Origin of the sequence: Actinomadura fulvescens (genome assembly GCF_039533225.1) — a bacterium.
In the GTDB taxonomy this organism is placed as follows: Bacteria; Actinomycetota; Actinomycetes; order Streptosporangiales; family Streptosporangiaceae; genus Spirillospora; species Spirillospora fulvescens.
The window spans coordinates 230346-285927 of sequence record NZ_BAAATD010000012.1 but is presented as its reverse complement, the minus strand read 5'-3'; the positions used below and the strand labels follow the sequence as shown (position 1 = coordinate 285927).

Genomic DNA, 55582 nt, shown 5'->3' with positions numbered 1-55582 from the left:
GACCTGCCGGAGGCCGTGGCGGCGGCGCGCCGGGAGGCGCAGTCGGCGTTCGGCGACCCCGCCGTCTTCTGCGAGCCGCTGCTGGAGAAGGCGCGGCACATCGAGGTGCAGATCCTCGCCGACCGGCACGGCACGGTGTGGGCGCTCGGCGAACGCGAGTGCTCCGTCCAGCGCCGCCACCAGAAGATCATCGAGGAGGCGCCGTCGCCCGCGGTGAGCGCGGAGCTGCGCGCCGAGCTGTGCACGGCCGCCGTGAACGCGGCCGAGGCCATCGGCTACGAGGGCGCGGGCACCGTCGAGTTCATGCTCGCCGGCGACGGCCGCTTCTTCTTCCTTGAGGTCAACACGCGCCTGCAGGTGGAGCACCCCGTCACCGAGTGCGTCTACGGCCTGGACCTCGTCCGACTGCAGATCGAGGTCGCCGAGGGGGTGCCGCTGCCCGCCGAGCCGCCGGCGCCGCGCGGTCACGCGATCGAGGTGCGCCTGTACGCGGAGGACCCGTCCGCCGACTGGCGGCCCGGCAGCGGCACGCTCCACACGTTCGAGGTGCCGGACGTCGACGCCGCGTTCACGATCCCTCCGTCCTACGGCCTGCGGCTGGACAGCGGCGTCGAGAGCGGCAGCGAGGTCGGGATCCACTACGACCCGATGCTCGCCAAGGTGATCGCCTGGGGTCCGACCCGTACGGCCGCGGCCCGGCGGCTGCGCGCCGCCCTCACCGGTGCCCGCGTGCACGGCGTGACCACCAACCGCGACCTCCTTGCCCGCGTCATGGCCGAGCCCGCGTTCCTCAGAGGCGAGACGCACACCGGCTACCTCGACGAGATCGGCCTCGACGTGCTCGCCGCGCCGCTGGCTGGCGAACCGGCCGTCCGGCTGTCCGCGCTGGCCGCCGCGCTCGCCGACGCCGCCGCCAACCGGCAGGCCGCCCGCGTGCAGGCCGGGCTTCCGTCCGGCTGGCGCAACGTGCCCTCCCGACCCCAGCACAAGTCGTACGAGGGGCCGGACGGCATCATCGAGGTGTCCTACCGGCTCACCCGCGACGGCCTCATCGCCGGTGGGTACGACGGTGTGCGGCTGGTCGCGGCGACGCCCGGCGAGGTCACGTTCGACATCGACGGCGTCCGCCACCTCTTCGCGGTCCGTACCGCCGGAGACGGCGACGGCCGGGTGTTCGTCGACTCCTTCCTCGGGCCGGTGACGCTGCGCGCGCTGCCCCGCTTCGCCGACCCGAGCGATCTGGTCGCGCCCGGCTCGCTGCTGGCGCCGATGCCGGGCACGGTCGTCCGGGTCGAGACCGAGCCGGGCGCTGCCGTGGCCGAGGGGCAGACGCTGCTCGTGCTGGAGGCCATGAAGATGGAGCACCGCATCGCCGCCCCGGCGGGCGGCACCGTCGCCGAGCTGAACGTGGTGGCGGGACAGCAGGTCGAGGCCGGCGCGCTCCTCGCCGTGATCGCCGCATCCCCCGATGCCGCGTCCCCCGATGCCGCATCTCCCGATGCCGCCACCGCACCGACCGCCGAGGCAGGCAACGCCGAGGCACAGACCTCTGAAGGGACCCCCGCGTGAGCTTCATCGAGACCGAGGAACGGCAGGCGCTGCGCGCCGCCGTGGCCGAGCTCGGCGCCAAGTACGGCCCGTCCTACTACGTGGAGAAGGCCAAGAGCGGCGGCAAGACCGACGAGCTGTGGGCCGAGGCCGGCCGTCTCGGCTACCTGGGCGTGAACGTGCCCGAGGAGTACGGCGGCGGGGGCGGCGGCATCGGCGACCTCGCGGCGGTGTGCGAGGAACTGGCCGCGGCGGGCTGCCCGCTGCTGCTGATGGTCGTCTCCCCGGCGATCTGTGCCACGATCATCGCCCGGTCCGGCACCGAGGAGCAGAAGAAGCACTGGCTGCCGCGGTTCGCCGACGGCACGGTCAAGATGGCGTTCGCCATCACCGAGCCCGACGCCGGTTCCAACTCTCACCGGATCACCACCACCGCGCGCCGGGACGGCGACGGCTGGGTGCTGAAGGGGCAGAAGACGTTCATCTCCGGGGTGGACGAGGCCGACGCGGTGCTGTTCGTCGGCCGCAGCCAGGACCAGAAGGGCACGCTGCGGCCGTCGCTGTTCATCGTGCCGACCGACGCGCCGGGCTTCACCTACACGCCCATCGAGATGGAGATCGTGTCGCCGGAGAAGCAGTTCGTCTGCCACCTCGACGACGTGCGGCTGCCCTACGACGCGCTCGTGGGCGACGAGGACGGCGGGCTGCTGCAGCTGTTCGCCGGGCTCAACCCCGAGCGGATCATGGCCACCGCCATGGCCGTGGGCATCGGCCGCCTCGCGCTCGACAAGTCCGTCGCGTACGCCAGGGACCGGCAGGTCTTCAAGACCCCGATCGGTGCCCACCAGGGCATCGCGCACCCGCTCGCCCAGGCCAAGATCGAGCTGGAGCTGGCGAGGCTCATGGGACAGAAGGCGGCCTGGCTGTACGACGAGGGCGACGACCTGGGCGCGGGCGAGGCCGCCAACATGGCCAAGTACGCCGCCGGTGAGGCCGCCGTGCGGGTGGTGGACCAGGCGATCCAGACCCACGGCGGCAACGGCCTCACCACCGAGTACGGCGTCGGCATGCTCGCCGGCGCCGTCCGGCTCATGCGGATCGCCCCGGTCAGCCGCGAAATGATCCTCAACTTCGTCGCCCAGCACTCCCTGGGGTTGCCCAAGTCCTACTAGCGACCCGCGGGGCCGGAGGAGGCGGCGGCAGGGCTGGCAGGGGTTGCCGGAAATCCCTAAGATCCTGGGGGTTTCCACCCTTCCGATCGCATGAACGTCATCCAAGGGGCGACCCATGCACAGCCCTCCGCCACCTCCGTTCCCCATGCCCGGGAACGTGCCGCCACCCGTGCCCACGGCGGTCACCGGCTCGGCGTCGGCGTCGGCGTCGGCGCCGCGCGGCAGACGGCTCCTGGCGTGGTCGGTCGACACCGCCGCGCTCGTCGTCGTGGCGGTGCTGCTCGGGAGCATGACGTGGGGACGGCTGCAGGCGTACGTGGCCGAGGACCTGCCGTCCAAGGCGTGGTCGGCCGGTGCCACGCTCCTGCTCTCGGGCGGGAACGTCGAGAAGGCGGCGACCGAGTTCGGCGCGGGTGTCTGGGGCACGTTCGTCGGCAACATCGAGCAGGCCCTTCTGCTCCTCGTCCTTGCAGAGCTGCTTCACCAGGCGGTAGGGCTGGCGTTGGGCGGACGGACGATCGGCAAGGCCGTGATGGACCTTCGCGTCAGGCACGCCGACAGGGAGGACGCCAAGCCCGGTGTGTCGCGTTCCGTCCGGCGCGCCTTGGCCACCACCGCGTCGGGTACCGGTCTCTATGCGCTCGCCTGGATCTTGCTGCTGGAAGGGCTGTACTTCTTCGCGGTCCTGCTGTGGCTGGTCGCGGTGGCGGCCTTTCTGGCCAACAGCGTGCCCGCGCTCGTCGGCTCGCAGCGGCGCACGTTCGCCGACCTGGCGGCCGGTACGGTCGTCGTGCCCGCCCACAGCTACGAAAGGGCCGTGGCGGCGGCCAGACAGGGCGCCGTGCGCGCCTGGGACGGCGCCCAGAACGCGGGCCAGATCGCTCGCGAGAACGCCGCCCGCGGCGCCCAGGCCGAACGGGTGCAGCAGGCATTGGAATCGGATCGGGCCCGCCGGCTCCAGGAGCTCGGGCGCCGCGCCGGACGCCAGTCGGCCGACAAGGTCCGTGAAGCCGCGTCGAGCGAACGGGTACAGCAGGTGCAGGACGCGGGCAGACGGCTCGGCGGCCGTATCAAGGGCGCCTACCAGGACCGGCGAGCGAGCAAGCCTCCCGAACCGCTGCAGACCACGGGCCCACTGCCCGCGCTGCCTCCGCCGCAACCGACGTATGGCCAGCCCGAGTGGCAGGGAAACGCCCCCTACGACCAGGTGCCCTACGCGCAACAGCCAAACCAGCAACCGCCATACGCGCAACAACAGCCGTATGAGCCGCCACCGGCCCAGCAGCAGCCGTACGAGCCGCCACCAAGCCACCAGCAGCCGTACGTGCCGCCACCCGAATCCCCTTCGCAGCCGTCCTAGACGTCCGCGACCTGCGCCTCAAGTGACGCGACCGCGGACAGGCGGTTGTCGATGGCGATGTGCGGCACCGGTGGCGCCTGCCCCGGACGCATGCGTTCGACGAACGCGTCGAACGCGGCGAGCTTGCCGGTGTCGCGGGGGAGCCCGCGTTCGATGAGCCGGTGGCGGAGCGTCGCGGCGTCGGTGTGGATCCAGACCAGCCGGACCGGATCGCCGCCCAGCGCCGCCGCCCACTCACGCCACCGGGCGGGCGAGTGGATCTGGCCGGTGAACGGGCCGCTGAGTACGACCGGACAGCCGTGAGAGCGGATCTCCCGCGCTGTGGCGGCCAGACCCTCGTACTCGTGCCGCTTGACGTGCTCGTCGTACCAGAGGCCCTCACGTTCGCCTGGGTCGCGTCCGTACGCCGCCAGCGTCGCGGCGACGAACGAGCCGTAGAGGGTGTCCTTGTCGAGCAGGGCGGGCACCGGGCGCAGCCGGGCCAGCAGCAGCCGGCAGACGGTCGACTTGCCCGAGCCCGGCGGCCCGGCGACCACCCAGGCCGTGCCGGGCCCCATCGCTTCAGCCGGCGCCGTCATGCGTGGATGCGCACCTCGCGGCTCGCCAGCCGGACGATGCGTTCCTCGTCGATCTGGTGACCCAGCCCCGGCTGGGTCAGCGGCACCCCCACCACCCCGCCGGACGAGCGGACCGGCGGCGTGACGAACGCCGGGCCGCCCGCCGGATCGGACACGTCGCTCGGCAGGTCGCAGCCGGGCAGCGCGGCGAGCGCCACCGCGGCGGCCTGCCCGATGCCGAACGGACCGGAGCCGGTGCACCACACCTCCCACCCCGCCGCGTACGCGCGGTCGTGGGCGGCGCGGGCCGCCGTCAGCCCGCCGAGGCGGCCGAGGCGCAGGTTGAGCGCGCGGCCGGCCTCCAGGGAGATCGCGGCGTGCAGGGTGTCGATGTCGCCGATATCGGGTGCGACCGCCGCGCCGACCTGGCGTTGCAGCCGGGCGTGCGACACCAGGTCGTCGGCGGGGAACGGCCGTTCGATCGCGAGCACGTCATAGCCGTCGAGCCCCGCCAGCACCGCCATGTGGTCGGCGGACTCCTGGTAGGCGTGCCCGGCGTCGACGATCAGGGCCAGCGCCGGGTAGGCCTCGCGGATCAGCCGTACCGGCTCGATGTCCCAGCCGGGCCGCACGCTCACGGTGACGCGGGTGTGCCCGGCGCCGACGGCGCGGTTGACGCGGGAGACCACGGTCTCCAGCACGGGCTCGGGGCTGATCCGGGCACCCGTCACGATCGACGTGCGGGTGCCGCCCAGCGCGTGGGCCAGCGGAAGTCCCCTGGTCCGGCACCACAGGTCCCAGCACGCGACGTCGATCGCGGCCGCCGCGGGCCGGTCGCCGAGCTCGGCCGCCGCCGAGACGTCCTCGGGCCGTTCCCAGTCCAGGCCGATCAGCGCCGGCCCCATGCGCTCGGCGATGTCGGCCCAGACCGAGCCGGACGTCTCGGCGCCGCCGGGCAGCGCCGCCTCACCCCAGCCCACCGTGCCGTCGTCGGCGGTGAGCCGCACGAGAACGCTCTCCGGCCGCTGCCCGCGCGGCAGCGCCGCCCGGAAGGCATCGCAGCCCTGGATCTGAGGCACCGCGCCCGCCCTTCACGTCGGAGAAGTCGTCCCTCCCATGATCCCCCCTCCGGGGACCTGGGAAGACAACGAGCGGAGCGGCCTGAGCCGCGCTTCAGCCGGTGGCGGGCGCCTGGCGGAGGCTCTGGTCGACCAGGGCGGCCGTTCGGTCCAGCTCGCGTACGGGGGCGATGCGGTCGGCCCAGGTCCACCAGAACCAGGATTCGCCCTCGGCGTCACGGTCGCAGACGATCGTGCCCGACCGTCCCGGCTCGGTGCGGTGGAGCACCTCCAGCCGCGGCCGGGGCCCGGCGGTGACCATCATCGTGAGGTGGCCGCGGCGGGCCAGGGCTTGGCCGAGCTCGTCCAGAGCCGCCAGCGCGGTGTCTGTGATCGTGTGCGCCATGTTCGGTCCCCCTGAGTCCCTTGGCGTCACCTCATGGGACGCTCGGAAACCCGCCGAGGTTTGCCGCACGGCGTCAGGAGGGGCAGGTGGCCGCCAGCGAAACCGGCTTGGACTGCGGTGGCTTGGTGGCGCTGGACGAAGGTCCGCCGGTGGTGTTCGGGGACCTGCTCGCGGACGCGGTCGGCGAGGACGACGGGGTGGTGCTCGGCTTGGCGGGGCCACCGGCGACGGCCTCGGCCGCCAGCCTGCGGATGAGCGCGAAGTCCGGGTCGCCGGTGCTGATGAGCGGCGGCACGAACTGGAGGCTGTCGATCTTCGCCCCGTTCTTGACCTTGCCGGACAGCGACATGAAGGCGGGCAGCAGCTCCTGCGGGATGTCGGTGGAGATCGCCCGCTTGGTGGCGGCGGCGAGCCTGTCGAACTTCGTCAGCACGGTCTGCGGGTCGGCCTGCTGGGCGACCGCCCGCATCAGGCACTTCTGGCGGCCCATCCGCGTGTAGTCGTCGCTGTTGGTGCGCGAACGGCCGTACCAGAGGGCCTCCTTGCCCGACAGGGTCCGGTAGCCGGCCTTGAGGACGCGGTTCTCGCGGCTGTAGAGGATGTCCTCGGGAATCCGGATCTTGACGCCCCCGATGGCGTCGACGATGTCGGCGAACCCGCGCATGTCGACCAGCACGTAGTAGTCGACGCGCTGGTGCAGGATCCCGCTGATCGTGGCCTTGAGCAGCTCGGGGCCGCGCTGGTTCTTGGTCACCCCGGGCACGAGGTCGGGGTGCTCCTCGGCGTACTGGTACACCTCGTTGAGCAGGCCGGGCGTGCCGGCGCCGTCACCGGTGAAGCCGTACGGGAAACGGTCGCGGGCGGGACCCGGCGGGAGATGGAAGTTCTCCAGATTGCGGGGCAGGCCGAGCAGGACGGTGTCGCCGGTCTCGGTGTCGACGCTGGCGAGGGTCATGCTGTCGGTGCGCACGCCCACGCGGTTGGGAGCCGCGTCGCCGCCCAGCAGCAGGACGTTGACGCGGGACTGCCCGTTCCACGGGTCCGCGGTGTTGACCGGACGGCCGTTGCTGTCGCCGCTGCGGAAGATGCTCGTCAGCGTGTCCCTGGCGACGTAGGTGCTGTGCGCGGCCCACGTGAACGGCACGGCCACCGCGAAGCACAGCACCGTGACGGTCACGGCCCCGGCGGTGCGCGCGCCGGTCGGCAGGTCGTCGGGCCGGGCGACCTGGTACGAACGGATCACGACGGTCACCCACACCAGTGCGAGCACCAGGAGGCCCACCGCGAACGCCGAGAGCCAGCTGGGCTGCAGCGCCAGCCGGACCAGGTCGCCCCGGAAGAGGGCCGTCGTCACCGCGCCGGCGATGACCAGGACGCCGAACAGGCCCAGCAGGATCATCCCGGCGACGCGGCGGCCGGCCCACAGGTGAGCCACGCCCCAGACGAGTGCGGAGGCCAGGGTGAGTCCCAGGGCACGCTGCACCCCCCCGGCGGGGGCACCGTCGCCCGCCTGGACGGGGGTGTCATCGTCCCGCTGGGCACGCCCATCGGCCAAACGACTCGCCATGTACGCTCCGATCCCCCCAGCGAGGTGAAATTAGGCGCTGCCTTACATTATGGACGCGCAAAACCGGAGCCGGTTTACGGCGTAGTCGACCAAATGCGGGCTGTGCTGGTTATATGTGAGGCTTTTGCCCAGAATATGCAATTGGGTGTCGCTGGGGAACCGGATACGGAGGTCCGCATGGGCCTCGGCCCACGAGGTGCTCCCGCCCCTGTGGCGGGAGCCGTGCGGCCAACGGCCCCGGCAGGCCCGACATATGACGCCATGCGGCCGTCCTGACGCAGAGAGTGACCGGATTCGGTTGTTACCGCCGGTTACCAGCTGCTGGAGAGCGGCATGCCCTCCGCGTAGCCCGAGGAGCTCTGGATCCCGACCGTGGCGCGGTCATGGAACTCCTCCAGCGAACGGGCACCGGCGTAGGTGCACGAGCTGCGCAGCCCGGCGACGATCGAGTCGATCAGGTCCTCGACGCCGGGGCGCTGGGGGTCCAGGAACATGCGCGAGGTGGAGATGCCCTCCTCGAACAGCGCCTTGCGGGCACGGTCGAACGGCGAGTCGTCGGCGGTGCGCAGCCGTACGGCCCGCGCGGAGGCCATGCCGAAGCTCTCCTTGTAGAGCCGCCCGTCGGCGGCCCGCTGCAGGTCGCCCGGCGACTCGTACGTACCGGCGAACCAGGAGCCCACCATCACGTTGGCCGCGCCGGCGGCCAGCGCCAGCGCCACGTCGCGCGGGTGCCGCACACCGCCGTCGGCCCAGATCTGCCGGCCCAGGCGGCGTGCCTCGGCGGCGCACTCCAGGACGGCGGAGAACTGCGGCCGGCCCACGCCGGTCATCATCCGCGTGGTGCACATGGCGCCGGGGCCCACGCCGACCTTGACGATGTCGGCGCCGGCCTCGATGAGGTCGCGGGTGCCCTCGGCGGTCACGACGTTGCCGGCCACGATCGGGACGCCCGGGTCCAGGCCGCGGACGGCCGCCAGCGCGCTGATCATCTTCTCCTGGTGGCCGTGCGCGGTGTCGACCACGATGAGGTCGGCGCCGGCCTCCAGCAGGGCCTTGGCCTTGCCCGCCACGTCGCCGTTGACGCCCACGGCGGCGGCGACGCGCAGCCGCCCGGCGTCGTCGACGGCGGGCCTGAAGAGCGTGGCGCGCAGGGCCCCGGTACGGGTCAGGACGCCGGTGAGGCGGCCGGCCTGGTCGACGACCGGCGCGAGGCGGTGGCCGCGCTCGTGGAGCCGGTTGAACGCCTCCTGCGGATCGAGGTCGCCCGGGATCGTGACCAGGTCGCGGGACATGATGTCGCGCAGCTGGGCGAACCGGTCCACGCCGTGGCAGTCGGCGTCGGTCACCACGCCCACCGGGCGGTCGTCCTCGACCACGATCACGGCGTTGTGGGCGCGCTTGGGCAGCAGCGCCAGCGCCTCGGCGGCGGTGGCGCCGGGCGTGAGGGTGATCGGGGTGTCGTAGACCAGGTGGCGGTCCTTCACCCAGCGGATCACGTCGGACACGACCTCGACCGGGATGTCCTGCGGGATGACGGCGATGGCGCCGCGGCGGGCGACGGTCTCGGCCATGCGGCGCCCGGAGACCGCGGTCATGTTGGCGACGACGAGGGGGATGGTGGTCCCGCTGCCGTCGACCGTGGACAGGTCGACCTCCAGCCGGGACCCGACCGACGAGCGGCGGGGGACCATGAAGACGTCGTTGTACGTGAGGTCGTGAGCGGAATGCTCACCGTTCAACAAGCGCACGGCTGTTCTACACACCAATCGGGGATGAAAGTGGCTGGGCCACCGTACATTGTGATCCATACCCGGCACTGCTCCGGCCAAAGCGGCCGCCGCGCCCGCCACCGGGTCGTCCGGCGTCGGACAAGTCGGGCTTGACCCACTCGCGGAACGAACCGTACTCCCGGGTGACTCCTGACTGACCACCGCGTGCTTACCCCCTGACCTGCCCTTCTGTCATTCGCCGCGCGTCCGTGACCGGTGGGATGGGGCGGACTCTGTGGAATGAGGGGCAACGTGAGGTTTCGCTCTCTGTAAAGTTACCTCTTGACGATGGTGCGGCGCGGATGCACTTTTTTTACATGTGCCTCATGCGGATGCCCGTCCCCCCGTAGAGGCTTCACACAGCAGAACACCGGGAGAGGCGCATGCAGTTCACGCTCTTGGGCCCGGTGTGCCACGCCCGATTCCGTACTGCTCCCGGTCGTCCCGGCCGCTTCCCGCTCGATCGTCGCCGCCCGTGGCGACGCGTGTGCGGGCCCCGGTGTGCTCGGCCTGACGGAGGAGGCCGGGCATCGATGCGTTGCCGCACCGGTTTAGCGGCGTCATTTTCGTCGCTGGAGAGGCCGTTCACCGACGCATCGACGGTGACCGGACGTGACGAACACGGGCAAGATCAATATTTGACGTCATACCGTCCTGAAATGGAATGATCTTGCAGTTGCTGGCGAAACGATTCATTGCATGTCGAGGAGGAGAGCCGTGCTGGATGCGGTCGACGCCGTGCTCGTCCGCGAGCTCCAGCGGGATGGCAGGGCGACCTTCCAGGCGCTCGCCGACCGCGTCGGGCTTTCCCGCACGGCCGTGCGGGCACGCGTGCAGAACCTTCTCGAAACCGAGGTCGTGCGCGTTGTCGGCATCGTGCACGCCGCAGTCGTGGGAGCGGAGGCGATCGGGCATGTCTCGGTCACGGTCGACGGATCCGCCCGGGAGGTGGCGGCGGCCATCGCCGAGCGGCCGGCGGTCAGCTTCACCGCCCTGACCGCCGGGCCGTACGACCTGGTGGCGCAGGTGCGGACGCGAGACGACGGCGCGCTGGCCGCCGAGGTCGACCACATCCGCGCGGTGCCCGGCGTGCGTTCCGCGGAGGTGTTCCGCTCGGTGGCCACCGTGCGCGACTCGCACGCCGTGGTCCGCGAGCTCGGCGACATCACGCTCGACGACATCGACTGGCGGTTGCTCCAGGAGCTGCAGCGCGACGGCCGTGCCCCCTACACCCGGCTCGCCAACATCATCGGGCTGTCCCAGGCCGCGACGCGGGCCCGGGTGGTCCGGCTGATGCGTTCGGGGGTGATCCAGGTGACCGGTCTGGCCGATCCCCTGGCCCTGGGCGCGGCCGAGCTGGGCGGCTTCGGGCTCACGGTGACGGGCGGGCTCCGCCGGGTCGCCGAGGCCGTGGCCGAGAAGGAGGGCGTGCGCTACCTGGCGACGGGCTTCGGCCGTTACGACATCGTCGGGCAGGCCGAGGCCGCCTCGCGTGGAGAGCTCGTCGCGGTCATGGACGCGATTCGCGCGGTGCCGGGCGCGACCGTCCGGGAGTCCTGGCACCACCTCGACGTGGTCAAGGAGTCCTATGCCGTGGAGCTCCCCGAGAAGCCGCTCAACGGTTCGTGACGCCGAGGGCGAGGGTGCCCGCGTCTCCGGACGCGGGCACCGGCGCCGGCCGGGACGTCAGTCGCGGTCGAGCGCCGCCTCTTCGAGGTCGAGGTCGTGCAGCACGCGGTTCAGCACCTCGTCGCCCAGGCGGCGCTCGTCGCGCAGCCGGATGAACACCTGCCGTTCGGCGGCCAGCATCTCCTGGCGCAGCCGCCGGTAGGTGTTCGTCGGCACCTCCTCGCCCTCGGGGCCGGTCCCGCCGCCGAGCCGTTCCCAGGCACGGAGCTGCCGATACTCGGCGAGCTGGCGCAGCCGCTCGGCCACCGTTTCGTCGATGGGGCCGGGCTCGGCGGCGACGAGCTCCTCCAGCCGTTCCAGCGCCGCCTGGGCGGCGGCGTGCTGGGCGCCGGCCTCGGCGACCCGGTCGGTGTACTCCTCGCGCGCGCTCCCGATGCCGAGGAGGCGGATCAGCGCGGGAAACGTCATGCCCTGGACGAGCAGCGTGGCCAGCACGGTCGTGAACGTCAGGAACAGGATCAGGTCGCGGCCCGGGAAGGGCTCGCGGGACGAGGTGAGGATCGGGATCGCGAACGCGGCGGCCAGTGAGACCACGCCGCGCATGCCCGCCCACGACACCACGACCGGCCCCTGCCAGCCGTTCCACGCTTCCCTGTCGCGGATCCGCGCCGAGAACAACCGGGGCAGGTAGGCGGCGGGGAACACCCACACGAACCGCGCGGCCACGGTGACGACGAAGATCACCAGCGCATACCACGCCAGGCTGGCCCAGCCGTGCCCGGACACGCCGTCCAGCACCGCGGGGAGCTGGAGCCCGATGATCAGGAAGACCACCGACTCCAGGACGAAGATGACGACCTTCCAGAACGAGTGGCCGATCAGCCGGGTCACGGCGGCCGACTCGGTGAAGCGGTGCCCGAGGTACAGGCCGCTGACGACCACCGCGATCACACCGGAGGCGTGCAGCGCCTCGGCGATCAGATAGGCGGCGAACGGCGCGAGCACCGCCACCCCGTTCTCCACCAGCGGATCGTTCAGGCGCGTTCGCAGCCAGTGCAGCGGCGGCCCGAGCACCAGCCCGATCGCCGCGCCCGCCACCGCCGCGAACAGGAACCGGCCGGTGCCGTCCAGCAGCGTGAAGCCGGCGCCCGCCGCCGCGGCGACCGCCACCCGGAACGCCGTGAGCGCGGTGGCGTCGTTGAACAGGCTCTCGCCGACGAGGATCGTCACCGTGCGGCGCGGCAGCCCGAGCCGCTGCGCGACGCTCACCGCCGCCACCGCGTCCGGCGGCGCGACGATCGCGCCGAGCACGAACGCCGCGGCGAGCGGCAGGCCGGGCACGAGGAGGTACGCCGCGTACCCGACGGCGAAGGTGGTGAACAGGACCAGGCCGATCGACAGCAGAGCGATGGGCCGGACGTTCTCCCGCAGGTCGTAGTAGGAGCTCTGCCAGGCCGCCGAGAACAGCAGCGGTGGCAGGAACACGTACAGCACGAACTCGGGATCGAGCTCGAACTCGGGCATTCCCGGCACGAACGAGAAGAGCAACCCCGCGATCACTAGGACGAGCGGCGCCGAGAGCCCCGACCGCCGGGACAGCCCGGCGACCGCGACCGCCGCCACGGGCACGGCGAGCAGCCAGAGTGCATGAGTCGCTCCCACGCCCAGATCATGGCATGGGCGGCAGGGTCTTCGCCCCGGTCAGCCGCGCGAGGCCTCCTTGGCGAAGGCGAGGAAGTCGCGTGCCACCGGGGGGAGTTGCCGGTGCGCGTGGACCAGCCCGATCAGCTTGGTGAGCGGCGGCATGAACGAGCGCACCACCAGGCCCTCGGTGTCGTCGATCTGGTTGCGGTACCAGAGCAGCGAGCCGAGGCCCGAACGCACGCAGCCGAGCCAGGACCCGCGTTCGTCGGACTCCACCGCCACGACCGGCGTGGCGCCGGCCCGCTCCAGCATCGCGTCCAGCTCCGCGCGGCGCGCGCTGCCGCGGCTCGGCAGCACCAGGCGCATGCCGTCCAGCGCGCTGAGCGGCACGGGGTCGCGGACCCGCAGGGCCGGCGGGGAGATCAGCACCACCTCGCGCTGCTCGAACGGGTGCGCCACCAGGTCGCCGGGCACCGGCAGGTCGGTGAGGGCCAGATCGGCCCGGCCGGTCCGGATGGCGGCGGCGACCTGCTCGCGGCCCTCGCAGCGGATGACCCGGACCCGGACCGCCGGCTGGTCGCGGGCGAACCGGGGGATCAGCCGCCCGGTCAGCTCCGGTTCCAGCGAGGAGGTGGAGGCGATGCGCAGCTCGGCCCCGCGCCCGTTGGCGCGTGCCACCGAGAGCCCTTCGATCGCGTCGATGGCCTCCAGGGCGACGCGCGCCTGCCGGACCACCTGTTCGCCGACCGCGGTGAGCACGACGCCCCGTCCGGAACGGGCGAACAACTCCACGCCGAGCTCGCGTTCGAGCTCGCGGACGGCGCGGGACAGCGCGGGCTGGGCGACATAGAGCGCCTGAGCCGCCGACGTCATCGTGCCGTGGTCGGCGGTCGCCACGACATAGCGCAGCTGCCGCAGATTCATGCCCTGACCGTATGACAACGAACCGATCCGGTCTTGGACATAGCCGGAATCGGACCGGAGATTTGCAAGTCACCGGGATTGAGAAAGAGGTACATACATGTCGGTATTGCGAAGTTCTGCCTCGCGGACGCGCGCCGTCGTCACGACCGTCGGGATCACCCTCTCCGTCGCCCTCCCCGTCACCGCCTCCGCCGCTCCCGCCCCGGCGCGCCCGCACGCCTCCGTCCCGGGGCTGAACATCATGCTGACCAACGACGACGGGTTCGGCGCGCCCGGACTCCAGGCCGTGCGGCGGGCGCTGCAGGAGGCCGGCCACACGGTGACGGTCGTCGCTCCGGCGGCCGACCAGAGCGGGGTCGGCACCGCGATGACGCTCAGGTTCGGGACGCGGATCAGCGCCCGGCAGGAGGAGCCCGGCGTGTGGTCGGTGACCGGGACGCCCGCCGACTCGGTCTTCTTCGGGCTCCAGGTCGTCTTCAAGGACGCCGAGCCCGATCTGGTGGTCTCGGGAAGCAACTTCGGCCACAACACGGGCGCGGTGGCGGCCCATTCGGGCACGGTGGGCGCGGCGATCTCCGGGCTGGAGAACGGCGTGCCGTCGATCGCGGTGAGCACCGAGATCGACCTTCGGGCCGGGCAGGAGGCCACGCTGCGGGCGTTCCCGGCCACCGCGCGGTACGTCACGGACCTGATCGCGCGGCTGCGGCGAGCCGGGAACGGAGGGCGCGTGCTGCCCGCCGGGGTGGCGCTCAACGTGAACTACCCGATCACCGACACGGCACCGAGGGGAACGAAGGTCACCCGGCTCGGCCGGACCGCGTTCGTGCTGCCGGACTACCGGCCGGCGGGCCCGGACACCTATGTGATCGCGCCACGGTTCCCGGCCGATCCGGAGACCGTCCCGGGCGCCGACACCACCGCGCTCAGCCAGGACTACGTCTCGGTGACCCCGCTGGACGGCGACTGGACCCATCCGGCCGCCCGGATTCGGGGCATCGCGCGCTGACGCCTCGGCGGGCCCGCTCGCACCCTTACCCCGGGGCGGCCTGAGGGCGGGCGTCCCCAGGGTGGGCGTCCCCGGGGTGGGCGTCCTGGCGTTCGGGCTCCAGCGGAGGTGATCCGACCCCGCAGTGCGTCCTGCACTGCGGCTCGGACTCCGCGGGAGCGGCCTTCAGCGTGTCGTCGCGCACGGTGACGAAGGCCAGCACGGCCCCCGCGGCCATGATGGCGGCGGAGATGACCAGCGCCTTGTGGAACCCGCCGGAGAACGCGGCCGGGTCGTTGTAGGCGTCCCCGGTCAGTCCGGCCAGCGGCGGGATCGCGGCGACCGCCAGCAGCCCGGCCGCCCGCGCGACCGCGTTGTTGATCCCGCTCGCGACCCCGGCGTGCCGGACGTCCGCGCTGGCGAGGACGGTGGCGGTGAGCGGCGCGACCATCGCCGCGAGCCCCAGGCCGAACACCAGCACCGCGGGCAGCACGTCCCGCAGGTACGAGGCGTTCGCGCCGACGCGCGAGGCCATCAGCATGCCGGCCGCGGCGACCAGGAGCCCGGCCGTCATCGGCAGCCGCGGCCCGATCCGCTGGGCCAGCCCGCCCGCCCGCGACGACAGCAACAGCATCAGCACCGTCACCGGCAGCAGGGCCGAGCCGGCGGCGATCGGCTCGAAACCGGAGACGACCTGGAGGTTCAGCACGAACAGGAAGAACATCACGCCCATCGCGCCGTACACCACGAACGTGACGACGTTGACGGCGCTGAACTGGCGCGAGGCGAAGATCTCCAGCGGCAGCATGGGCCGCGGCACCGGCCTCCCCGCGCGCCGCGCCCGCGAGCGCCCGCCACGGCCGCGCGCCCGCTCGACGAGCACGAACGCCACCGAGGCGGCCAGTCCCAGCGCGGCGGCGCCGCCGATCACGGCGGGTCCCACGGTGCCCTGCGGGGCCTCGGTCAGCGCGTACGTGGTCCCGGCCAGCGCCAGCGCCGCCAGCACCGCGCCCAGGATGTCGAAGCCGCCGGTGGCGTCGGGATCGACGCTCTCGGGCACGTGCCGTACCGCCACCAGCACCACGATGGCCGCCAGCGGCAGGTTGAGCAGGAACACCCAGCGCCAGCCCGCGGCCTCCACCAGCCAGCCGCCCAGGAACGGCCCGGCGGCGCCCGCGATGCCGCCGAGCCCCGACCAGGCGCCGACCGCGCGCGGCCGGTCGTCGGAGGCGAACGAGGCCTGGATGATCGCCAGCGACCCCGGGGTGAGCAGCGCGCCGCCGACGCCCTGCAGCGCCCGCGCGGCCACCAGTGTGGTGATGTCCTGCGCGGCGCCGCACAGCAGCGAGGCGACCGCGAACCACACCACGCCGATCACGAACACCTTCCGGCGGCCGTAACGGTCGCCGAGCGAGCCGCCGAGCAGGATGAACCCGGCGAGCGTGAGGGTGTAGGCGTTCACCGTCCACTGCAGCCCGGCCATGCCGGCGTCCAGGTCCCGGGCCAGCCGCGGCAGCGCCACGTTGACGATCGTGGCGTCCAGCATCGCCACACCCGAACCGAGCACGGTGGCCAGCAGGATCCAGCGTCCCGGCGCGCTCGCCAGCCGGACGTCGGGCATCAGACGATCTGCTCGTCCACGTAACACCAGCGCCAGTCCTCGCCCGGCTCGAACGAGCGGACGACCGGGTGCCCCTCCTTGCCGGCGTGCGCGGTCGCGTGGCGCATCGGCGAGGAGTCACAGCAGCCGACATGGCCGCAGCTGAGACACAGGCGCAGGTGCACCCAACGGGTGCCGTCGGCGAGACATTCCTGGCACCCCTGTGGCGTCACCGGATCCGGATCGGTGTCCGGTAGGGCCAGTACATGTTCACAGATAGCCATAGAGGCATCGTCGCATGCGCACGTTCACGGCCCGAACGGCGCCTCGGCCCTGCCGCGCCCCCACCAGTGGCCCTACCAGTGGTCGGGGCTGACGGGCTCGTCCTCGGGGCGGGCCGACTGCGACAGCAGCCGGAGATCGGACTCGACCATCATCGAGACGAGCTGCTCGAAGGTCACCTGCGGCTCCCAGCCGAGGTGGACGCGCGCCTTCTTGGGGTCGGCGCAGAGCAGGTCGACCTCGGCGGGACGGGTGTAGCGCTCGTCGAGGACGACGTGCTCCTCCCAGTTGAGGCCGACGCTGGTGAAGGCGAACTCGACCAGGTCGCGCACCGACTGCGTCTGGCCCGTTCCGATCACGTAGTCCTCGGGCGCGTCCTGCACCAGCATCATGCGCATCGCGCGGACGTAGTCGCCGGCGAAGCCCCAGTCGCGCCGGGCCTCCAGATTGCCCAGCCGCAGCTCCGAGGCCAGTCCGAGCTTGATCCGGGCCGCGCCCAGCGTGACCTTGCGGGTCACGAACTCCGCACCCCGGCGCGGCGACTCGTGGTTGAACAGGATGCCGCTCACCGCGAACATCCCGTAGGACTCGCGGTAGTTCTGGGTGATGTAGTGCCCGTAGGTCTTGGCGACGCCGTAGGGGCTGCGGGGATGGAACGGGGTCTTCTCGTTCTGCGGCGTCTCCCGGACCATGCCGAACATCTCCGAGGACGACGCCTGGTAGAAGCGGATCTGCTCGTCGCCCGGCGTGCGGGACGGGCTGATGCCCGACACCACCCGGATCGCCTCCAGCATGCGCAGCACGCCCATGCCGGTGACCTCGGCCGTGAGCTCCGCCTGCTGCCAGGACATCGGGACGTAGGAGATCGCGCCCAGGTTGTAGACCTCGTCGGGGCGGACCCGTTCCACCGCCGAGATGAGGCTGCCCTGGTCGAGCAGGTCGCCGGTGGTGATCTGGACGTCGCCGATGTGCTTGCGCAGCCGCGACACGTGCGGATTGGCCTGACCGCGCACCAGGCCCCAGACCTCATACCCCTGTTCGAGCAGATGTTCGGCGAGGTACGAGCCGTCCTGCCCGGTGATGCCGGTGATGAGTGCTCGCCTGGACAGCGGATCCTCCATGGCTATGAGAGGCAGACGTCGGAGCCCACTGCGGGCGGAAACCCGCAAAGGGTGTGAACGACGAGGTTAGCGACCCCATGGGGATGCTGACGAGCGAGGGCACCGTTTAAACCGAATTTGCTTCGAGTTTTGCCGATGCCGGTTGCCGTCGTGGGTCTCGGGACCTCTGGAGGCGGAGGTCACGGGCCGGGGGAGGCGCGGGCCTCAGGGCGAGGCCGCCTCGCGCTGGCGGGCCCGGTAGGCGGCCACGTGCATGCGGTTGCCGCACGTGCGGCTGTCGCAGTAGCGGCGGCACCGGTTGCGGGAAAGATCCACCAGGACCCGGGAGCAGTCGGGGGCCTCGCAGGTCCGGAGCCGGTCGAGCTCCCCGGCGGCGACCACGTAGGCCAGGGCCATGCCGCAGTCGGCGGCCAGGTGCTCGCCCAGGGGTGCGCCGGGGGCGAAGAAGTGCACGTGCCAGTCGTGCCCGTCGTGATCGGTGAGGTGCGGGGTCGTGCGGACGCCGCCGACGATGTCGTTGATCATTTCGACCGCCGCGGGCACCTCCGTGGCGCCGAAGACCGCGTGGAAGCGGGACCGCAGGCCGCGTACCTGGGCCAGGTCCCGCCCGGTGAGCTCGCGGACGTCGCTGAAGCTGTTGCGGTCCACGAACGCGCGCAGGCCGTCGAGATCACCGAGCCGTTCCGCGCCGGCGGCCTCGGGCGCGGTATTGATCAGATCGACGACGGTGGCGAGCGCGTGCTCGGCGTCATGGGTGAAGATCACGATGACTCCGGTCTCGGGGGACCGGGGACGGTCCCGGGACATGGGGGGCGTCGCCGAGGGGAGCGGCTCGAGGCTCGGCCCGTTCTCCACCATATGACGCAGATCTAGATCGTCCACGCAACCCCGCGCGACGGTGCCTGCCATGGGGGCGACAATCAGCTGTCCGTATTCGGCCGTACCGGTCCGACCACCTGATCGCGAACGGGCGGTGCGGGGTCGGGCGGGAGAGCGGAAAGACTTGACGATCTCCCGCGTCGCCCGGCGTCGCGCCGGGACGGGCGGGGGAGGATCCCCGCCGTGGGAGAGGAACGGATCTTCGTCGTCTTCCTGGTGATCGCGCTGGTGGTGCTGGTGGCCAGGGCCCTGTCGGCGCGGCTGGGCGTCCCCGACGCGATCCTGCTGGTGGTGCTGGGGGTCGGGGCCGGGTTCGTGCCCGGCCTGCCCAGGGTGACGGTGCCGCCCGAGGTGGTGCTGATGGGCTTCCTGCCGCCCCTGGTCTACCACGCCGCCTTCTTCACCGCGCCCCGGGAGGCGCGGGCCGACGCGGTGCCGATCTTCACCCTCGCGTTCGGCCTGACCACCGTCACCACGCTGGCCGTGGCCGGGACCACGTACGCGCTGCTGCCGGGCGTGGGATGGGCCGCGGCGGTGGCCTTCGGCGCGGCGGTGGCCCCCACCGACGCCGTCTCGGCGACCTCGGTGCTCCAGCGGCTCGGCGCGCCGCCCCGGCTGGTGACGATCCTCGAAGGCGAGAGCCTCATCAACGACGGCGTCGCCCTGACCATCTTCGGCCTTGCCGTCGAATCGCTCAGCACCCCCTTCACGATCGGGCACGGCGCGGCGCGCCTGCTCCAGGTCGTGGTCGGCGGGGTCGCGTACGGGCTGCTCGTCGGCTGGGCCGTCCGCAAGGTCAGGCGCCGGATCCGGGATCCGAGCAGCCAGATCATCGCGCTCCTGATGATCCCGTACCTGGCCTACATCCCGGCCGAGAACCTTGGTGTGTCCGGCGTGCTGGCCACCGTGACGGCCGGGTTCTACCTCGGCACCCGCGGCGAGGGCATCCTGCAGCCCGCGTCCCGGCTGGCGGGGAGCATGTTCTGGCGAATCCTGATCTTCCTGCTGGAGTCGACGCTCTTCGTGCTGCTGGGCCTGGAGATCCGCGCGCTGCTCCAGGATCCGGGCGACCACTCGTGGACGGAGATCGCGGTGGTCACGCTCGCCGTGTCGGCCGTCCTCGTCCTCGTGCGGCTGCTCTGGGAGCTGTTCAACGGGCCGCTGGCCGCTCTCCTGCCCGGCGGACGCCGCGTCCAGCGAGGGCTGGACTGGCGCCGGCGCCTGGTCATCGGCCTGTCCGGGATGCGCGGGGCGATCTCCCTCGCCATCGCGCTGTCGCTGCCGCTGGCGGCGGGCCGCGATCGCGGCATGCTGATCGTGCTGGCCGCCCTGGTGGTCATGGTCACCCTCGTCGGGCAGGCCCCGCTGCTCCCGTTCCTCCTGCGCGGGCTCGGGCTCATCGAGTCCGACCGGCGCATCATGGAGGTGATGGCCGCCCGCAAGGCGGGACTGCAGGCCGCGCTCGCCCGCCTCGACGAGCTCGCCGACGACGACGAGGTCGACGAGGCCACCGCCGACACCTACCGGCAGATGCTCGAACTGCGGATCGAAGGCCTGCAGAACAGGCTGGACGAGGAGGACACGAGCCGTCCCTCACCGCCGCCGGGCCGAGCGCGGGTCAAGAGCGAGCTGGTCAAGGCCCAGCGGGCCAAGCTGGACGGCCTGTACCGCCGAGGCAAGATCGGAGCCGACACGCTCCGCCAGGTCGGCCTCGAACTCGACTTCCAGGATCCCGGGGTCACCGGCTCCGCGAGGGACGCTCAGCGGGAGTAGAGCGGGTCCGCGACCACCGGGTAGAACGACCCCTCGTGCTGGACCCGCATCGTCACGGTCAAACCCTCAAGGGAATAGTCGGCCTTCACCGGCCGGTACATCGAGTCGCACGCCCACGGGTTGTAGAGCCGTCCCACGGTGGCCCCGTAGCGCAGATGCACCACGTCGTATCCGCCCGACGGCATCGCCTCCAGCGCCAGCCCGTCCGCCAGCGACACCGGGAAGCGGAACTCGCTCGGCGCGTCCGGCCCGTGGATCACCGTCAGCAGCCGGATGCCGTTGGACGTCGTCTGCGCGACGATGTCGGTGTCGACCTCGATGCCCACGAACACCCGCAGGCTCGGCCGCAGCACCTGCGCCACCGTGTCGGCGGCGGCCACGTCGATCCCGATGTGGATGCGCTGCCCGTCCTTGGTGGGCACCCAGACGCCGTCACGGGCCCGCTGTCCCCAGGCGACGTCGGGGTTCTCCAGCTCCTGCGGTTCGTTCTTCCCCCGGGCGACGAGAACCCGTGAGGCGGCGTTCATCGCCGCGGCAGCCCCGTCCCGTGCATGCCTCATGGCGGGCCCCCTCGCCTTCTCCAACACAACCGTGACATCACACTGCTTTGGGTTTACCACGAGGCCGTACGTCTTGCCGTGCCTTGACCGGCACTCGCGTGCTTCGCGACGTTCGCCCGTGCGACGTCGCACCCTACACCACCACTGATCGCGCCGGTCAGGGGCGTAACTAGGATGAGCGGGTTCGTGACAGAGGAGTGAACCCATGAGCACCATCCGCGTCGCCGACCTCCCCGAGGCCGAGCAGGACTTCATCCGCACGACCCTGCGCGAGTCAACGCCGCTCCACGAGCTGCTGGGCCTGGAGATCGTGGAGATCGGCGACGACCACGCGCTCCTCTCGATGCCCGTCCGCGAGCAGGCGTTCAACAGCACCGGCAACCTGCACGGCGGTGCCATCGCCACCCTCATCGACGTGGCCGCCGGCACCGCCGCGGCCCGCGGCAGCGGCTTCGAGCCCGGCAAGAACAGCCTGGTCACCGCCGACCTGCACGTCCGCTACCTGGGACGCCCGCACGGCGACCAGGTGTACGCCCGCGCCGAGGTCCTCAAGGCGGGCCGCCAGCTGGTGATCGTCGAATGCCGGGTGACCGACGGCGAGGACCGCATCATCGCCGCCGCCGACTTCTCCATGATGCTCGTCCCCCTCCGCCGCCCGCTGCGACCGGTGGCCACCGCCAAGGACACCGACCCCGACCTGTGACGGGCGGCAGAAAAACAATTGCCCCTGATCGTGAACCGTCCCATCATTGAGTGCATCGAAGAAAACGAACGCACGAAGGGGTGAGCCACCGGTTAGGCGACTGGCCTCCAAAGCCAGTGAAAAGTAGGTTCGACTCCTACCGCCCCTGCTGAAGACCACCACCAATGGGCCTGTGGTGTAACGGGAACACGTCTCTCTTGCACAGAGGTGATCGGGGTTCGACTCCCCGCTGGTCCACGCGGTACAGCACCACTGCTACCCGCCGTAGAAGCCTTGTCGGTGAGGCACCAGACTTCCACTCTGGATAACGGAGTTCGATTCTCCGCTACGGCTCGGCAAGCGTCGCGAGCATGACCGGTAATGCAGCGGACTCTTAATCCGTGGATCAGGGTTCGAGCCCCTGGCGACGTACTCAAGGAGGACTGGCCGAGCGGCAAGGCACCCGTTTCGAAAACGGAGATCAGGGTGACACCTGCGGGAGTTCGAATCTCTCGTCCTCCGCCATCGGGAAAGCGTCACGCGATCGCCGCGGTGTGGAGCCCGGACGCGGTCACACCCGTGGTGAGGTCGGCGAGGATCTCCGACAGGCGGTCCAGGGACTCGGCCACCCAGGGCAGGGCCACGGGGTCCAGGGCGGCGAGGGCCGCCCGGCGCTGTTCGTCGTCCTCGCCATAGAGACGGGTCGGGGCGACGCGGACCCGGAGGGCGTCGTCCGGCTCGCCGAAGGCGCTGCCGGGCAGGACGCACATTCCGTAACGTTCCAAGAGGAACTCGCAGAGGTCGGCGCCGGTGCGGATGCCGTGCGCCTCCTGGAGCACCTCGCGGTGCGGGCCGAGGTCCGGGTAGACGTAGAAGGCGGCCTCGGGCGGGCGCACGCGGGCGCCGGCGTCCGAGAAGCGGGCGGCCACGGCCCGGGCGACGGCCGCGTGGAGGCCGCGGCTGCGGTCGACGTGGGCGACGAGCTCGGGCGGCTCGGCGAAGGCGTACGCGGCGGCGTGCTGGATCGGGGCCGGGGCGCTCGACCACATCTCGCTCGCCACGCCGACGAGGCTGGCGCGCAGGGCGCGCCCGAACGGCCCGTCGGGCAGGCGCGCCACGCCGAGACGCCAGCCGCCCGCGGCCAGATGCTTGCTCAACGCCGTCGTCACGACCGTGCGTTCCGGCGCGTACGCGGCCGGGCTCGGCACTTTGCGGTCGGGATCGTGCACGAGGTCCCGGTAGATCTCATCGGAAATGATCAGAAGGTCGTGCTCGCGGGCGACCGCGCAGAGCCTGCGCACCGTGGCCTCGGAGGCGAGGGTCCCGGTGGGGTTGTCCGGCAGCGTGACGATGACGGCGCGGATCGAGCGTCCCTGCGAACGGGCGCGCACGACCGCGTCGGCGAGCAGGGCGGGACTCGGCACGCCGCCCTCGCCCGGCGGGGTGGCGATGAAGACCGGCTTCGCGCCGGTGAGCGACGCCTGCGCCGCGTACGACACCCAGCTCGGCGCGGGGATCGCCACGTCGCCGTCGGTCAGGGACATCAGCAGGCCGAACAGCAGCGCCTTGCTTCCGGGGCCGCAGACGACCAGCCCGGGGTCGGTCGGCAGGCCGCGGCGGCTCCAGTAGCCGGCGGCCGCCGCGCGGAGCGGCGCCGAGCCCGCGACCGGGCCGTACGCGCCGCGGTCGGCGGCCGATGTCAGCTCGCGGACCAGAGCGGGATGCAGTGGTATTCCGGCCTCGCCGAACCCCAGCGGCAGCACGGGCAGGCCCTCCCGGCGCCTGCGGGCGATCGTGTCGTCGGCGGCCAAGGTGGGGGAGACGGGCAGGTCGCGTAGGGGAGGGTGGAGCGGCCGGGACGGTGCGGGCGTGTGCTGGGCAGACATCAGTGGCTCCAGGGCGTGGCGAACAATGGGTGATGCGGGGGTTCCTGTCAGTGACCCGGCCGGGTTCGATTAAATGCTTGCCCGGTTCTAGCATCATCACAAGCGAGTCTCGTCGATGCTGACCGTTAGGAAGACTGATGCTTGAGGTGCGAAGGCTGCGACTGCTCTCCGAGTTCGCCCGGCGCGGGAGCATCGCGGCGACCGCGACGGCCCTTGGCTACACGCCGTCCGCGGTCTCCCAGCAACTGGCCGCACTGGAACGCGAGGCGCGGGTCGCCCTCCTGGACCGTACGGCGCGCAGCGCCGAGCTGACCGATGCCGGACGCAGGCTCGCCGAACGGGCCGACCAGATCCTCACGCTGGTGGAGGCGGCCGAGGCGGAGCTCTCCGCCCAAGCGGACACGCCGATGGGCCGCGTGGTCGTCACCTCGTTCCCCACCGCGGCCGTGGCGTTCGCGCCCGCGCTGGCGCACAGCCTGGCCGACCATCCGGGGATCACGTTCGTCCTGCGGCAGACGCGCCCGGGGGACGGCATCCGTCAGGTCCAGAGCGGCGAGGTCGACATCGCCCTGATCGACGACTGGACCGGCAAGATCGCCGACCAGGCGCCCGCGACGCTGCAGTTCTTCCATCTGCGCCGCGATCCGCTGGTGCTGGCGCTGCCCGCGGCGCATCCGATGTCGGACCCGGATCGGCCGATCGACCTGCAGTCGCTGCGGGAGGAGCCGTGGATGGCGGCGCCGCCCGGCGAGCCCTCCCGCCAGGCGGTCGACCGGCTGCTGGACGTGGTGGGCGGGGCCCGGCCGGTGCCGTGGGAGTTCGAGGGCCTGCACACCATCCTGAGCCTGGTGGCCCGGGGGCTCGGCATCACCGCCATCCCGGCGCTGGCCCTGGCGGCGGGAGACCAGGGCGTAGCGGTACGGAGCCTGCCCGACCGTTCGCTCGCCCGCGAGGTGTACGCCGTGACGCGTACGGCCAGCGTGCGCCGCCCGTCGGTGGCCGTGACCCTCCGTGCGATCTACGCCGCCGCCCAGGACGTCCGGCCGCCGTCGCCCGAGCCCGCCCGCCCGGACGGCGAACCGTCCACCGGGTCGGACGAATGAGGGCGGTGGCTGTCAGTCGTAGTTGAACCAGCCCTGCATCTTGGCCCCGAACATCATGTCGCCCGAGATCTTGATCTTGCCGGTCATCACGCCGGTGACCCCGTTGAGACGGCCGGCGCACAGGCGGAGGAGGTTCGGCAGGGACATGCCCAGGGTGACCTTGGCCTTGTCCGGTGCGCCGCGCCCGCCCTCGGCCCGGCCGCCGGCGATCAGCAGGTGGTAGGTCCGGACACCGTCGGGGGTGTCGATGTTCCACTGGACGGAGCCGCCGTCGTCGCCCGCCTTCTCGGGTAGGAACCGTGTGCCCATCAGACCGAAGATCCGGTCGAGGACGTCGTCCACGCCGGCCGCCTGGACGAACTGACCGATCACCGCGTCGTCCACTCCGGGCGCCTCCAGGAGCTGCCGCAGCTCCTCCGGGGTGCTGACCGCCTCGATCATGCCGCGCAGCTGTTCGGAGTTGTCGTGGCCGGGGGTAGGAGCCTCGCCCATCCGCGCCTCCTCGTTGAGAACGTGTGCGAAAACTATTAACGAACGGTCCAATACGGTCAAGGGTGCCGGAAGGCGGTGTTCTGGTGCCCCTCCGCGCCCGAGGCCCGGGAGGGGTCCGCACGCACCGGCACGGTGACGATAGCGCCGGAACGACCAGGTCACCGATGACTTCGCCCAACGGGTGTGACATGGCCTGGATGCAACGAAAGTTCGATTTTGGCCGCATCCGGCCGCGACCCGCACTTTGCCCGGCGCGCATCCGAACTAACCCCCGAACCGGCCCGAGCCGCGGGCCGCGTGGGGAGGCGGCGAACGTGCGGGGCCGAACCGTACGGCAGACGTTCGATCATCACGTAGCGTGGGGCGCGTCGTGACCACTTCTTCAGCGGCCCTCCGGGCCGAACCGGGGGCGCCAGGCTTGATGGAAAGACCCGCGACACGACTGATGGAACGGCCCGCCCCACCGATCGGCGGCCCGCAGTCGCCCAAGACGGCAGACGCGGCCGCAGGAGCCACGACATCCGCGGTGGCCACGGCATCCGCAGGAGCCACGGCATCCGCGATGGCCACGGCATCCGCGGTGGCCACGGCCGAACGCGGGGACGGCGGCCACCACGGTTCGGCAGACGTGGCCGCGACGTCCGCGACGTCCGCGACGTCTGCGGGAGCCACGGCCGAGCCCGGGGACGGTGGTCACCACGGTTTCGAGCTGCCGAGGCTCGCCTCCATGCTCCGGCACGCCCTGCCGCGTTTCGTCGAAGGCGTGATCGCGCCCGTCGTGGTCTTCTACGCCGCGTTCGCCGTGCTCGGTCTCAACGGCGCGCTCATCGCCGCGGTCGTCTGGGTGTACGGCGGCATCGCGTGGCGTTACGCACGCGGTCACGGGGTGTCGGGCATGCTCCTGCTCGCCGCCGTCGGCGTCACCGTCCGCGCCGTCCTGGCCGCCGTCACCCACAGCGCCGTCGTCTACTTCCTCCAGCCGACCCTCGGCACGCTCCTGGTGGCCATGGCGTTCCTCGCCTCCGTGCCCCTGCGCCGCCCTCTCGCCCAGAAGCTGGCGACCGACATGGTCCCCATGCCCGAGGCGTTCCTCAAGCACGCCCGCGTGCGTCAGTTCTTCCTGCGCATCTCGCTGCTGTGGTCGCTGGTCTTCTTCTCCAACGCGGTCATCAGCCTCTGGATGCTCTTCAACGAGTCCATCGGCATGTACCTGTGGGTGCGCACCAGCCTGGTGGCGGCACTGGGCGCGGTCGCCGTGGCGGTGTCGATCCTGGGCTTCCGCCGCTGCCTCACTCACGTGAACGGCGCCGCGGCCCACGCCTGATCTTCACGCGCCGCGCCCCTGCGCCGTGGCGGGGTGCACTGTCGGCTGACGGACATCTGATGGCATGACGTGATCGATAAGCTACAGAACGTGTGATTTCTCTGGAGATCGAACTTTTCGGGCGTTCCGGCAGTCTCTAAATCTCGGATACATTTCCCTATCTGTAGGGAAATCAGGGGATTTAGGAGAGATTGTGGCTGTACGGGGGCGTTTGGGGCTTGTGGTGGCCGGCGGGACGGGCGTGGCCGTGCTCGTGGCCGGCTGCAGCGGGAGCGGCGGCTCGGGAGAGCTGGCCTCGAACGAGACCGCGACGGTCACCATCACGCCGGGCAACGGCAGCGCGTCGGTGAAGCCCGACAGCCCCATCGAGGTGAAGGCCTCCAACACCACACTCGAGAACGTGACCGTGCGGGGCGAGGGCGTCTCCATCACCGGGAAGCTGTCCGCCGACCGCAGGACGTGGCGTTCGGACCGCACGCTCACGCCGGGCGCCTCGTACACCGTGACGGCCCAGTCCAGGCACGACGGCAAGCCCGCCACGGCGACCAGCACGTTCACCACGCTCAAGCCCGCCAGGACGCTCTCGGTGATCGACGTCACCCCCAACCTCAAGGGCGAGAAGGTCGGCGTCGGGATGCCGATCATGGTGCGGTTCAACCGGCCCGTGGCCGACAGGGCCGCCGTCGAGCGGGTCTTGCGGGTCACGCCGGAGAAGCCGGTCGAGGGTGCCTGGCGCTGGATCGCGTCCGACCAGGTGATCTACCGCACCCGGACGTACTGGGCGCCGCACCAGAAGGTGCGGTTCAGCGCCCGGCTCGCCGGGGTGCCCGCGGGCAAGGGCGTCTACGGCACCAAGGACATCGACCAGACCATCAGCATCGGCGCCGCCCAGATCACGACGGGGAACATCAGCAAGCACCGGATGACCGTGACCCGCGACGGCAAGAAGCTGCGCACCGTGCCGTTCAGCGCGGGCAACGGCCAGACCCGCGAGTACACCACCACCAGCGGTGTCCACCTGCTGATGGAGAAGGCCAGCCCGGTGAAGATGATCTCGCCGGGACGCAAGAAGGGCGACCTCGGCTACTACGAGACCGTGGTCAACTACGCCGTGCGCTTCTCCAGCAGCGGCGAGTACACGCACGCGGCGCCGTGGTCGGTCGGCTCGCAGGGATACGCCAACGTCAGCCACGGCTGCCTGAACCTCAGTACCGCCAACGCCAAGTGGTACTACGACATCATGCAGCGCGGTGACGTGCTCAAGCTCACCGGCAGTGACCGCGAGGTCGAGTGGAACAACGGCTGGAGCTTCTGGCAGGAGTCGTTCGCCGACTGGAAGAAGGGCAGCGCGCTCAGCTAGGCGGACCGCGCTGCGGATCTTGCAACGCTTTGATCTCGGACCCCGGTCAAAACCAGTGGTTGTGGCATCATCGACCGCTTTTATCGCTAATGTCTCCCTGATACCAGCGGGGTCGGGAGGTTGACGGTGCAGCGAGGTCTTGCCGGGGGAGCACGGGCGGGCACGGGGCTCGCGGGGGCCGTGCTGCTCCTCGCGACCGCCTGTTCGGGGGGCGGCGACAACGGTGGCAGCACCACGGTCGGCGGGAAGAACGAGCCGAGCGCGCCACAGGTGACGATCACTCCGGGTAACGGGGACGGCAAGGCCAAGCCCGAGGAGGGCGTCCAGGTCAAGGTCGCCAACGGCGCCCTCGAACAGGTCACCGTCACCCGCAAGGGCAGGCCGGTCGAGGGACGGCTGTCGGCCGACAAGACCAGCTGGAAGTCGCGCACGCTGCGCCCGAACTCCGACTACGAGGTCTCGGTCGTCGCGAGGAACCCCCAGGGCAAGTCGACCGCGGCGACGAGCAGGTTCAAGACGCTCAAGCCCGCCGCCGAGCTGGCGATCGCCGACATCACGCCGACCAGGGGCGAGAAGGTCGGCGTCGGCATGCCGATCATCGTGACGTTCAACCGCGGCGTCGGCGACCGCAAGGCCGTCGAGCAGACGTTCGGCGTCAAGTCCACCAAGCCCGCGGTCGGCGCCTGGCACTGGGTCAGCGACAGCCAGGTGATCTTCCGTACGAAGAACGGCCAGTACTGGAAGCCGAACCAGAAGGTCACGTTCACGGCGAAGCTGTCCGGGGTCAAGGCGGGAAAGAAGACCTACGGCGTCAGCGACGTCTCCCGCAGCTTCCGGATCGGCAACCAGCACATCACCACCGTCAGCACCAGGACCAAGAAGGCCACGTTCAGGGTCAACGGGAAGGTCGTCAAGAGCAGCGGCGTCAGCGCCGGCAAGGGCGGCCGCGTCCGCAACGGCGTCGACACCTACCTCACCACCAGCGGCGTCCACCTGACGATGAGCAAGCACCTGGTCGAGCGGATGACGTCGGCGTGGATGGGCGTCACGGACAAGAAGGACCCCGAGTACTACGACCTGAAGCTGCCGCACGCGGTCCGCATCTCCAACTCCGGCGAGTACCTGCACGCCAGCCCAGACCGCTACTGGGCCTTCGGCCGTACGAACGCGAGCCACGGCTGCGTGAACCTGCCGCCGCCCGTCGCCAAGTTCTTCTACAACCTGTCCTACCGCGGCGACCCGGTGATCATCACCGGCAGCAAGCGCGGGCTCGACCCGCTCAACGGCTGGAGCTTCTACGAGATGTCATGGAGCCGCTGGGTGAAGGGCAGCGCCCTGGACCGCACGGTCACCACGGGCTGACACCGTATTCGTCGATCCGATCTCGGGTAGGTACAGAACCGGCCTGAGAACGGGGAAGCGATGGCGGGCAGAAGCAGCGTGCGCCGGCGCGCGCACCGGACCTTGCGCCGAGCCCTGCTCCTGGCTCTGCTGCCGCTGTTCCGGCTGCGCCGGACACCGCCCCGAGGCCGGCGGCTGCGGATCAGGGTCCTGCTCCAGCACGCCTACGGAACGGGCGGGACGATCCGGACAGTGCTCAACCTGTGCGGTCACCTCGCCGAGGAGCACGACGTCGAGATCGTCAGCGTCGTCCGTTCCCACCGCGACCCGTTCTTCCGGATACCTCCCGGGGTGACGGTGACCTTCGCCGACGATCGCACGGAGGGCTCACCTGTCATCGCCCGCCTGCCGAGCCTGCTGACCCCGGGAGGCGAGGCGTCGCTCCGCGGCATGAACCTCTGGACCGACCTGCGACTCCTGCGAACGCTCTGGCGCGGTGCCCCCGACGTCCTCATCGGCACACGGCCGTCACTCAACCTCCTCATCGCCGCACTCGCGCCGCGCGGGACCATCACGATCGGGCAGGACCACATGAACCTGCCCTCCTACCGCCCGCACCTGCGCCGCGAGATCGTGCGTTCGTACGGACGGCTCACGGCGCTCGCGGTCCTCACCGAGAAGGCCCAGAACGACTACGAGGCCGCGCTGGCGGGGACGTCCGTCCGCATCACCAGAATCCCGAACGCGCTTCCCGAGCTCAGCCCCGGCGGCCCCTCACCGCGGGACGCCAAGGTGATCCTCGCCGCCGGAAGGCTCGTGCGGCAGAAGGGCTTCGACCTCCTGCTCCGCGCGTACGAGCCGCTGGCCGCGGAGCATCCCGACTGGACGCTGCGGATCTTCGGCGCCGGCCACCAGCGCGACCGTCTCCGGAAGGAGATCGCCGACCTGGGCCTCACGGGCACCGTGGAACTGCGCGCCCGCACCCCGGATCTCGCGCGCGAGATGCGGCGCTCCTCGATCTACGTGCTCTCGTCCCGCTTCGAGGGCATGCCCATGGTGATCATCGAGGCGATGTCACTGGGCCTGCCCGTCGTGGCGTTCGACTGCCCCACCGGCCCCGCCGAAATGATCACCCCCGACCACGACGGCCTCCTCGTACCACCAGACGACGTCACGGCCCTGTCAACGGCCCTCCGAACCCTGATGGAAGACGCAACCCTCCGAAACCGCCTGGGAGACGAGGCCCTCCGATCCGCCGCCGCCTACGACCCGGCCCGAGTCGCGGCACAGTGGCGCCGCCTCCTCACCGACCTCCGGGAAAACCCTTTGCACCCCCGCCCCCGAATCCGGCACCGTAGAGATCAGCCGCCGGACCGGAAAGGAGCGGCCACCATGACCGAACGCCGCTCCGAAGAACGCCAGTAGCCGAGGATCAAACTCCCTCATCCCATGGCGCGTTCGTCCAATGGCAGGACACCAGGCTCTCACCTTGGAGACACGAGTTCGATCCTCGTACGCGCTGCGCAAGGCCGGGTCGACTAATTGGCAGGTCCCCTCACTTTCACTGAGGCAGGTACGGGTTCGAACCCCGTCTCGGCTACCACCCCCACCACCCTCCTGACCTGGGCATACAACGATCCCGCAGAACTGGTGATCGCGTGGGTGCACCGGCGGGTGCACCTGGTCGACCGGCTGATGGCCGCCCACCGACTGCGCGCCGACGCCCGAGGCCTGCTCCGGTTCGTCCGAAGCTGCGTCGCCGCCCGCGAGCACGCCAAGCTGGAGTTCTCGCGCCTGCTCAGCGACGCCCTCGCGCTGGTCTGCTCGATCGGCGACCGACTGGGCTTCAGCCCCGACTCGATGTCCTTCACCACGATCGACACCCTGCGGACGCTGTCTGGTGAACCGAGCCAGGACCGGCGGCGCGTCGGCGCGGCCGTCGAGCGCGGGAAGGACCGGTACGCGGTGACCCTGGCGCTCAGCGCGCCCACACTGCTGCTCGACGAGAACGAACTGCACGGCTTTGTCCGCCTGCACGACGAACCGAACGACCTCACCCAGGACCGAGTCGTGGCCAGGGTGGCGGACGTGGACGCCGGAGACGACCCGCGCGGCGCCATCGCCCTGGTCAAGGCCGCCGACCCCGGTCGCCGGCCCGTCCTTTTGGACGGCGATCGGCTGCGTGAGGCTCTGGGCGCCACCGGGACGTTCGGCAAGGCGGACCGCCTGGAACTGGCCATGGTCTACGCCCGCCTCTGCCGGCTGTTGTCCGAACAAGGACACACCGTCGTGTGCGCCACCATTTCGCTGCACCACCAAGTGCACGCATGGAACCGGACCAGCATCACCCGGTACGTGGAGGTCCTGCTCGACGTGCCGCTTGAAGAGCTGAGAAGACGCGACCACAAGGGCGTCTACGACCAGGGGACCGACCAGCGACAGGTGGTGGGAGTGGGCCTGGCCGCGGAGTTCCCACTGGAACCAGACCTGATCGTCGACAACCACGGACCGACCTCGCCGCGGCGTGCGGCCGAGTGCATCTTCACACGATGCCTTCGGGTCATGCAGAGCCCCGCCAAGGAGGCAGATCATGACGATCGAGACCACGCGGCACTCCCGTCCGCTGGTTCCGGTTCCTCGCCGCCTGCGGCATCACGGCGGTTCCGCTGCCACTCGACCCCCCGCTCGCCGACACCACGATCGAACGCACCGGCTGCGCCGGGATCGTCCTGACCGGCGGAGACGACCTGGAACACCTCGGCGGAACGACGCCCGAACGCGACCGCCTCGAGCACCATCTCCTCGGCCGCGCCGCCGCCGAGAAGATCCCCCTTGTCGCCGTCTGCCGGGGGATGCAGCTCCTGCTGCACGCCCACGGAGCGCGGCTCGCACCTGTCGGCGGACATGTCGCCGCCGTCCACCGCGTGTCCGGCGTGCTCGGCGAGCGCGAGGTCAACAGCTTTCACCGCTTCGCGGCGCTCGACGTCCCACCGCGGTTGGAGACACTCGCTCGCTGCGGCCCGGTCGTGGAAGCCGTCCGGCTGATGTGGCATCCCGAACGCACCCAGCCCTACGACCCCCGCGACGTTGCGCTGTTCGCGGGCGCCTTCGGCAGATAGACGCCATGAGAGGCGTCATTCTGGCCGCCGGGCGCGGCAGCCGCATGGGCCCGCACACCGCCGACCGGCCCAAGTGCCTGATGGAGATCAACGGGGCGTCCCTTCTGGAACGTCAGCTCGCCGCCCTCCGCCACGCGGCCATCACCGAAGCGGCGGTCGTCACCGGATGGCGGGCCGAACGCTTCGTGGGAAAACCGGTGAGACTCCTTCACAACCCGCGCTGGGATTCGTCGACGATGGTGGACTCGGTGGCCAGGGAGCCCGACCCGATTGTCATCGGCTACGACCCCGACTGGCTGCCGCTGTGGTCGCGGCGTTTCGACGACCCGCTCACCGACGCCGAGACATTCCGGCTCAGAGGCGACGGCACGCTGGCACAGATCGGCGCGCGTCCCCGCTCCTTGGAAGAGATCGAGGGCCAGTACGTCGGGCTCCTGAAGTTCGAGCCAGACGGCTGGGAGACCCTTCGGACCGTTCTGGCCGGCCTTCCCGCACAAGGCCGCCGCAACACGACCGCGCTCCTGAACCGGCTGATCGACCGCGTGCCTTTCGGCCTGCGGGCGGTGCCCATCCCGGGCCCCTGGCACGAGTTCGATACGCCATCGGACCTTCAGGTCGGCCGGACCGCACTGGACGAGCTCGACAAAGAACTCTCTGCCGACAAAGACGAGCGCCGGTGATCCGAGCACGCCAGACCGGGAATGGACACCCAGTGGTGACCGAGCACGCTGCGACACGGCGGCGCGAGGCGCTGCGCGCCGCAGTGTTGAGCGGCGTGATGTTCCTCGTGGTCTTCGACAGCCTGTCGGTCGCCACGGCCCTGCCCTCCATCGGCCGCGGGCTCGACCTCGGTCCCGCCCGGCTGCAGTGGGTCGTCAACACCTACTCCCTGGCCATCGCGGGTCCGCTCCTGCTGCCCAGACGGGTCTGCAGTGCGTCGAGTGCGGCCTGTGGTGGCCGCTGCCGTTCAGCAGCCAGTAGGACTTGGTCGCACTGCACTGGATGACCGTCTGCGCCCCGGCCTCGCGAGGCTCACCACCACGTGGCGGAGATGGACGGCCGACGCGGCCGGCCGGACGTGCCAGTCCGGCCGGCCGCGTCGGAACGGTCACATCACAGTGATCAGGGAGTACATTCCCTTGGCGCCGAGCCGGACTCCGTCGGTCAGGTCGATCACCCAGGTGATCACCGCGTACCGGCCGGGTGTCAGAGGCATCTGGAGCACCACAGAGCGTCCGGGCGTCAGGGGCGGGGTGCCCAGCGGGGCTCCGGCGAACGGCGAGGGGCCCCACTGGCCGTTCTGCACACCCTCGAAGAACTTGTGCAGGTCGGCCTCGGTGGTCCCGGGACGCACCGGAACGAAGATGGCCTCGTTGACCTGGTCGAGGTGATTGGTCACCAGCAGCGGAGCGCCCGCCCGGATACGGGGCGGCAGGTGGAACCTTGGACCGGCCGCGGTAGGGGACATGCCCACCACCGCGCCGGGCTTGGGGGCGCGCCCGGCGTGCCGCTCATGCGTGACGGTCAACGTGCGCAGCGCCTCAGGGCCCGCCGGGGGCTGGGTCTCGAAATCGAGGTAATTGAGCAGATAGTAGGTTCCGGGCCGCAGGGTGGTGGTGAACGTCGTGGGCCGCCCCGGCTGGGATTGGGCCCCGCCGAGCAACTCGGCCTCGGCCATCAGAGCCCGCCCCGCCGGAACGGCGATCCGCGGGTCGTCGGAGAAGACCTTGCCCAGGTGGTCGGCGAAGCCAGCCGGGGTGGCGCCGGGACGCAGTCGGACCAGGCCCATCATGCTGCCCAAATCCCCGGTCGCGGTGGTGGTCACGCGGAACGAGGTTGGGCCGCTGGTGGAGGAGGCCGGCGCGGTGAAGCCGTCGTCGTCGGCCTTGATGTCGATGACGGGCGCGGCCGGCGGCGCGGCCATGGCGGGTGCCGAGAACGCGGGCACCGCCAGGAGGGCGGCCGCGACCAGTCCCAGAATCTTTCGTTGCCTCATCAGGACTCCTTGGGAGGGATTCAATGACCAAGACGCTAGGAGCCCGGCAAGGCCGCCCGACAGCACCCGCAGATGTATCTCGCCTGACCCCGCTGAATCCGCGGAGGTACACACCCGTACATCCGGCAGCCGTGAGCGGCGCACCCGGGCGCCCGGCGCCGACCCGGCCCATCGCACGTTGGAGACCTGGCAAAGGCAGAGGTCAGCCGCGCGGCACGCTTTTCCGCATAGAAGCCCGGCTTTGCGGCATGGCCTGCGTTGCCGTTCCCGCGGGCGATGAGGACCATCGGGAGCACGTCGTTCATGAGGCCGGGTCGAGCCCGGTGGTGAGCAGGGAGGCGCCGCCCTCGGCGCAGGCCGCCTCCAGGCGCCCGACGTCGCCCGGATCGGCCGACGGCGGGTGGACCGGCGGGATCAGCGCGGTGGAGACGACGTCGATGCCCGCTTCGAGGATCCGGCACAGGTCGTCGACCGCGCCCCGGGGCGTCCGCCGTCCTCCGCCGTCGCAGCCGAGCCGTGCCGGGCCACCCCGCGACGGCCCGCCGTGCCGAGGGCCGTTTAGCTGATGACGTCCGGGCGTGCCGCGATGAGCTCGCCGGGGATCGGCGGTGGCCCGGATTCCGGTGCGGCGGGCGATCCCGGCCAGCTCACCGGCGTCCCTGCCCACCTTGGCCGGATCGCTGACCACGACCCCCGGCAACTCCAGCCCTGGACGCTCGATGATGGCCCTGAGTGCCCGCCGGCCCACGTTGCCGGTGGCCCACTGGACGCGATAGGACACCTTGATCCAACCAAGCGTTCGTTCGGGGATGCGGGCATTGTAGTCCGGACGGCCCGCACTCAACCGGGGGTCCCAGTAGCGCTTCGTCTTCAGATGATGCTGGTGGGGCTTGAGGAACATCTCTGCGAGATCGTGCGCTAATCCTCTGCTACTCCTGGTGGGGCGGCTGGCATGTTGAGCGCGCGGTAGGGATCTGAAGTCTTCCTGCAGATAGCGGCCTGTTATCTGTTGCATCGCTGATCGCCACGTGCGGCAACGGTTGCCGGACCGAGCGTGAAGCGGCTCTGTTATCTGCCGCAAGGAGTCGGCGTGGCCGAGCTGGTGGTGGTGCCGACCGGTCGTCACACCCATGGCGAGCGCCGCCGGGAGAAGGTAACAGGACCGATCCGCCGGAGCGGTTGCCGGACGCATGGGGTGTGGCTCGCCAGCACGCTCCAGACCCAGCACATGATTCATGTGGTCGAAGTACCACCAGGTCCGGGTGGCCACCACCACGGGTTTGAGATCACGGAGAGGGGCTGAGCGCGCGCCACGTCGTCTGCGGCTCGATCAGCACCCTTCAGCAGTCACATCACCACGCGTCACGCAACGGTGGTACCACCCGGCCCCGATCGTGACCAGCAGCACCTGAACCGAGACTACGAACAGGCGTAATGCCGCGACGGCGCCTCGTCCATAGCGGGAAGGTGGTGCACGTACCGGACGGCGACGTCCTAGCAGAACGCGACGTACGCGGACCTGAGGATGACAAGGCCGAGCCGTAGCCGCGACCCAGGACACCGGAAGGTCCCCGTTCGTCACGAGGATCCCGCTGTCGACGCCACGCGCGGCGGGTTAGCCGGTGATTTCAACGACGGCGTCGACGACGACGGGGATGTTGAAGGGAAGGGCGGCCACGCCAGGGGCGGACCGGGCGTGGCGACCGGCTGGGCCCCACAGGTTCAAGATCAGGTCGCTGAAGCCGTTGGCTACCAGGGTGGTGTGCGCGAATCCGGGCACGGCGTTCACGCTGACGTCCGCTTTCAACCAGTTCGTCACCCGATCCAGGTCACCGAGTACCTGCTGGAGGGAGGCGAGCATGGAGAGGGCGGCCTGGCCTGCGGCGGCATAGCCCTGCTCTACCGAAAGTTCGGCTCCCACAGTGCCTTGAACGAGGGGGTGCGTCCCGTCATAGGGGCCGTGCCCCGAGAGGTAGGCGTACTGGCCGGAGATTCGTACGAGCTCAAAGTTGAACTCCAGACCCGGGGGTGGGGTCATCGGCTCGGGGAGCGCGAGGCCCGCATCGGTGAGCCGTTTGCCGATGCCGCTCATCGGTGACCTTGGAACGAGAAGACGGTGCTCAATGCCTGCGGGTCGTAGCCGTCCGGGTGGAACCACGCCTCGGCGATCTTGCCCTCGGCGATGCGGAAGACGGCCAGTTCGCCTCCGGCGACCTCCACGGTGCCGCGCGAGGCGTGCCAACGGGCGTCGGTCGCCACGTGTTCGGCCGTTTCAATGAAGCCGACCGGCCTGAGAGTGAAGGTGCCGGAGGTCACCTCGACCAGCCGCTGAAGCAGCCGCATCACCTCGCCGCGGCCTTGATGGTCGCCGGAGTAGTCCTCGCTGCCGGGCTCGTGCCAGGCGATGTCGTCGCTCAGAAACCCTTGGACGGTGTCCCAGTCGTGGCTGTTACGGGCGGCATAGAACGCGCGGATGAGATCCGAGTAACTCATGAGATAAGTCTTATCATAGGACATGTATTGTTGATCAGGTGAAGGGTCATCTCTCAGGGCGGGCGAACCAGAAGCTCCGCACCCGGACCGCGCTGCTCAAAGCGGCCGCCGAGCTGCTCGAACAGGGGCAGAGCCCGAGCGTTGGCGAGGTCGCCGACGCGGCGCTGGTCTCTCGCGCCACCGCCTACCGCTACTTTCCCTCGCAGGAGCATCTGCTGCTCCAGGCGGTGCTCGACCGTTCGATCGACGAGACCGACCGCGTCGTGCGCGAAGCCATCGACCGACACCAGGGGGCCGGCGAACGAGTGGACGCCCTGGTGCGCGCCGTACATGGTGAGATCGCCTCCAACGAACAGCGCTTTCGCGACTTTGCCAGGCTGTCGGCCCAATCGCGGGCCGGCGAGCAGGACACCGTCGGCGGCGTACGCGGAGACCGGCGCATCCGGTGGATCGAGCACGCGCTGCAACCGCTGCGCGGCCGTATGCCGGAGAGGGAGTTCGAGCGTCTGGTCCGTGGCCTGTCGCTGTGCATCGGTGCCGAATCGTTCATCGTGCTGTCAGATCTGTGCCGCCTGCGGCCGGCCGAAGTGGAGGAGACCGAACGATGGGCTGTCAGGGCACTCCTGGCGGCGGCCGAACGAGAAGCGCAGATGTAGCCCCGGCTTTGTAGACGGGCGTCTATACGCTGCAGCATCCGCCAGGCGTTCAAGGGCCTGCCTGCGCTACCGCGTCGCGAAGCCCTGACACGCGCAAGCCCGCAGTACGACTGGGCGATGCCATCCAGGCACCCGAGAGGTCGCGGCGCGACCGTCAAGTCCTATGCCCCGATGCAGAGGAACGCTGGCCTCCCGTGGTCACGCCGTCCCAGCACGCGGCGGCCATCACCTCGTCGAGCAGGCGCAGCGACGCCTGGCGCTCCTGGATCTCGGCGGCCAGCCGAGCCCGTACCGTCTCCAGTTCCCAGGTCAGCTCGCCGGACACCACGACCCCTCCAGCATCGCGGCACGCCGCGGGCAGCACCTCGGCGACCTTGACGCTGGACAGGCCCGCCGCGTACAGCAGCTGGATACAGCCGACCACGTCCACGGCGGCCTCGGCGTACTCGCGGTAGCCGTTGGCAGCACGCGCCGGGACCAGCAGGCCCTGCTCCTCGTAATAGCGCAGCGCCCGCACGCTCACACCGGTGCGTTGCGCCAGTTCACCGATCCGCATGGCCGGGATCCTAGTCGCTTGACCCTCACGCCGACGTGAGGCCTTACGTTTCCCGAGACCCGCAACGCAGGTCAGCCCATCCAGCGAAACGTGGAGGAGATATGACGCCGGCGACAGTTCTGATCATCGGGGCCACCGGGACGATCGGCTCCGCACTCGTCGACATGCTCGTCTCCGATCACCATGACGGACGCCTGCGCCTGGCCGCCGCCACCCGGCGGCCGGACGCTGCGGCCCGGTTGCGCGAGCGTGGGGTCGAGGTGCGCCGTCTCGATCTGGACGAGGCCGAGACCGCCGGGCTGCAGGCGGTGAGGCCCGCGTTCGCGGGCGTCGACCGGGTGTTCCTGCTCACCGGCTACGACGTGAGGATGCTGGCGCAATCCAAGGCGGCTGTGGACGCCGCCAAGGCCGAGGGCGTATCCCATCTGGTTCGTGTCGGAGTCTCCGCCACCGACGACACCACCATCGTCCACTTCGCCTGGCACCAGCTCATCGAGGCGTACATCGAACGCTCCGGGCTCGGCCACACGCATCTGCGACCCGCTTCCTTCATGCAGAACCTGCGCCTGGGTGTCGATGCTTCGGGCGTACTCACGCACTTCGTCGGCGAGGCGCGGCCGAACTGGGTGGACGCCGCCGACATCGCCGCGGTCGCGGCCACCGTGCTGCGCGATCCGCAGCCACATGATGGGCAAGCCTACGACCTGGCCGCCCAGACCGCGTCGCTGAGCGAGATCGCCGAGATGCTGGCCAAGGTGACCGGACGGCCATGGCGGTACGAGCCGGCCGAACCGATGGTGTTCTACGACGACATGGTCGCCGCAGGCGCCGACCCCGTCTACATGGCATGCGTCCGCAACGTCTTCGAACGCACGCGCAACGGCTCGCTGAACGAGCCGGACGGCATCTTCGGCACGATCGAGTCGGTGACAGGCCGCCCGGCGACGACCTTGCCGCAGTTCCTGGAAAGGAACCGCCACCTGTTCACGGGCTGATTCCGTCCGGAGTTCGGCGGCGATGTGGCCTACGGCCGTCAGGTGCCGCAACGGCACACCGCGGCCGTCACCGGCGCCGAGCAGGTAGTCCGCTTCTACTTCGGCGGCGCCCATCGGGCCCATCGACGTCCCGCCCGGCCTGGACCTGGATCACCCAGGCGTATGCGCATTGCTCACCGTCTGGCCGGGCGCGGCCGATCTGATGTCGCGGCACAGCGCGAGCGCGGCGGCCAGCTCGGGCCGCACCTTGACCCGGGTGGAGATCTTCTCGGAGAAGACCCGCGTGCACCCGGCCGCGCGCAACGCGACCAACTGGCTGTCCAGCTCCTGGCCCATGGTCGAACACCGCGCGTACCCGATCCGGATCGGTGGCGCGGCCGGGCCCACCTCGGCGGCCGCGACCGGCGGCAGCGCCCGGCTACGGGTAAGACGGCGCTGACGTGCACGGCCGCTGCGTAGCGCTGGCCGGACGCGGCCCCGCACCCGCCGCCAGCGGCACCTCCCACCACGTTCGTAGACCGCGACCTCGTGGGTGATCCCGCCGGACCTCACGATCAGCCCTCACTGACGATGAGCGGTGGGCATTCGGCTCCCTCAGTGAATATTTCCGTATCGAACCGCGCGTTCACGCCCTCTCGCCGCGGCGAGCTGCGTCGATGTCCAGAATAAGGGTGCTGACGCCAATCGGATACTGGATAGCATCCACGACGACAACTCTCAAAGAGTCATTGATCGCGAGGGTGTCGTCTCCGTCGACCCAGCCCTGGTTTTTAGTGTTGTGAAGGAATCCGATCTCTTCGTTTTCCAGGCGCACGCGACATCCTGAGGGAAGGATCTCGGTGACTACGGCATCGAATTCTTGTTCGACAAGACTGGCTATGCCGGTCTGGTGCCAGAAGACCTCCATTGCCTCGGGAATGCGCTCGATAACACCGACATAATGGTCGATGTCGGTAGCGATTGCAGGGTATCCGACCACCATTTGCAGGCCATCATCTTTTCTGCCATGGAGGCCTAGTTCCCATGATGGAGGAATGGAGCCGTCAGTGACGGTGAACTGCTCCATTGGGTACCACCATGGTAGCGAGGCATTGTCACAGATCAGCGCGAAGACACTTCCATCGAATACCGCTACGGCATGGCAGCGATATTCGCGTCCGACCGTGAGCTCAAACTGTGCAGGCTCAGCGTCGCTAGGACTTGTGGGCTGCCGTGGTAGTTCGCCACGGCAGCCGGACCATTTGAGAATCACAGCCCTCCCGGACCTCTACTTGAACTTGAAGTCATCAACGCGGCCCGTTTTCGTATTTCGAACGTAGTGAACCTCCACGCCGTTCACGTTCTGCCTCATTTTAACCCAGCCCTCTTTTGCCGGCCAGCGGCGGTCGGTCATCGTGATGTTCTTGATCTCAGTTCCCGCAGCGGGGTTCGACATTGCCTGTTCCATCGCAAGCTGTTCCTTGAGGTTCCTTGGTTCGTAGCGCCCGGTGTGGCCCCGTCCGAGTGAGGGGTCCTTGACGTTTGGCGTCCAGGAGGGCGGCGACGTTTTGGGTACCAGCAAGCGGAGAGGTAGCGGCAGGGGAGGGTAGCCGGGCTCACTTTCCTCCACACCTTTCTCGAACTTCGCTCTTTTCTCGGCCTCTGCCCTGGCCTTTTCTTTTTCGTAACCTTCGTACTCTCCGCTAGCGCATGCACCACAGTCAGGGTGTGTGCCGGTGAGGTCGAGGCTGTTGATGGGGTCGGCGTTGGCGTAGTCGTAGTTGTTGGCTGAGCCGCCGGTGATGGGGTCGGTTTGCAGGAACCGGCCCAGGACCGGGAGGTAGGTGCGGGCTCCCATCTCGAGGGCTTGGTGGCTGGCGAGGTGTTCGATGGGGACGGTGTGCTGGCCGAGCCAGCCGAAGTCCATGCCGCCTTCGGCGGTGGCGGGGATGGGAGTGTCGCCGATCGCGCCGGTGTCGGGGTCGATGTTCTGCCCGAACGGGTCGTACAGACGGATCTTGCCGGTCCTGGTCCCGGTGCCGTCGGCGGTGAACAGGATGTGGCCCTGGATGGTGGGGTGGGCCCAGTTGGCCGTCTTGGCGGTGTCGTAGGTTTTGGTGAGGACGACCCCGCCGGGCAGTTTCAGTACCCGTTGCCGCAGGCCCCCAGAGGCGTCGAGGACGAATTCGGGGCCGCCGGCGTTGGAGGTGAAGCCGTAGCGGGTGACTTGGTTGGGTTTGCCGTTTTCCTGGACGGTGCGTGCGGTGATGCGGTCGGTGACATCGCGGGTGTAACGGACCGTGGGCCCGGCCGCGGTGGTGGTGGTGATGTGCCGGCGGGCGGTGTCATAGCCCAGGGTGTCGGTGCCGACTTTGGTGGCGTTGCCGTAGGTGTCGTAGCTGAACGACAGGGTGGTGGCGCCGCTGGTGGAGATCAGCCGGTCGGCGCCGTCGTAGCAGTAGGTGGTCGTGACCGGTGGGGCTCCGTCCCGGCTGTCGGTGAAGCTGGTGCGGTTGGTGTTGGCCCCGGCCTTCTTGTTGGGTCCGCAGCCGCCGTCGGCGGCGTAGCCGTAGGTGAGTTTGTGGTGCGGGACGGTGGCCGCGACCAGCCGGCCGACGCCGTCGTAGGTGTAGGCGGACTCGTAGTTCCTGGCGGCGGCAGGGGCGGTACCGGTGTCGGTGGTGATGGTGTCGGTGATGCGCTGGTCACGGGAGCGGGTGACGGTGTCGGTGACCGTGGAGCCTTTGGTCTTCCATTTCATGCCGGTGACCGAGGCGGCATCGTTGTAGGTGATCGCAAGATCTGTACCGTTGCCGTAGCCGACGGTCTTGAGCATCCCGGCGTTGTAGGCGGGGGTGGCGACGGTGGTGCCGTCCAGGTCGAGGCGGGTCAGGCGGGATGCGTCAGTCCACTGGTAGGTCAGGGTGGAGGAGACGCCCTTGACCGTGCTGGTTTGGCTGGTCGTGCGGCCGGCGGTGTCGTATTGGGTGGTGGTGACCGTCCCGCCAGCGTCGGTGTAGGAGGTGACCTGGCCGAGCAGGTCGATCGCGGTTGTGGTCGAGCCGCTGCCGTCGCTGATCTTGGTGGTGAGCGGGTCACCGGCCACGGCATGGTCGTAGGTGATGGTCCGCGCGGGCTGGCCACCGATGGCCGGGAACGTCTGCTTGATGACCCGGCCGCGGGCGTCGTAACCGGTACATGACCACGGCTCGGTGTTGATCCGCGTGGCGACCACCCGGCCGGCCGCGTCATACACCTGCTCGACCCGGTTGGCCGACCCGTCGGCGTTCTTGGCCGCGGTGAGAGTCTTGGCCATGCCGCCCTGGTTCACCTCTGGCGAGTCCTCAATGCAGGGGTTGGCGCGGGTTTCGTTGCCGCCGTAGAACGTGGAGGTGCCGCGTTTGGCCGGGTCGGTGATGTCACCGCCGGGCAGGGCGTTGGCCAGTAGACGCAGGTATCCAGTGCCGGGCTTTTCGAAGGTGTAGCGGCGGGTCAGGTTGAGCCCGCCGGGGTCGCTGGTCGTGGAGACCGGCAGTCCGAACACCGGGTCGATCCCATTGGCTGGGTCGGAGTAGTCGGTGGCCGTCTTCGTCGATGGCGCGCGTTCGCTACTGCCGTCGAAGACCGTGCTGGTCTGGTATCCGTAGCGGGGTGCCAGGTACTTGCCGGGGACGGTCACTGCGGCGTCGTCGCCGGGGGGTGTCCAAGTGAAGTTGAGTGCGCCGGTGCTGCCGCTGCGGTTGTAGTAGTCGACGCGGATCCGGTGCCGGCCGCCGGCCTTCTTACTGATGTAGGTGCCAGCGACCTTGGCGGAGGCCTTGTCGCTCCAGCTGTCGACGGTCAGGACGTCGTCGATCCACAGCCGGACCCCGTCGACGGCGGTGAACCCGACCCCGTACTTGCCCTCCTGGGGGAACTGGATTTCGCCGGTGAACCGGGCCGACCAGCCGCCGCTGTTGGGCACCGGCGGCGTGGCACCCCACGTAGCGGCCATCGAGCCGTCGGTGGTGCCGACACCGGTCTGCCACACCGCGGGCACCCCCGACAGGTACGGGTTGTCATACACCGCGGCCTGCAACCCGGCGATGCCCTCGTCATATCGGCTACGGCCGTGCGGGATCTCGTCGGCGCACTGCGAGGTCGGGGTGGGGCCGTCGAAGCAGGACGTGGGCGCAGGCCCGTAGGTGTCGGTCAGCCGGTCGGCGTGGTCGTAGACATGGGTGGCGCGGTGACCCCGCGCGTCGATGGTCGCAGTCGGCCGGTCTTTGGCGTTCCACTCGGTCGCGGCGGTGACCCCATCGGCGTCGGTCGCCGTCAGCGCGCGACCGGCGTCGTCGTAGGTGACGGTGCGGGAATGGCCGTTCAGGCCGCTGACCGCGACGGCGGCGGCCTTGCCGGCGATGTCGTAGGAGTAGGAGTGTCCGCCGGGGAATCCGATGCCGGGTTTGCCGTCCGGCCATGGCAGTGACACCTGGACTGCGCGCAGCAGTGTTTGGCGGGCTTCGGGTTCGTACCCGGCCTGGTAGCGGATCGTGGTGCGTTCGGCTGTGACCCAGGTGTTCTGTCGCAGGATCCAGTCGTAGGCCAGTGGGTCGCGGACCATGGTGAGGGGTCCGACGCTCTCCTTGAGCGCCTCCTTGTCTTCTGGCTTGGTTTCAGGCTTGTCGTGCTGTTTCTTGTTGGCGGCCCGGTCCAGGTAGTCGTAGTCGGAGATGGACGCGCCGGGGTTCTCGATCCGGGCCAGGGTGCCGAACAGGTACCACAGCCGGGTTTCCGAACCGTCCCAGTAGCGGATGCGGCACAGCATGTTCGCCGGTGCCGGATCGGCGCCCTGCGGCTTGGCCGTCCCGCCGTAGCAGCCGTCGCTGCCATCGGTGTTGTAGTGCAGGGTGTGGGAGCGGCCCGACACCGGATCGGTGATCTGCGTCAACCGGGGGACCGCGCCGCTGTAGAAATAGCGCAAGGCGGCCGGCTTCTTACCGTCCAGCGTGGAGGCCACCTGCGCCAGTGTCCCGTCGGCGTTGAACACCGACACTGTGGTGCCTTCGGTGACGGTGATCCGGCCGCCGGCGTCGAAGGCCAGCACCCCGTCCTCGTCGGGCGGTGGTTTGTAGCCGCCGTTGGAGGCCTTGCCCCAGGTGTGTTTGCGGCCCGAGCGGTCGGTGAGCACGACCGACCCGTCCAGCATCTCGGCCTTGGTGTAGCCGCTGCCCGCCACCCCGAGGGTCCACCCGCTGGGCAGCGGGGGCGGGTCCTGGGCATACAGCCATTGGGTCGGTACGGGTTGCGGCATCCAGTTGTGGAAGCGGCGGCCCGCCCAGTCCGCGCCGGTGCTTTTGAACCACAGCACCATCTGCGGTTTCTGGTCCGAATGGTGGTATAGCTCGACCTTGATCGGCACCCGCTGGCCTGCGGCGAGCGTGGTGTCGCGGTCGGTCTTGGGACCGGCGGTCTGGAAGTCCATCCCGATGCCGCCGGGATTGGGGTTGTCGTAGACGACCCGGCCGTTCACCCAGATCTTCGCACCGTCGGCGTGCGTGCCCGCAAACTGGAAGTCGCCGCCGACGGGGGCCTTGAAGTGGCCTTCCCAGCGGATGACGAAGTTCTTTTTGTCCAGGGCGGGCGGGAACGGGTCGAACCAGGGATTGTCGGGCAGCGAGTCCCGGATGGTGTTGAGGTTGACGGACGGTTCGCGCCGCACCAGCACAGCGGCGTCATCAGGAGTCCCGTTGTGTCGTGAGTCGTTGAAGTAGGACGCGCGCACGCCGTGCGCCTCACCGCTCTGCCGGGAGTTGAAGCTGAACGTCACCCCGGCGCTGCCGCCGACCGTCTGGAACGCCGGACCGGCGTTCTTGTATTGGGCGTTGCCGTTGAACAAGTTGACGGTCACCGGTCCGGAGGTGTCGGCCGGCGCCGGTCCTGGGTCTCCGACCCGCTGATTGACGGTGAAATGCCCGACCCACGAGGGCGACGTGACCGACTGGTCGCTCCCCAGCGTTGTAGCGGCCGCCCAGGTGTACTGTCCGCCGTCGCTCAGCACATGCCGCGGCACCGTCCACTCCGGCTTCGACAAACACCCCGAATCGGCGACACTGCCCGACCGCCCGTCGAACCCGGTCGACACCTTGAAGCAATACAGCACCCCCGCACCGACGTCCCGGACCTTCAACGTCGGTGTCTCGGTCGACACCACAGCCTGGTCGACCGGGCTCACCAGACCGGTCTCGGGCGCCGCGTCCCCCGCCCGCAGTTGCTTGCTGGTCGCGGGCTTGCGCGCCAGCGGCGTGAAGTCGGCCTTCGGCTGTTTGGGCACCGACCGCTTCGAGCCACCGACCGTCTTCGCGGTCGAGGCCATCAGCGGCAGATCCCGTCGCGGAATCTTCGGCCCCGGCTCCGCCGCCTGCGCGGGCGAGGGAGGCAACGTCACCGTCTGCACCAGCGATGCCACCAGCACCGCCGTCATCGCCAACGCGGTCGAGTGCCTCCGCGCCCCTACCCGCACGTTCGTCCCCTCCGGCTCGAACGACGCCCACCGTCGCCCTGCCGCACCTGACCATCACGCCACACGTCCATGAGCACCCCAAGATGATGAGTGAAGACTCCGATGTGTCACACGGAACTCTCTGCGAGCCGAACAGGGACCGCTCGTTCGCCTACAAGCACTTCAGAGCAGATCGACGCCTGTGCCGGCGGCCGGGCTCGTCGCCCCGGTCGGCGGCGCGGCCGTCCGCGCGTGCCGGGCTCGGCCTCGGCGAGCCGGTCGAGCGTCAGCACAGGGTTCCCCTCTCAGCTACTTTGATCTTTCAAGGTACGCTGCTACTTAGAGATGTCAAGGTATGGTGAGTGGGTGCAGCGACGCGTACGGCGAGATCCCGACGAAGCCAAACGGCTCATCCTCCAAGCGGCCCAGCAGTTGCTGGCCGAGGGCGGCCTGGCGGCCGTCCAGGTACGCGCCGTGGCGGCCAAGGTCGGCATCACCGACGCCGCGGTGAATCACCACTTCGGCACCCGCGATCAGCTCCTGACCGCGCTGCTCAAACATGGCGGCGCACAGGTGCGGCAACGCATCCGTCAGGTGGTCGCGGGCTGGGTCAGCGATGACGCCGATGTCGGCGCACTCGTCCACGCGCTCGCACAGCTCTACGCCGACGGCTACGCCGAGCTGGCGCTGGCGCTGCACCAGTCAGGATGGCGCGATCAGGGCAGCGGGATGCTCGACGACGTCGTCGACGCCCTCCACGAACGCATCACCGCGCGGGCACGGCAGCGGCAACGCCCCGCGCCCGACCGCCGCCACACCCAGCTCACCGTCGCCGCCCTGCATCAAGCGCTCGCGATGGAACCGATCGTCGGCCAGCAGTTCCGGCGCAGTGCGGGCCTGACCGGACCCTCCCGGCAGGACGCAGCCGACGCCCTCCTCTGGTGGCAGGATCTGGTGACGCGCATGCTCGACCCATGAGCCAGGCGGATCGTCCTCGGGCGATCGCGGGATGATCAGACGGCCAGGCCATGGGCACCCCGGTGTCACCGGTGGCCTGGCTGAGGGCGGCGTCCAGGAAAGCGCGCGCGCCGCCCAGCGATCAGGGCGTCACCCGGTGCGGCTCACGGTGGTGCGGCCGGGGCCGAGTTCGGTCCCCTGTGGGGTGGGGCCGCCCAAGCGCGGCATGTCGAGGTAGAGGCTGCCGATAGCCAGCAGGTCTCCGTGAGCATGGGGACAAGGAAGGCCCCTTTGATGTGCCCGACCGTTGTTCTCTCGCTGCCGCCGGTTGACCTGGCACAGGCCAGGTGCGATCTCGCCACGAAACGCATCGGCCGTCATGATTCGGCTGACCTCATCGCGACGCTGGTGGCCGCGTCGGTTCTGACTTTCGGTCTCAGCCGGCTGTCGGCCGTGGGTGGTGTGGGCGGCAGTGTACTGATGTTCACTGCCCTGTTCGGTCTTCAGGAAGCGGTGCCCACCCTCGCGCTGGCGCAGCTCGCGCTGGCCGGCGGCCTGCTCCTGCCTCACGTACCGGCCGAACTCCTCAAACGTTCGCTCGGCGCTTTGCTCAGCATGAGTTATCAGTTACTTTGACCTATCAAGGTATATGATAACCTTGGAATGTCAAGGTAGCGTGGGAGTGTACGGGGATGAGACGGCGAGATCCGACGAAGCCAAACGGTTCGTCCTCCAGACGGCCGAGCAACTGCTGGCCGACCCGGCTCCGGAGCCTGTCCTGCCGTCGCCTGACCGCGACCGGCAGCTCACGCTGGACCAGCTCATTGACTTTTCCAGGCGAAGGGCATGATCATTTCTATGCAGAAACTCCACCTCACGCAGGCTCCCGCCGCGTATGCATGCATGATCGTCCGTAGATCGGCTGAGGAGGTGTTCCAAGCGTTCGCTGATCCGGCCGTCACCCGCCGTTTCTGGTACAGCAAGAGCAGCGGCCCGATGGTCGCGAGGGCCGAACTGCGCTGGGAGTGGGAGACCTATGGCGCATCCGTCGAGGTTCGCGTCAAGGAGGTGCAGGAAGGCCGACTGATCCGGTTCGAGTGGGGCAACTACGAGCAGCCGACCACGGTCGAACTGCGGTTCACCACCCGCACGGAAAACGCCACGTTCGTCGAGATAACCGAGACCGGCTTCCAGGGCTCAGGGGACGACGCCGTCCGCTGGGTCAACGACACCGTCGGCGGATTCAGTACCGCCTTGTGCGCGATGAAGGCCCTGCTCGAGTACGGCATCGAACTCAACGCTGTACCTGATCACCACCCGGCCTGACCGCCGTCAAGGGCCACCGGGTCAGCCGGGACCTTCTGCCCTGCCGAGCCGTCATCGAGGCCCAGCAATAACCAGCCAGCGGACACGATCAGCCCAACCGCGCGGAATCTGCGACGTCTTTTCCGTCACTGCCCGGTCCCGCGTGGGGCGGGCCGAGCTCAGGATTCGGCTGGCGCTACAGCCGCGCCGCGAGCGTAGAACAGGCCAGCGACAGCCGCCGTCAGGCATCGGCTCGGCGTGGCCGCGCTGGCTGGCGAATGCCTGCCAGTTGCTCACGACGGTGGTCGGCACCGGAACGGCAGACCAGCGCGACGGGCGAGGGCGTCCCAGTCGGCGGCGTTCAAGAGCGGCTTGCACTCCGCACAGGCGTACCAGAACTGTCGGAAGGTGTGCGGTGCGGTCGGCTTGGCCGCCGACCTGTGCCTCAGCGAACAGGGCGTTTGCCGTGCCGGTGAGTTCATGGCGCTGGGCGCGCACTCACGCAACGACATCCAGCTACGGCTGTGCGTAAAGACACCAGACGCGATAACCATGATGCCGCGCTGAAGGGTGTCCGCAGTCGCACGGTCAAACGTGACAGCATCATGATGTACGACCACATCAGGCAGACCTACTGCAAAAGGCCCTGGTGGCAAAGTCGTACAAGCTTTACGTGAGGGGCCGCCTGCATCACAAGATCACCGGGCGCGTCGGCAAGCTTGGCCCTGAAAAGCGAATCCGCCTGCTCCTGTACATCCCCCGCCCGCAGATCCGCCCCGCGGCCATCACCGCGGCCGCCGTGCTGGCCCCGGCTACCTTCACCGTCCCGGTTCACGCCGCTGCCGCCGCGGCGGCAGCGACAGACCTCAAGGTCAATGTCACATCTCTGACCGTTCAGAAAGAACCTTTGACGTCGGTGTACACCGGGTGCGTGGCGAGGTCGTACATCCCGGTGCCGCCGGGCCATTTGACATGATCGCCCGCGGCCGCGAACGCCTTGGCCGTGACGTACTCGGCCAAGACGGCCGACACGCTCTTGAACGCGCCGGCGCCAATGGTCAGTTCATCTCACGCGCTGCTCGGGTCGCAGGAGATTCAGCCACGTTGCTACCACCCCGACATCTTTTCTCCAAGTGCCATCAGATGTGGTGGAAAAGCGGTCTGTCCGGCCGCCGGGCCGGCGACCGGACAGAACCTGTGGCTGCTGTCCGGCCGCCCCTCAGATGATCCCGAGTGGCACGGGCTTCACTGCCACCCCGTCACGTGTGCAGCTCCACGTGTGCGGCTCTAGGCGAAGGAACTACCTGGTCCAGACGACATAGCCGTGCTTGTAGAACGTCGTGTCGGTTGGCGTGAAGATGTCCCCGGACCGGTCTCCGCCGCTAGTGACTCCGTAGACGGTGCCGCCGTAGTACCAGGGGCCGCCGCTGTCACCACCCTGGGTGTAGCCCTTCTTGGTCTCGGCCAGGCCATAGACGACCGGATACCCCCACTGCCCATAGTCGTTGATCCATCCGAGTTGTTCGACGTTGTCGCAGCTTTCTCCGGTGGTCCTGCCGTACTTACAGACCCTGGTTCCCACGCGCGGGCGGTTCTCTTTGTCTGCGTAGCGCTTCTTGGTGTGGGTGAAGTAGAACGTCCTTGTCGGCGTGTCGGACCCGGCGGTGCCGGTGTTGTTGAACGCGATGTCGCCGTGCTCGCCCATGTGCTTCATCTTTCGGACGACTTGGGTGTGCCCGGTGTCGTTACCGTGGTTTCGGTGGCGCAGCAGTTCATGAGCCCACATACAGTGCCCAGCGGTTGAGGATCGCTTGGCCGAGCCACCGCGTTCAATCACGTTGAAGGCGGCTGTGCAGTGCGCCGCGTAGTTGTCGCTGGCCGTACGCCGTTCAAGCCAGCCGCCGCCTCGGAGGTAGCCGTCCATGGGAGCCTTCGAAGCGTTGGCCACGACGGTTTTGGCGGAGATGCCGTTGACTGATGGGGTAGGGGGATCCAGTTCTGCTTCGAGTGTGGCGTTACGCTTGACCTCTGGTTTGAGTTGCGCGCTGACGGTGACGGTACCGGTGCGGATGTCATAACCGGCGGACGCTGCCGCGACGGCGGAGTTCTGGACTACATGTGCGTGTGCCGCGCGATTCTGGGCGTCAAGTTCCTTCTCACTGAAACCCCGGTTGCCGGTGAGCGTCACCTTCACCGGAAGCGCTTTGACCGTCTCGATCGCCGCCGGGGGGATGGCGCCCTTGAACCCGAACCACGCGGAGGATCCGTCATCGGCTTTGATTGCGCCGGAGAACTGGTCGGGGTAATCGTCTTCGAGTTTGTCGGCGATGTCGTTGAACTGGTCCTGCCAGCCGTGCGCGTCGATCGCCGTGGCCAGATCGGTGCCGTCATCCTTGGCGATCAGTGCCAGGTCGTGCAGTTGCGCGGCGGTCAGATCGTCGATGGTCACATTGGGGATATCGACTGGTCCGTCGGGTTCGTCGGCTTTGGTGAGCCGGTTGGCGGCCTGGGCGATATGGATGTCCAGGGCCTGTTGCAGGGAGATGCCCTTTGCCTGCGCATCATTCTTGATCTTGACGAGGGTGGGTCGGTTGACCGGCGCCGGATCGTCCAGCACAACGTCGGTGCTTCGAGGGGAGAGTCGGCCGGGGTCGGCCCAGACGGGGATCGCCGGGGTGAGGACGAGCGTGACGGTCACGGCCGCCGTGGCCAGTGCAACCGCAGGTGCGGGCATGCTTCGCACGCGAATTCCTCCGAGGGGTCAGGAGCGGGGGCTTGATGATCTTGACCATAGGCAACAGAAGATCAAAGCGACATCCTGTCCCTGGATGATCTTGCACCCTCCTGTAGGAGGAGGCGACCCTGCCGCACTCCCGACCGGCCCGTACCGGCGCGCTGGAGCAGGCGCTGCACACCGCGACGGCTGGCCGACCCGGGCGGCCGGGATTGGGCGCTGGCCGAGCGGTACAGCGATCAGTGGCCCGACGCCCGAGAGGTGCGGATGTTCGCCGAGGAGCCGCACGACCGGGGTGTGATCTTGAGTGCCACCTAAGCACACGTGTCGAAGGCCGGTCCGCATCTGCGGCCGGGGAGGTCGAGGTCGCTGTCGAGGCCGCGATGGACTCCGCCCGCGCCACCCGGTCACCGCCTACATGAGCCAGGACCCCCGCATCGAGATCGACGTCGTCTCCAAGACCGGCCGGGACAGCCGTCCCGAGGTGGCCGTCAGCAATTCCTTCGGGTTCGGCGGACAGAACGCTGTGCTCGTACTCACTCGGGCATGACCCCGGGCCTACCACGACAGGCAGGGGTATGAGGTGCCACGAACACCGGAAGCCGACGGGTCGTTGACCGTGCGGCTCGCGCAGTGGGCGTCCGGTCTGCGCCACACGGACCTGCCCGACCGGATCAACGCCTATGCGACCAGCCAGCTCATCTCGCACCTCGCCGTGGTCCGGGCCGGCATGGCGCATCCGCTGGGGCAGAGGTTGGTCAAGGCGTTCGGATCACCGACCGACGACCGCCCCGATCAGGCGGCGTACGTCCTGGCGGCGCTCTCCGCGTGTCTGTACTACGAGGACAGCATGTACGTGGGCCACGTCTGGCACTCCTCGCTCGGGGCGGCCGAGCTCGACGCGACGGTCCGGGAGGTGCTCGGCGCATGACGGACCACACCCGCGTCGGCACTGCGCGCGCTCGCCGCCGAGGGAGCCGGCAGGGCAGAGGTCATGCGCGCCTACTACCACTACCGCGTGTACGCGGGGCAGCGCGCCGTGGATCTGTCCGCCCAGGGGCGTGCGTGGTTCCGGCAGGAGCGGTGTGCGGGGAACCTGTTCCTGCCCGCCAGCCTGGAGGCATTCCAGGAGCATCTGCGCCGGGGAGAGTTCACCGTGCTGGTGTCCGGCTCCTTCGCCCCCTGCCTCGATCCGCTGGCCGACTGCCTCGGCGCCGCGTAGGTCGTGGGCGCCCGCCTCGAAACCGTCGAAGGCGTCCACACCGGACGCCTCATCACGCCCATGCGCACAGACCGTCATGGAAACCCACGGCATGGACCCCGCCGAGTGCGGTGCCTACGGCGATCACGCATCCGACCTTCCCATGCTCCCGGTCGTCGTGGGCGACGATCCTGTCCTGGTCCGGCATGCGACGGCCCGTGGCTGGCGAAGGCTGCCGGGTCGGGCCGGCCGTCCGGACACCGGAACGGCGTCGGAGGATGGCGCCGGATTCTCGCCAGCCCGGCAACCCACCGGCTGGCATCGTTGATCCCCATCCCGCGAAGCCTTCAGAGGAGTCCAGACATGACCGACACGATGGAGTACGCAGCCGAAGCCGCCGACCCCCAGCTGCTGTCCCCGGGCGAGGGCGCCCGTGTGCTGGCAGACGCCCCGTGGAAGCGGCTTGCCGTACTGGGGGACAGCGGCGCCGAAGGAGTCACCGAGGCGTACGAGGGCTATCGGCACCTGCCCTGGGCGGAGCGCTTCATCCAGGAGATGCGGACCGTGCAGCCGGACCTGGAGGTCCTCAAGCTGGGGCTGCGCAACCTCTTCGCCGCGCAGGTGCGCGAGACGCAGCTGGCACCGGCGCTGGAGTTCCGGCCGGACCTGGCCGTCGTGTTCTGCGGAGGCAACGACATGTTGCAGCGGCACTTCGACGTCGACGCGGTCGAGTCCGAACTGTCGCTCATCATCACGCCGTTGCGGGAATCGGGGTGCACGGTCGTCACCTCGGGCCTCTTCGACATCACGGTCTCCCCGTACGTCGACGAGCGGTACCGCAAGCCGATGAGCGAGCGCATCGCCGCCTGGTCGGAGCGGACCAAGCAGGTGGCCGAGCGGCTCGGAGCGGTCCACGTGGACCTGCCCCGGCACCCCGCGGGCAACGAGGAGATCTTCAGCACCGACGGCCTGCATCTCAACGCCCGCGGCCAGGCGATCCTGTGCACCGAGATCGTACGAAGCCTGGGGCAGCACCTGCGGAGCCGCTGAGCGAGGCCGGCGTCGCGGGCGCCGTCCACCACGTCCAGGGGAGGATCTGTGATGTCCGGTTCGCGTGCGTGCGTGGCCACGACCAAGGACGACGTGCGCCGCCTCGGTGATTCCTTCATGAAGAGTCCGGAGGCCTGGCAGGCCGCCGCGGACCTGGGCATGTCCCGCCACGGCTATTACTTCCGGGGGACGCGGCGGTGTCCTGGGCCAGTGACTGCGGACGTCACCGCCGCCGTCTTCGGGTTCTTCCCACTGGAGTTCGTCCGCACGCACTGTGCGGCGCAGCCGGACACACCGCCGCCACCGGAGATCACGGCCCGCTACGCGGAGTCGTGCCGTGCCTGGGGGCGCCGCTGCCTGGCGGCTTCTCGTCCGCCGCCCGGCTAGCCGAGCTCCTGGAGACAGTCGCCGACCGGGTGGAGGTGCCCGGTATCCCTCTGTTCGCGGGCTGGCGGGACGTCCAGCGCCCCGATGACGCTCCCGCGCGCGTCGTCCAACTGGCTCATGTCCTGCGGGAACACCGGGGCGGTCTGCATCTCTCGGCCGTGCTGACCACAGGGATCACGCAGCGGGAGGCCACCCTCACCCGGGACAACGGCCTTCGGCGAGCGGAGTTCCTGGGCTGGCAAGGTCCCTACCCCCGTATCGACGGGCTGCTGCGCGCCGCGTCGGCCCTGGCGGTGGCACGGCACAGGTCTGCCGCGCCGCAGGCCGCCGACGCCCTTACCTGAGAAGCCGTCCTGCGCGGCCGGGCCCCGCCGGACGGCTTGTCGTCGCTCAGATACGGCTCGACAGGAGCATTCCGAGGCCCTGGATGACGGCCCCCGCCGCGATGGCGTGGCCGCGGCAGTTCAGATAGGGAGCGGTCGAGCTCCAGGGGCTCGGCCCCGGCGTCACGGGCCGCCGCGCGAGGTCCACGTAGAGCGCCCCGTGCCGCAATGAGATGGCCTCGGTGCGCTCGGCCAGGAGCCGGGCGCGGTACCGCGCTTCGGCCTGGCACTGTTCCAACACGAGATGTGAGCAGGACATGTCGGGCACGCCCATCGTGAGCACCGTGCAGCCGGTGTCGCGCAGCGGGCCGATCATGCGGCTCAGCTCGATCTCCACCGCGTGGGCGTCGAAGGAGACGCCGAGGACGTCGGTTCCCCCGCAGGCGATCACCGCGAGGGTGGACTTGAGGGTCAGCGCCCTGGCGAGCTGACGGGCCCGTATGTCAGCGTCCAGCAGGCCCCGCTTGCCCAGGTTGATGTAGGCCAGTTCGGGGTGGACGGCCCGCAGCGTGTTCGAGACGCGGTCCGCCCACGACCTGCGTCGGAATCCCTCCATGGGCTCCCCGACTCCCTCGGCCGCTCCGTCGCCGATCACCACGAGGCGATGCCAGGGGAGCCCGACACCAGCCGCTGGGCTTCTTCTTCGGGCAGGCAGCACGGATCGTCGATTTCTCTCGGAGCCGCGACCGATACGCTGCCACGCACGCGTGCCCTCACTCCGCCACCCGCAGGGTCTCGGCGTACGGCCCCGCCCAGTCGGGGACGTTCTCGATCTGGTCCACGGCGGTCGTCCGGGTCCGGTCCCGGTCGGTGTCGCGGTCCAGCCCTTCGAAGAACGGCTCCGACGAGGAGTGGGTGGCCAGGACCCGGGCGACGCCACCGCCGCAGTCACCCGCTACTGCTCGAACTGCGCCGAGCAGGCCCGTCGCGAGACTTGCTCCCGATGCGGCCGGGTCAACCGGGTCGGAACCCGCACCCCAGACGGGGTGATCTGCAAGAACTGCTACCGGCGTTCCAAGCCTGCGGCAACTGCGGCCAAGTCCGGGGCGTTGACGGCCGGACGGCGAACGGGGAGGCGCTTTGCCCGGCGTGTGTGAGGCGGCCGCCGGTCGCCTGCGCGAACTGCGAGGAGGTCGGGCGCTGGCACGCGCGCCGCGGCAACCTCCCCGGATCTGCGACGACTGCCACAGGAACCGCAAGTGCGGAGGCTGTGGTCGCGTCCGCCGGATCAACAAGCTGGCGACCGCGACGACACCCGACCTCTGCGGGTCGTGTTACCGGGGACCGACAGCCGCCTACTCGGTCTGGGTGCTCTCGGCGTGGCCGTGTAGCGCGTGCACCAGCCCCGGAACGATCGCCTCGATGTTGTCTGGCTACAGACGGACCCCGGACGCGAGGAATGCCTTGTGATCTGCGATCGGGTCGCCCTGGCGCGTATGACGCACGATCAGCATCTCGTACGCGCGTCGATGCCGGCCGTCGTCCCACAGCCGGGATAGGAAACGCTGAGGAAACATGCTCCCGTGTTCTGTGTCCTCACATCGGCCGTGATCATCCCCGCAGCGCGGGACTCAACACGGCGTGAGGAGCCCTGGCATGACCCCAAGCTGATCTCAACGTCGCGTTCCTGCGGCGAATCTCGGCCCCGCCGCGCGGCCCTCATCGGGTAAATGGCCGCCACAATTCCCTGCCCGCCCGACCACCCCCCTGAAGGGACTGTCCATGCGAATCCGTCCAAAAGTCGGACTGACCAGAACCAGCATAATCGCTGCCGCCGTCGGCGCCGCGACACTGATGGTAACCGCGGTTCCCGCCGAGTCCGCCCCACTGCGAAACCGCTGCATCCAGGGCGGACCGTCCATGATGGGCGGTGAAGGATGCTTCGAGTCCTACGGCGATGTTTTCAACGCCGATGACTGGGTGTCCAACGGCCGCCGCATCGTCGTGAAGTGGGAGACCGACTACGGCGACCGCGGCACATGCCATGACGCCGGCGGAGAAGCCGGCCCTGGCAACTACTGCAACGCGAACCTCCGGGAGTCCGGCCGGGTCCGGATCCAGGTCGTGGAACGCAATGGCGCAGAAGGCCCCGACTACTACCCGGGCCCGTGGTCGTCCTGGTGGTCGATCGACTAGGCCGGTCCCGGTCGGCGACCCCGCACTGACCGGCGCGTCATCAGGATCGGGTTGCGCCTGCCCGCGTCATCGCAGGCCACCCGTTCCTGCAGCCCGCATTCCCGACCCGTGTGGGCAGTGCCCTGTCACGTT

The 55582-nt window shown here is 69.8% G+C and carries 54 protein-coding genes, 7 tRNA genes and 1 pseudogene (1 of these 62 running past the window's edge); 38 read left to right on the top strand and 24 right to left on the bottom strand.

The genetic code is table 11. From position 1 onward, the window contains the following. From ABD333_RS36520 to ABD333_RS36510, 3 genes are all read left to right on the top strand, one after another. Positions 1-1569, top strand: the 3' portion of a protein-coding gene (locus tag ABD333_RS36520) for an acetyl/propionyl/methylcrotonyl-CoA carboxylase subunit alpha (RefSeq protein ID WP_344547152.1). The gene continues 498 nt to the left of window position 1, outside the view; only the last 1569 of its 2067 coding nucleotides appear in the window; its start codon lies off the left edge, out of view; its stop codon occupies positions 1567-1569. Next, on the top strand, positions 1566-2720 hold the full coding sequence (locus ABD333_RS36515; RefSeq protein WP_344547140.1) for an acyl-CoA dehydrogenase family protein: 1155 nt from the start codon (positions 1566-1568) through the stop codon (positions 2718-2720). Before ABD333_RS36520 ends, ABD333_RS36515 begins: the two co-directional genes overlap by 4 nt. 115 nt (positions 2721-2835) lie before the next feature. After that, positions 2836-4080, top strand: a complete 1245-nt coding sequence (locus ABD333_RS36510; RefSeq protein ID WP_344547139.1) for an RDD family protein — start codon at positions 2836-2838, stop codon at positions 4078-4080. On the opposite strand, the gene ABD333_RS36505 is transcribed toward ABD333_RS36510, so the two are convergent. From ABD333_RS36505 to ABD333_RS36485, 5 genes are all read right to left on the bottom strand, one after another. Beyond that, a complete protein-coding gene (locus ABD333_RS36505) occupies positions 4077-4658 on the bottom strand; it encodes a P-loop nucleotide/nucleoside kinase family protein (protein WP_344547138.1) in 582 nt (193 codons plus the stop codon). The genes ABD333_RS36510 and ABD333_RS36505 overlap by 4 nt on opposite strands. Next, on the bottom strand, positions 4655-5716 hold the full coding sequence (locus tag ABD333_RS36500) for an enolase C-terminal domain-like protein (RefSeq protein ID WP_344547137.1): 1062 nt from the start codon (positions 5714-5716) through the stop codon (positions 4655-4657). Before ABD333_RS36500 ends, ABD333_RS36505 begins: the two co-directional genes overlap by 4 nt. Positions 5717-5810: 94 nt before the next feature. Next, on the bottom strand, positions 5811-6101 hold the full coding sequence (locus ABD333_RS36495) for a hypothetical protein (protein ID WP_344547136.1): 291 nt from the start codon (positions 6099-6101) through the stop codon (positions 5811-5813). Positions 6102-6174: 73 nt separating this feature from the next. Continuing rightward, positions 6175-7668, bottom strand: coding sequence for an LCP family glycopolymer transferase (locus tag ABD333_RS36490; protein ID WP_344547135.1), 1494 nt, complete (start codon positions 7666-7668; stop codon positions 6175-6177). Positions 7669-7979: 311 nt separating this feature from the next. Then, a complete protein-coding gene (locus ABD333_RS36485; protein WP_344547134.1) occupies positions 7980-9416 on the bottom strand; it encodes a GuaB1 family IMP dehydrogenase-related protein in 1437 nt (478 codons plus the stop codon). 738 nt (positions 9417-10154) lie between these two features. Here ABD333_RS36485 and ABD333_RS36480 point away from each other — a divergent pair. Beyond that, on the top strand, positions 10155-11066 hold the full coding sequence (locus ABD333_RS36480) for an Lrp/AsnC family transcriptional regulator (protein ID WP_344547133.1): 912 nt from the start codon (positions 10155-10157) through the stop codon (positions 11064-11066). A 57-nt stretch (positions 11067-11123) separates the two neighbouring features. Here the strand turns inward: ABD333_RS36480 and ABD333_RS36475 are convergent, their stop codons facing one another. Both ABD333_RS36475 and ABD333_RS36470 read right to left on the bottom strand, forming a co-directional pair. After that, positions 11124-12728, bottom strand: coding sequence for a Na+/H+ antiporter (locus tag ABD333_RS36475; RefSeq protein WP_344547132.1), 1605 nt, complete (start codon positions 12726-12728; stop codon positions 11124-11126). A gap of 39 nt (positions 12729-12767) precedes the next feature. Continuing rightward, positions 12768-13634 (bottom strand): LysR family transcriptional regulator, encoded by an 867-nt coding sequence (locus ABD333_RS36470; protein WP_344547131.1) that lies wholly within the window; start codon positions 13632-13634, stop codon positions 12768-12770. Positions 13635-13731: 97 nt separating this feature from the next. Here ABD333_RS36470 and surE point away from each other — a divergent pair, with 97 nt between their 5' ends. Next, positions 13732-14640: a 5'/3'-nucleotidase SurE gene (surE, locus tag ABD333_RS36465; protein WP_344547130.1), complete on the top strand. Its 909-nt coding sequence runs from the start codon at positions 13732-13734 to the stop codon at positions 14638-14640. A 25-nt stretch (positions 14641-14665) separates the two neighbouring features. Here surE and ABD333_RS36460 read toward each other — a convergent pair whose 3' ends face one another. From ABD333_RS36460 to ABD333_RS36445, 4 genes are all read right to left on the bottom strand, one after another. Then, on the bottom strand, positions 14666-16240 hold the full coding sequence (locus tag ABD333_RS36460; RefSeq protein ID WP_344547129.1) for an MFS transporter: 1575 nt from the start codon (positions 16238-16240) through the stop codon (positions 14666-14668). Then, entirely contained in the window at positions 16240-16503 is a 264-nt protein-coding gene (locus tag ABD333_RS36455) for a UBP-type zinc finger domain-containing protein (protein WP_344547128.1), read from the bottom strand. The genes ABD333_RS36460 and ABD333_RS36455 overlap by 1 nt, the downstream gene beginning before the upstream one ends. Before the next feature lie 72 nt (positions 16504-16575). Next, positions 16576-17610, bottom strand: a complete 1035-nt coding sequence (gmd, locus tag ABD333_RS36450) for a GDP-mannose 4,6-dehydratase (RefSeq protein WP_344547151.1) — start codon at positions 17608-17610, stop codon at positions 16576-16578. A 216-nt stretch (positions 17611-17826) separates the two neighbouring features. Next, entirely contained in the window at positions 17827-18387 is a 561-nt protein-coding gene (locus ABD333_RS36445; RefSeq protein WP_344547127.1) for a CGNR zinc finger domain-containing protein, read from the bottom strand. A gap of 297 nt (positions 18388-18684) precedes the next feature. On the opposite strand from ABD333_RS36445, the gene ABD333_RS36440 reads away from it, so the two are divergent. Beyond that, entirely contained in the window at positions 18685-20274 is a 1590-nt protein-coding gene (locus ABD333_RS36440) for a Na+/H+ antiporter (protein WP_344547126.1), read from the top strand. Here ABD333_RS36440 and ABD333_RS36435 read toward each other — a convergent pair. Beyond that, positions 20262-20834: a hypothetical protein gene (locus tag ABD333_RS36435; RefSeq protein WP_344547125.1), complete on the bottom strand. Its 573-nt coding sequence runs from the start codon at positions 20832-20834 to the stop codon at positions 20262-20264. The genes ABD333_RS36440 and ABD333_RS36435 overlap by 13 nt on opposite strands. Positions 20835-21039: 205 nt before the next feature. Between ABD333_RS36435 and ABD333_RS36430 the strand changes: the two genes are divergently transcribed. The 6 genes from ABD333_RS36430 to ABD333_RS36405 all read left to right on the top strand — a co-directional run bounded on the left by ABD333_RS36430 (position 21040) and on the right by ABD333_RS36405 (position 22041). Beyond that, the gene (locus ABD333_RS36430; RefSeq protein WP_344547124.1) at positions 21040-21537 is read left to right on the top strand and encodes a PaaI family thioesterase; all 498 of its coding nucleotides are present in this window, start codon (positions 21040-21042) and stop codon (positions 21535-21537) included. Positions 21538-21613: 76 nt separating this feature from the next. Next, positions 21614-21685: transfer RNA gene (locus tag ABD333_RS36425), tRNA-Trp, on the top strand. 18 nt (positions 21686-21703) lie between these two features. Continuing rightward, positions 21704-21774, top strand: a tRNA-Ala gene (locus tag ABD333_RS36420). 24 nt (positions 21775-21798) lie between these two features. Next, positions 21799-21870, top strand: a tRNA-Gly gene (locus tag ABD333_RS36415). 6 nt (positions 21871-21876) lie between these two features. Beyond that, positions 21877-21948 (top strand) — tRNA-Lys (locus tag ABD333_RS36410). Positions 21949-21953: 5 nt separating this feature from the next. Further along, positions 21954-22041, top strand: a tRNA-Ser gene (locus ABD333_RS36405). Between the two features lie 11 nt (positions 22042-22052). Here ABD333_RS36405 and ABD333_RS36400 read toward each other — a convergent pair. After that, on the bottom strand, positions 22053-23402 hold the full coding sequence (locus ABD333_RS36400) for a pyridoxal phosphate-dependent aminotransferase (protein WP_344547123.1): 1350 nt from the start codon (positions 23400-23402) through the stop codon (positions 22053-22055). A gap of 137 nt (positions 23403-23539) precedes the next feature. On the opposite strand from ABD333_RS36400, the gene ABD333_RS36395 reads away from it, so the two are divergent. Further along, positions 23540-24505, top strand: a complete 966-nt coding sequence (locus tag ABD333_RS36395; protein ID WP_344547122.1) for a LysR family transcriptional regulator — start codon at positions 23540-23542, stop codon at positions 24503-24505. A 12-nt stretch (positions 24506-24517) separates the two neighbouring features. Here ABD333_RS36395 and ABD333_RS36390 read toward each other — a convergent pair whose 3' ends face one another. Next, on the bottom strand, positions 24518-24997 hold the full coding sequence (locus tag ABD333_RS36390; protein ID WP_344547121.1) for an SCP2 sterol-binding domain-containing protein: 480 nt from the start codon (positions 24995-24997) through the stop codon (positions 24518-24520). Between the two features lie 562 nt (positions 24998-25559). On the opposite strand from ABD333_RS36390, the gene ABD333_RS36385 reads away from it, so the two are divergent. The 11 genes and pseudogenes from ABD333_RS36385 to ABD333_RS36340 all read left to right on the top strand — a co-directional run bounded on the left by ABD333_RS36385 (position 25560) and on the right by ABD333_RS36340 (position 33147). After that, positions 25560-26321 (top strand): VC0807 family protein, encoded by a 762-nt coding sequence (locus ABD333_RS36385; protein ID WP_344547120.1) that lies wholly within the window; start codon positions 25560-25562, stop codon positions 26319-26321. Positions 26322-26514: 193 nt separating this feature from the next. Then, entirely contained in the window at positions 26515-27681 is a 1167-nt protein-coding gene (locus ABD333_RS36380; RefSeq protein WP_344547119.1) for a L,D-transpeptidase, read from the top strand. Between the two features lie 126 nt (positions 27682-27807). Continuing rightward, positions 27808-29043, top strand: coding sequence for a L,D-transpeptidase (locus tag ABD333_RS36375; protein WP_344547118.1), 1236 nt, complete (start codon positions 27808-27810; stop codon positions 29041-29043). 60 nt (positions 29044-29103) lie between these two features. Continuing rightward, on the top strand, positions 29104-30447 hold the full coding sequence (locus tag ABD333_RS36370) for a glycosyltransferase family 4 protein (protein ID WP_344547117.1): 1344 nt from the start codon (positions 29104-29106) through the stop codon (positions 30445-30447). A 26-nt stretch (positions 30448-30473) separates the two neighbouring features. Beyond that, a tRNA-Glu gene (locus ABD333_RS36365) sits at positions 30474-30544 on the top strand. Between the two features lie 5 nt (positions 30545-30549). After that, positions 30550-30625 (top strand) — tRNA-Glu (locus tag ABD333_RS36360). A 47-nt stretch (positions 30626-30672) separates the two neighbouring features. Continuing rightward, positions 30673-31755: an adenylyl-sulfate kinase gene (locus ABD333_RS36355; RefSeq protein WP_344547116.1), complete on the top strand. Its 1083-nt coding sequence runs from the start codon at positions 30673-30675 to the stop codon at positions 31753-31755. Continuing rightward, a pseudogene (locus tag ABD333_RS47675) lies at positions 31674-31850 on the top strand (hypothetical protein); the annotation flags it as partial. The gene ABD333_RS36355 and the pseudogene ABD333_RS47675, both read left to right, overlap by 82 nt. A 24-nt stretch (positions 31851-31874) precedes the next feature. Next, entirely contained in the window at positions 31875-32141 is a 267-nt protein-coding gene (locus tag ABD333_RS36350; protein WP_344547115.1) for a type 1 glutamine amidotransferase family protein, read from the top strand. A gap of 5 nt (positions 32142-32146) precedes the next feature. Beyond that, complete coding sequence (locus tag ABD333_RS36345; protein ID WP_344547114.1) at positions 32147-32821, top strand: phosphocholine cytidylyltransferase family protein; 675 nt, start codon at positions 32147-32149, stop codon at positions 32819-32821. A gap of 35 nt (positions 32822-32856) precedes the next feature. Continuing rightward, positions 32857-33147, top strand: coding sequence for a hypothetical protein (locus tag ABD333_RS36340; RefSeq protein WP_344547113.1), 291 nt, complete (start codon positions 32857-32859; stop codon positions 33145-33147). A 102-nt stretch (positions 33148-33249) separates the two neighbouring features. On the opposite strand, the gene ABD333_RS36335 is transcribed toward ABD333_RS36340, so the two are convergent. Then, positions 33250-34137, bottom strand: coding sequence for a hypothetical protein (locus ABD333_RS36335; RefSeq protein ID WP_344547112.1), 888 nt, complete (start codon positions 34135-34137; stop codon positions 33250-33252). A gap of 301 nt (positions 34138-34438) precedes the next feature. Continuing rightward, the gene (locus tag ABD333_RS36330) at positions 34439-35038 is read right to left on the bottom strand and encodes a hypothetical protein (RefSeq protein ID WP_344547111.1); all 600 of its coding nucleotides are present in this window, start codon (positions 35036-35038) and stop codon (positions 34439-34441) included. Between the two features lie 189 nt (positions 35039-35227). On the opposite strand from ABD333_RS36330, the gene ABD333_RS36325 reads away from it, so the two are divergent. After that, positions 35228-35440: a hypothetical protein gene (locus ABD333_RS36325; RefSeq protein WP_344547110.1), complete on the top strand. Its 213-nt coding sequence runs from the start codon at positions 35228-35230 to the stop codon at positions 35438-35440. Positions 35441-35752: 312 nt separating this feature from the next. On the opposite strand, the gene ABD333_RS36320 is transcribed toward ABD333_RS36325, so the two are convergent. Together ABD333_RS36320 and ABD333_RS36315 are read right to left on the bottom strand one after the other, a co-directional pair. Next, positions 35753-36229, bottom strand: coding sequence for a RidA family protein (locus ABD333_RS36320; RefSeq protein WP_344547109.1), 477 nt, complete (start codon positions 36227-36229; stop codon positions 35753-35755). Then, on the bottom strand, positions 36226-36630 hold the full coding sequence (locus ABD333_RS36315; RefSeq protein WP_344547108.1) for a nuclear transport factor 2 family protein: 405 nt from the start codon (positions 36628-36630) through the stop codon (positions 36226-36228). Before ABD333_RS36315 ends, ABD333_RS36320 begins: the two co-directional genes overlap by 4 nt. Before the next feature lie 38 nt (positions 36631-36668). On the opposite strand from ABD333_RS36315, the gene ABD333_RS36310 reads away from it, so the two are divergent. Next, complete coding sequence (locus ABD333_RS36310) at positions 36669-37286, top strand: TetR/AcrR family transcriptional regulator (RefSeq protein WP_344547107.1); 618 nt, start codon at positions 36669-36671, stop codon at positions 37284-37286. 154 nt (positions 37287-37440) lie between these two features. Here the strand turns inward: ABD333_RS36310 and ABD333_RS36305 are convergent, their stop codons facing one another. Then, positions 37441-37842 carry a MerR family DNA-binding transcriptional regulator gene (locus ABD333_RS36305; protein ID WP_344547106.1) on the bottom strand — a complete coding sequence of 134 codons (402 nt, stop codon included), beginning with the start codon at positions 37840-37842 and terminating at the stop codon, positions 37441-37443. Between the two features lie 101 nt (positions 37843-37943). Here ABD333_RS36305 and ABD333_RS36300 point away from each other — a divergent pair, with 101 nt between their 5' ends. Next, positions 37944-38837: an NmrA family NAD(P)-binding protein gene (locus tag ABD333_RS36300; protein ID WP_344547104.1), complete on the top strand. Its 894-nt coding sequence runs from the start codon at positions 37944-37946 to the stop codon at positions 38835-38837. Between the two features lie 150 nt (positions 38838-38987). Here the strand turns inward: ABD333_RS36300 and ABD333_RS36295 are convergent, their stop codons facing one another. The 3 genes from ABD333_RS36295 to ABD333_RS36285 all read right to left on the bottom strand — a co-directional run bounded on the left by ABD333_RS36295 (position 38988) and on the right by ABD333_RS36285 (position 45279). After that, positions 38988-39224, bottom strand: coding sequence for a recombinase family protein (locus tag ABD333_RS36295; protein ID WP_344547150.1), 237 nt, complete (start codon positions 39222-39224; stop codon positions 38988-38990). Positions 39225-39462: 238 nt separating this feature from the next. Then, a complete protein-coding gene (locus ABD333_RS36290) occupies positions 39463-39903 on the bottom strand; it encodes a S1 domain-containing protein (protein ID WP_344547103.1) in 441 nt (146 codons plus the stop codon). A gap of 201 nt (positions 39904-40104) precedes the next feature. Further along, complete coding sequence (locus tag ABD333_RS36285) at positions 40105-45279, bottom strand: PA14 domain-containing protein (protein ID WP_344547102.1); 5175 nt, start codon at positions 45277-45279, stop codon at positions 40105-40107. A 384-nt stretch (positions 45280-45663) separates the two neighbouring features. Here ABD333_RS36285 and ABD333_RS36280 point away from each other — a divergent pair, with 384 nt between their 5' ends. From ABD333_RS36280 to ABD333_RS36265, 4 genes are all read left to right on the top strand, one after another. After that, positions 45664-46275, top strand: coding sequence for a TetR/AcrR family transcriptional regulator (locus ABD333_RS36280; RefSeq protein WP_344547101.1), 612 nt, complete (start codon positions 45664-45666; stop codon positions 46273-46275). A 273-nt stretch (positions 46276-46548) separates the two neighbouring features. Continuing rightward, positions 46549-46890: a hypothetical protein gene (locus ABD333_RS36275; protein ID WP_344547100.1), complete on the top strand. Its 342-nt coding sequence runs from the start codon at positions 46549-46551 to the stop codon at positions 46888-46890. Positions 46891-47112: 222 nt separating this feature from the next. Then, on the top strand, positions 47113-47580 hold the full coding sequence (locus ABD333_RS36270; protein WP_344547099.1) for an SRPBCC family protein: 468 nt from the start codon (positions 47113-47115) through the stop codon (positions 47578-47580). A 628-nt stretch (positions 47581-48208) separates the two neighbouring features. Then, positions 48209-48535 (top strand): hypothetical protein, encoded by a 327-nt coding sequence (locus ABD333_RS36265; protein ID WP_344547098.1) that lies wholly within the window; start codon positions 48209-48211, stop codon positions 48533-48535. 324 nt (positions 48536-48859) lie between these two features. On the opposite strand, the gene ABD333_RS36260 is transcribed toward ABD333_RS36265, so the two are convergent. After that, on the bottom strand, positions 48860-50293 hold the full coding sequence (locus tag ABD333_RS36260) for a chymotrypsin family serine protease (RefSeq protein ID WP_344547097.1): 1434 nt from the start codon (positions 50291-50293) through the stop codon (positions 48860-48862). 418 nt (positions 50294-50711) lie between these two features. Here ABD333_RS36260 and ABD333_RS36255 point away from each other — a divergent pair, with 418 nt between their 5' ends. The 6 genes from ABD333_RS36255 (at position 50712) to ABD333_RS36230 (ending at position 53275) form a co-directional block, all read left to right on the top strand. Beyond that, positions 50712-50843 (top strand): hypothetical protein, encoded by a 132-nt coding sequence (locus tag ABD333_RS36255; RefSeq protein ID WP_344547096.1) that lies wholly within the window; start codon positions 50712-50714, stop codon positions 50841-50843. A gap of 33 nt (positions 50844-50876) precedes the next feature. Further along, positions 50877-51224 (top strand): MmgE/PrpD family protein, encoded by a 348-nt coding sequence (locus tag ABD333_RS36250; RefSeq protein ID WP_344547095.1) that lies wholly within the window; start codon positions 50877-50879, stop codon positions 51222-51224. A gap of 21 nt (positions 51225-51245) precedes the next feature. Further along, positions 51246-51515, top strand: coding sequence for a haloacid dehalogenase-like hydrolase (locus tag ABD333_RS36245; protein WP_344547149.1), 270 nt, complete (start codon positions 51246-51248; stop codon positions 51513-51515). A gap of 342 nt (positions 51516-51857) precedes the next feature. After that, the gene (locus ABD333_RS36240; RefSeq protein ID WP_344547094.1) at positions 51858-52544 is read left to right on the top strand and encodes an SGNH/GDSL hydrolase family protein; all 687 of its coding nucleotides are present in this window, start codon (positions 51858-51860) and stop codon (positions 52542-52544) included. A 51-nt stretch (positions 52545-52595) separates the two neighbouring features. Further along, positions 52596-52931 (top strand): helix-turn-helix domain-containing protein, encoded by a 336-nt coding sequence (locus ABD333_RS36235; protein ID WP_344547093.1) that lies wholly within the window; start codon positions 52596-52598, stop codon positions 52929-52931. After that, a complete protein-coding gene (locus tag ABD333_RS36230) occupies positions 52877-53275 on the top strand; it encodes a helix-turn-helix domain-containing protein (RefSeq protein WP_344547092.1) in 399 nt (132 codons plus the stop codon). Before ABD333_RS36235 ends, ABD333_RS36230 begins: the two co-directional genes overlap by 55 nt. Positions 53276-53321: 46 nt before the next feature. Here the strand turns inward: ABD333_RS36230 and ABD333_RS36225 are convergent, their stop codons facing one another. Further along, the gene (locus ABD333_RS36225; protein ID WP_344547148.1) at positions 53322-53909 is read right to left on the bottom strand and encodes an SGNH/GDSL hydrolase family protein; all 588 of its coding nucleotides are present in this window, start codon (positions 53907-53909) and stop codon (positions 53322-53324) included. Positions 53910-55174: 1265 nt separating this feature from the next. Between ABD333_RS36225 and ABD333_RS36220 the strand changes: the two genes are divergently transcribed. Then, positions 55175-55450 (top strand): hypothetical protein, encoded by a 276-nt coding sequence (locus tag ABD333_RS36220; protein ID WP_344547091.1) that lies wholly within the window; start codon positions 55175-55177, stop codon positions 55448-55450. Positions 55451-55582: the final 132 nt, after the last annotated feature.

Excerpts from the sequence above, each read along its gene's own strand:
- ABD333_RS36510 (WP_344547139.1), top strand. The coding sequence starts at position 2,836 with ATGCACAGCCCTCCGCCACCTCCGTTCCCCATGCCCGGGAACGTGCCG.
- ABD333_RS36505 (WP_344547138.1), bottom strand. The coding sequence starts at position 4,658 with ATGACGGCGCCGGCTGAAGCGATGGGGCCCGGCACGGCCTGGGTGGTC.
- ABD333_RS36495 (WP_344547136.1), bottom strand. The coding sequence starts at position 6,101 with ATGGCGCACACGATCACAGACACCGCGCTGGCGGCTCTGGACGAGCTC.
- ABD333_RS36490 (WP_344547135.1), bottom strand. The coding sequence starts at position 7,668 with ATGGCGAGTCGTTTGGCCGATGGGCGTGCCCAGCGGGACGATGACACC.
- ABD333_RS36470 (WP_344547131.1), bottom strand. The coding sequence starts at position 13,634 with ATGAATCTGCGGCAGCTGCGCTATGTCGTGGCGACCGCCGACCACGGC.
- surE (WP_344547130.1), top strand. The coding sequence starts at position 13,732 with ATGTCGGTATTGCGAAGTTCTGCCTCGCGGACGCGCGCCGTCGTCACG.
- ABD333_RS36460 (WP_344547129.1), bottom strand. The coding sequence starts at position 16,240 with ATGCCCGACGTCCGGCTGGCGAGCGCGCCGGGACGCTGGATCCTGCTG.
- ABD333_RS36455 (WP_344547128.1), bottom strand. The coding sequence starts at position 16,503 with ATGGCTATCTGTGAACATGTACTGGCCCTACCGGACACCGATCCGGAT.
- ABD333_RS36435 (WP_344547125.1), bottom strand. The coding sequence starts at position 20,834 with ATGAGGCATGCACGGGACGGGGCTGCCGCGGCGATGAACGCCGCCTCA.
- ABD333_RS36430 (WP_344547124.1), top strand. The coding sequence starts at position 21,040 with ATGAGCACCATCCGCGTCGCCGACCTCCCCGAGGCCGAGCAGGACTTC.
- ABD333_RS36400 (WP_344547123.1), bottom strand. The coding sequence starts at position 23,402 with ATGTCTGCCCAGCACACGCCCGCACCGTCCCGGCCGCTCCACCCTCCC.
- ABD333_RS36395 (WP_344547122.1), top strand. The coding sequence starts at position 23,540 with ATGCTTGAGGTGCGAAGGCTGCGACTGCTCTCCGAGTTCGCCCGGCGC.
- ABD333_RS36390 (WP_344547121.1), bottom strand. The coding sequence starts at position 24,997 with ATGGGCGAGGCTCCTACCCCCGGCCACGACAACTCCGAACAGCTGCGC.
- ABD333_RS36385 (WP_344547120.1), top strand. The coding sequence starts at position 25,560 with ATGGCCACGGCATCCGCGGTGGCCACGGCCGAACGCGGGGACGGCGGC.
- ABD333_RS36370 (WP_344547117.1), top strand. The coding sequence starts at position 29,104 with ATGGCGGGCAGAAGCAGCGTGCGCCGGCGCGCGCACCGGACCTTGCGC.
- ABD333_RS36350 (WP_344547115.1), top strand. The coding sequence starts at position 31,875 with ATGCAGCTCCTGCTGCACGCCCACGGAGCGCGGCTCGCACCTGTCGGC.
- ABD333_RS36345 (WP_344547114.1), top strand. The coding sequence starts at position 32,147 with ATGAGAGGCGTCATTCTGGCCGCCGGGCGCGGCAGCCGCATGGGCCCG.
- ABD333_RS36335 (WP_344547112.1), bottom strand. The coding sequence starts at position 34,137 with ATGAGGCAACGAAAGATTCTGGGACTGGTCGCGGCCGCCCTCCTGGCG.
- ABD333_RS36330 (WP_344547111.1), bottom strand. The coding sequence starts at position 35,038 with ATGTTCCTCAAGCCCCACCAGCATCATCTGAAGACGAAGCGCTACTGG.
- ABD333_RS36320 (WP_344547109.1), bottom strand. The coding sequence starts at position 36,229 with ATGAGCGGCATCGGCAAACGGCTCACCGATGCGGGCCTCGCGCTCCCC.
- ABD333_RS36315 (WP_344547108.1), bottom strand. The coding sequence starts at position 36,630 with ATGAGTTACTCGGATCTCATCCGCGCGTTCTATGCCGCCCGTAACAGC.
- ABD333_RS36305 (WP_344547106.1), bottom strand. The coding sequence starts at position 37,842 with ATGCGGATCGGTGAACTGGCGCAACGCACCGGTGTGAGCGTGCGGGCG.
- ABD333_RS36300 (WP_344547104.1), top strand. The coding sequence starts at position 37,944 with ATGACGCCGGCGACAGTTCTGATCATCGGGGCCACCGGGACGATCGGC.
- ABD333_RS36290 (WP_344547103.1), bottom strand. The coding sequence starts at position 39,903 with ATGGAGCAGTTCACCGTCACTGACGGCTCCATTCCTCCATCATGGGAA.
- ABD333_RS36285 (WP_344547102.1), bottom strand. The coding sequence starts at position 45,279 with ATGACGGCGGTGCTGGTGGCATCGCTGGTGCAGACGGTGACGTTGCCT.
- ABD333_RS36275 (WP_344547100.1), top strand. The coding sequence starts at position 46,549 with ATGTGCCCGACCGTTGTTCTCTCGCTGCCGCCGGTTGACCTGGCACAG.
- ABD333_RS36270 (WP_344547099.1), top strand. The coding sequence starts at position 47,113 with ATGCAGAAACTCCACCTCACGCAGGCTCCCGCCGCGTATGCATGCATG.
- ABD333_RS36260 (WP_344547097.1), bottom strand. The coding sequence starts at position 50,293 with ATGCCCGCACCTGCGGTTGCACTGGCCACGGCGGCCGTGACCGTCACG.
- ABD333_RS36255 (WP_344547096.1), top strand. The coding sequence starts at position 50,712 with ATGAGCCAGGACCCCCGCATCGAGATCGACGTCGTCTCCAAGACCGGC.
- ABD333_RS36240 (WP_344547094.1), top strand. The coding sequence starts at position 51,858 with ATGACCGACACGATGGAGTACGCAGCCGAAGCCGCCGACCCCCAGCTG.
- ABD333_RS36235 (WP_344547093.1), top strand. The coding sequence starts at position 52,596 with ATGTCCGGTTCGCGTGCGTGCGTGGCCACGACCAAGGACGACGTGCGC.
- ABD333_RS36220 (WP_344547091.1), top strand. The coding sequence starts at position 55,175 with ATGATGGGCGGTGAAGGATGCTTCGAGTCCTACGGCGATGTTTTCAAC.